Source organism: Siccirubricoccus phaeus, from assembly GCF_008360935.1.
GTDB classification, from domain to species: Bacteria; Pseudomonadota; Alphaproteobacteria; order Acetobacterales; family Acetobacteraceae; genus Siccirubricoccus; species Siccirubricoccus phaeus.
In genome coordinates, this window is the sequence record NZ_SRXO01000015.1 from 1 (window position 1) to 56,311 (window position 56,311).

50 protein-coding genes (1 of these 50 cut by a window edge) are annotated in these 56,311 nt (G+C 71.6%); 30 read left to right on the top strand and 20 right to left on the bottom strand.

The genetic code is table 11. The features are described from left to right. Window positions 1-59 precede the first annotated feature (59 nt). From E5N76_RS19510 to E5N76_RS31405, 6 genes are all read left to right on the top strand, one after another. On the top strand, window positions 60-1,031 hold the full coding sequence (locus tag E5N76_RS19510; RefSeq protein WP_149539002.1) for a hydroxyacid dehydrogenase: 972 nt from the start codon (window positions 60-62) through the stop codon (window positions 1,029-1,031). Window positions 1,032-1,116: 85 nt separating this feature from the next. Further along, on the top strand, window positions 1,117-2,490 hold the full coding sequence (locus tag E5N76_RS19515) for an MmgE/PrpD family protein (RefSeq protein ID WP_149539003.1): 1,374 nt from the start codon (window positions 1,117-1,119) through the stop codon (window positions 2,488-2,490). A 174-nt stretch (window positions 2,491-2,664) separates the two neighbouring features. After that, on the top strand, window positions 2,665-4,392 hold the full coding sequence (araD, locus tag E5N76_RS19520) for an L-arabinonate dehydratase (protein ID WP_149539004.1): 1,728 nt from the start codon (window positions 2,665-2,667) through the stop codon (window positions 4,390-4,392). 420 nt (window positions 4,393-4,812) lie between these two features. Further along, complete coding sequence (locus tag E5N76_RS19525) at window positions 4,813-6,162, top strand: amidase (RefSeq protein WP_149539005.1); 1,350 nt, start codon at window positions 4,813-4,815, stop codon at window positions 6,160-6,162. A 569-nt stretch (window positions 6,163-6,731) separates the two neighbouring features. Then, window positions 6,732-7,220, top strand: coding sequence for an antitoxin Xre/MbcA/ParS toxin-binding domain-containing protein (locus E5N76_RS19530; RefSeq protein WP_187830279.1), 489 nt, complete (start codon window positions 6,732-6,734; stop codon window positions 7,218-7,220). Window positions 7,221-7,329: 109 nt separating this feature from the next. Further along, complete coding sequence (locus tag E5N76_RS31405) at window positions 7,330-7,689, top strand: RES family NAD+ phosphorylase (RefSeq protein WP_408021717.1); 360 nt, start codon at window positions 7,330-7,332, stop codon at window positions 7,687-7,689. Window positions 7,690-7,755: 66 nt separating this feature from the next. Here E5N76_RS31405 and E5N76_RS19540 read toward each other — a convergent pair whose 3' ends face one another. The 7 genes from E5N76_RS19540 to E5N76_RS19570 all read right to left on the bottom strand — a co-directional run bounded on the left by E5N76_RS19540 (window position 7,756) and on the right by E5N76_RS19570 (window position 15,437). Next, on the bottom strand, window positions 7,756-8,277 hold the full coding sequence (locus tag E5N76_RS19540; protein WP_149539007.1) for an NADH-quinone oxidoreductase subunit B family protein: 522 nt from the start codon (window positions 8,275-8,277) through the stop codon (window positions 7,756-7,758). Next, the gene (locus E5N76_RS19545) at window positions 8,277-8,654 is read right to left on the bottom strand and encodes a glyoxalase superfamily protein (protein WP_187830280.1); all 378 of its coding nucleotides are present in this window, start codon (window positions 8,652-8,654) and stop codon (window positions 8,277-8,279) included. Before E5N76_RS19545 ends, E5N76_RS19540 begins: the two co-directional genes overlap by 1 nt. Then, window positions 8,654-10,165: a hydrogenase large subunit gene (locus E5N76_RS19550; RefSeq protein WP_149539009.1), complete on the bottom strand. Its 1,512-nt coding sequence runs from the start codon at window positions 10,163-10,165 to the stop codon at window positions 8,654-8,656. Before E5N76_RS19550 ends, E5N76_RS19545 begins: the two co-directional genes overlap by 1 nt. Beyond that, entirely contained in the window at window positions 10,162-11,607 is a 1,446-nt protein-coding gene (locus E5N76_RS19555) for a hydrogenase 4 subunit F (protein ID WP_149539010.1), read from the bottom strand. Before E5N76_RS19555 ends, E5N76_RS19550 begins: the two co-directional genes overlap by 4 nt. Further along, entirely contained in the window at window positions 11,607-12,275 is a 669-nt protein-coding gene (locus E5N76_RS19560; RefSeq protein ID WP_149539011.1) for a hydrogenase-4 component E, read from the bottom strand. Before E5N76_RS19560 ends, E5N76_RS19555 begins: the two co-directional genes overlap by 1 nt. A gap of 187 nt (window positions 12,276-12,462) precedes the next feature. Further along, window positions 12,463-13,422: a respiratory chain complex I subunit 1 family protein gene (locus E5N76_RS19565; RefSeq protein ID WP_149539012.1), complete on the bottom strand. Its 960-nt coding sequence runs from the start codon at window positions 13,420-13,422 to the stop codon at window positions 12,463-12,465. A gap of 2 nt (window positions 13,423-13,424) precedes the next feature. Next, window positions 13,425-15,437 (bottom strand): proton-conducting transporter transmembrane domain-containing protein, encoded by a 2,013-nt coding sequence (locus tag E5N76_RS19570; RefSeq protein WP_149539013.1) that lies wholly within the window; start codon window positions 15,435-15,437, stop codon window positions 13,425-13,427. Between the two features lie 188 nt (window positions 15,438-15,625). Here E5N76_RS19570 and E5N76_RS19575 point away from each other — a divergent pair, with 188 nt between their 5' ends. From E5N76_RS19575 to E5N76_RS19585, 3 genes are read left to right on the top strand one after another with little or no spacing between them, the layout of a single operon-like run. Further along, window positions 15,626-16,723 (top strand): TRAP transporter substrate-binding protein, encoded by a 1,098-nt coding sequence (locus E5N76_RS19575; RefSeq protein WP_149539014.1) that lies wholly within the window; start codon window positions 15,626-15,628, stop codon window positions 16,721-16,723. Between the two features lie 33 nt (window positions 16,724-16,756). Then, window positions 16,757-17,305, top strand: coding sequence for a TRAP transporter small permease subunit (locus tag E5N76_RS19580; RefSeq protein WP_149539015.1), 549 nt, complete (start codon window positions 16,757-16,759; stop codon window positions 17,303-17,305). A gap of 27 nt (window positions 17,306-17,332) precedes the next feature. Further along, window positions 17,333-18,742, top strand: a complete 1,410-nt coding sequence (locus E5N76_RS19585) for a TRAP transporter large permease (protein ID WP_149539016.1) — start codon at window positions 17,333-17,335, stop codon at window positions 18,740-18,742. 377 nt (window positions 18,743-19,119) lie between these two features. Here E5N76_RS19585 and E5N76_RS19590 read toward each other — a convergent pair whose 3' ends face one another. The 5 genes from E5N76_RS19590 to E5N76_RS19610 form a co-directional block, all read right to left on the bottom strand. Next, window positions 19,120-20,547 (bottom strand): amidase, encoded by a 1,428-nt coding sequence (locus tag E5N76_RS19590; RefSeq protein ID WP_149539017.1) that lies wholly within the window; start codon window positions 20,545-20,547, stop codon window positions 19,120-19,122. Between the two features lie 315 nt (window positions 20,548-20,862). Further along, entirely contained in the window at window positions 20,863-21,825 is a 963-nt protein-coding gene (locus E5N76_RS19595) for a choice-of-anchor A family protein (protein WP_149539118.1), read from the bottom strand. A 120-nt stretch (window positions 21,826-21,945) separates the two neighbouring features. Next, the gene (locus E5N76_RS19600) at window positions 21,946-22,674 is read right to left on the bottom strand and encodes a 2OG-Fe dioxygenase family protein (protein ID WP_207792030.1); all 729 of its coding nucleotides are present in this window, start codon (window positions 22,672-22,674) and stop codon (window positions 21,946-21,948) included. Next, window positions 22,674-23,438 carry a (Fe-S)-binding protein gene (locus tag E5N76_RS19605; protein WP_149539019.1) on the bottom strand — a complete coding sequence of 255 codons (765 nt, stop codon included), beginning with the start codon at window positions 23,436-23,438 and terminating at the stop codon, window positions 22,674-22,676. Before E5N76_RS19605 ends, E5N76_RS19600 begins: the two co-directional genes overlap by 1 nt. A 486-nt stretch (window positions 23,439-23,924) precedes the next feature. Then, window positions 23,925-24,434: a DUF417 family protein gene (locus E5N76_RS19610; RefSeq protein WP_149539020.1), complete on the bottom strand. Its 510-nt coding sequence runs from the start codon at window positions 24,432-24,434 to the stop codon at window positions 23,925-23,927. 83 nt (window positions 24,435-24,517) lie between these two features. Here E5N76_RS19610 and E5N76_RS19615 point away from each other — a divergent pair, with 83 nt between their 5' ends. Next, on the top strand, window positions 24,518-25,033 hold the full coding sequence (locus E5N76_RS19615; RefSeq protein ID WP_187830281.1) for a MarR family winged helix-turn-helix transcriptional regulator: 516 nt from the start codon (window positions 24,518-24,520) through the stop codon (window positions 25,031-25,033). A gap of 236 nt (window positions 25,034-25,269) precedes the next feature. On the opposite strand, the gene hmpA is transcribed toward E5N76_RS19615, so the two are convergent. After that, on the bottom strand, window positions 25,270-26,484 hold the full coding sequence (hmpA, locus tag E5N76_RS19620) for an NO-inducible flavohemoprotein (protein ID WP_149539022.1): 1,215 nt from the start codon (window positions 26,482-26,484) through the stop codon (window positions 25,270-25,272). 77 nt (window positions 26,485-26,561) lie between these two features. Between hmpA and E5N76_RS19625 the strand changes: the two genes are divergently transcribed. Both E5N76_RS19625 and E5N76_RS19630 read left to right on the top strand, forming a co-directional pair. Next, window positions 26,562-27,122, top strand: a complete 561-nt coding sequence (locus tag E5N76_RS19625; protein ID WP_149539023.1) for an RrF2 family transcriptional regulator — start codon at window positions 26,562-26,564, stop codon at window positions 27,120-27,122. Beyond that, window positions 27,119-28,306 carry an HPP family protein gene (locus E5N76_RS19630; RefSeq protein ID WP_149539024.1) on the top strand — a complete coding sequence of 396 codons (1,188 nt, stop codon included), beginning with the start codon at window positions 27,119-27,121 and terminating at the stop codon, window positions 28,304-28,306. The genes E5N76_RS19625 and E5N76_RS19630 overlap by 4 nt, the downstream gene beginning before the upstream one ends. 175 nt (window positions 28,307-28,481) lie before the next feature. Here E5N76_RS19630 and mltA read toward each other — a convergent pair whose 3' ends face one another. Both mltA and E5N76_RS19645 read right to left on the bottom strand, forming a co-directional pair. After that, window positions 28,482-29,696 carry a murein transglycosylase A gene (gene mltA / locus E5N76_RS19640; RefSeq protein ID WP_235907784.1) on the bottom strand — a complete coding sequence of 405 codons (1,215 nt, stop codon included), beginning with the start codon at window positions 29,694-29,696 and terminating at the stop codon, window positions 28,482-28,484. Between the two features lie 353 nt (window positions 29,697-30,049). Then, window positions 30,050-30,736, bottom strand: a complete 687-nt coding sequence (locus tag E5N76_RS19645) for a Tim44/TimA family putative adaptor protein (protein WP_149539025.1) — start codon at window positions 30,734-30,736, stop codon at window positions 30,050-30,052. Window positions 30,737-30,981: 245 nt separating this feature from the next. On the opposite strand from E5N76_RS19645, the gene E5N76_RS19650 reads away from it, so the two are divergent. The 13 genes from E5N76_RS19650 to E5N76_RS19710 all read left to right on the top strand — a co-directional run bounded on the left by E5N76_RS19650 (window position 30,982) and on the right by E5N76_RS19710 (window position 46,114). Then, on the top strand, window positions 30,982-31,560 hold the full coding sequence (locus tag E5N76_RS19650) for a histidine phosphatase family protein (protein ID WP_149539026.1): 579 nt from the start codon (window positions 30,982-30,984) through the stop codon (window positions 31,558-31,560). A 191-nt stretch (window positions 31,561-31,751) separates the two neighbouring features. Continuing rightward, window positions 31,752-32,228: a protein-export chaperone SecB gene (secB, locus tag E5N76_RS19655; protein ID WP_187830282.1), complete on the top strand. Its 477-nt coding sequence runs from the start codon at window positions 31,752-31,754 to the stop codon at window positions 32,226-32,228. Between the two features lie 261 nt (window positions 32,229-32,489). Next, complete coding sequence (locus tag E5N76_RS19660; RefSeq protein WP_149539027.1) at window positions 32,490-33,686, top strand: DegT/DnrJ/EryC1/StrS family aminotransferase; 1,197 nt, start codon at window positions 32,490-32,492, stop codon at window positions 33,684-33,686. Window positions 33,687-33,697: 11 nt separating this feature from the next. Next, window positions 33,698-35,086, top strand: a complete 1,389-nt coding sequence (locus E5N76_RS19665) for a glycosyltransferase family 4 protein (protein ID WP_149539028.1) — start codon at window positions 33,698-33,700, stop codon at window positions 35,084-35,086. Next, window positions 35,083-36,156: a non-hydrolyzing UDP-N-acetylglucosamine 2-epimerase gene (gene wecB / locus E5N76_RS19670; RefSeq protein WP_187830283.1), complete on the top strand. Its 1,074-nt coding sequence runs from the start codon at window positions 35,083-35,085 to the stop codon at window positions 36,154-36,156. The genes E5N76_RS19665 and wecB overlap by 4 nt, the downstream gene beginning before the upstream one ends. A 542-nt stretch (window positions 36,157-36,698) precedes the next feature. Then, window positions 36,699-37,946, top strand: coding sequence for a glycosyltransferase (locus tag E5N76_RS19675; protein ID WP_207792032.1), 1,248 nt, complete (start codon window positions 36,699-36,701; stop codon window positions 37,944-37,946). Window positions 37,947-38,160: 214 nt separating this feature from the next. Next, entirely contained in the window at window positions 38,161-40,290 is a 2,130-nt protein-coding gene (locus tag E5N76_RS31275) for a polysaccharide biosynthesis protein (protein WP_149539030.1), read from the top strand. Between the two features lie 183 nt (window positions 40,291-40,473). Beyond that, a complete protein-coding gene (locus E5N76_RS19685; RefSeq protein WP_149539031.1) occupies window positions 40,474-40,932 on the top strand; it encodes a Rap1a/Tai family immunity protein in 459 nt (152 codons plus the stop codon). Between the two features lie 11 nt (window positions 40,933-40,943). Then, entirely contained in the window at window positions 40,944-41,240 is a 297-nt protein-coding gene (locus E5N76_RS19690; protein WP_235907785.1) for a glycine zipper domain-containing protein, read from the top strand. Between the two features lie 309 nt (window positions 41,241-41,549). Continuing rightward, the gene (locus tag E5N76_RS19695) at window positions 41,550-43,181 is read left to right on the top strand and encodes an ORC-CDC6 family AAA ATPase (RefSeq protein WP_149539032.1); all 1,632 of its coding nucleotides are present in this window, start codon (window positions 41,550-41,552) and stop codon (window positions 43,179-43,181) included. 212 nt (window positions 43,182-43,393) lie between these two features. Beyond that, entirely contained in the window at window positions 43,394-44,086 is a 693-nt protein-coding gene (locus E5N76_RS19700; protein ID WP_187830285.1) for a transposase, read from the top strand. Between the two features lie 62 nt (window positions 44,087-44,148). Next, the gene (locus E5N76_RS19705; RefSeq protein WP_149539033.1) at window positions 44,149-45,303 is read left to right on the top strand and encodes a DegT/DnrJ/EryC1/StrS family aminotransferase; all 1,155 of its coding nucleotides are present in this window, start codon (window positions 44,149-44,151) and stop codon (window positions 45,301-45,303) included. Between the two features lie 91 nt (window positions 45,304-45,394). Next, window positions 45,395-46,114: a DUF1194 domain-containing protein gene (locus tag E5N76_RS19710; protein ID WP_149539034.1), complete on the top strand. Its 720-nt coding sequence runs from the start codon at window positions 45,395-45,397 to the stop codon at window positions 46,112-46,114. A 166-nt stretch (window positions 46,115-46,280) separates the two neighbouring features. On the opposite strand, the gene E5N76_RS19715 is transcribed toward E5N76_RS19710, so the two are convergent. Then, window positions 46,281-46,691, bottom strand: a complete 411-nt coding sequence (locus E5N76_RS19715) for a DUF3775 domain-containing protein (RefSeq protein WP_235907786.1) — start codon at window positions 46,689-46,691, stop codon at window positions 46,281-46,283. 333 nt (window positions 46,692-47,024) lie between these two features. Here E5N76_RS19715 and E5N76_RS19720 point away from each other — a divergent pair, with 333 nt between their 5' ends. From E5N76_RS19720 to E5N76_RS19735, 4 genes are all read left to right on the top strand, one after another. Next, window positions 47,025-47,906 (top strand): FAD binding domain-containing protein, encoded by an 882-nt coding sequence (locus tag E5N76_RS19720; protein ID WP_207792033.1) that lies wholly within the window; start codon window positions 47,025-47,027, stop codon window positions 47,904-47,906. 5 nt (window positions 47,907-47,911) lie between these two features. Then, the gene (locus E5N76_RS19725) at window positions 47,912-48,394 is read left to right on the top strand and encodes a (2Fe-2S)-binding protein (protein WP_149539036.1); all 483 of its coding nucleotides are present in this window, start codon (window positions 47,912-47,914) and stop codon (window positions 48,392-48,394) included. Continuing rightward, the gene (locus tag E5N76_RS19730) at window positions 48,391-50,667 is read left to right on the top strand and encodes a xanthine dehydrogenase family protein molybdopterin-binding subunit (protein WP_149539037.1); all 2,277 of its coding nucleotides are present in this window, start codon (window positions 48,391-48,393) and stop codon (window positions 50,665-50,667) included. The genes E5N76_RS19725 and E5N76_RS19730 overlap by 4 nt, the downstream gene beginning before the upstream one ends. Before the next feature lie 334 nt (window positions 50,668-51,001). Next, a complete protein-coding gene (locus E5N76_RS19735) occupies window positions 51,002-52,246 on the top strand; it encodes an NAD(P)/FAD-dependent oxidoreductase (RefSeq protein WP_149539038.1) in 1,245 nt (414 codons plus the stop codon). 247 nt (window positions 52,247-52,493) lie between these two features. On the opposite strand, the gene E5N76_RS19740 is transcribed toward E5N76_RS19735, so the two are convergent. The 3 genes from E5N76_RS19740 to E5N76_RS19750 are packed head-to-tail and all read right to left on the bottom strand — an operon-like array spanning window position 52,494 to window position 55,685. After that, entirely contained in the window at window positions 52,494-53,993 is a 1,500-nt protein-coding gene (locus E5N76_RS19740; RefSeq protein ID WP_149539039.1) for an argininosuccinate lyase, read from the bottom strand. 38 nt (window positions 53,994-54,031) lie between these two features. Then, window positions 54,032-54,685, bottom strand: a complete 654-nt coding sequence (locus E5N76_RS19745) for a glutathione S-transferase family protein (protein WP_149539040.1) — start codon at window positions 54,683-54,685, stop codon at window positions 54,032-54,034. Between the two features lie 25 nt (window positions 54,686-54,710). Further along, entirely contained in the window at window positions 54,711-55,685 is a 975-nt protein-coding gene (locus E5N76_RS19750) for a LysR substrate-binding domain-containing protein (protein WP_149539041.1), read from the bottom strand. Between the two features lie 176 nt (window positions 55,686-55,861). Between E5N76_RS19750 and E5N76_RS19755 the strand changes: the two genes are divergently transcribed. Beyond that, window positions 55,862-56,119 carry a DUF1127 domain-containing protein gene (locus tag E5N76_RS19755; RefSeq protein WP_149539042.1) on the top strand — a complete coding sequence of 86 codons (258 nt, stop codon included), beginning with the start codon at window positions 55,862-55,864 and terminating at the stop codon, window positions 56,117-56,119. 86 nt (window positions 56,120-56,205) lie between these two features. Here E5N76_RS19755 and E5N76_RS19760 read toward each other — a convergent pair whose 3' ends face one another. Then, a protein-coding gene (locus tag E5N76_RS19760) for an adenylosuccinate synthase (RefSeq protein WP_149539043.1) crosses the window boundary here: on the bottom strand, window positions 56,206-56,311 show its final stretch. 1,184 nt of this gene lie beyond the right edge of the window; 106 of the gene's 1,290 nt are visible here — the last part of the coding sequence; its start codon lies off the right edge, out of view; its stop codon occupies window positions 56,206-56,208.

Below are 56,311 nucleotides of genomic sequence, written 5' to 3' on the forward strand. Positions count from 1 at the left end.
GCGGCCGCCGCGCGTGGGGGCCCGCCGCCCCCGCCCGCCCCCCGCCGAAGGACAAGCCCATGCCGCATGTCGTCTGCCTCCGCCCCGTCCACCCCGAAGCGCTGGAGAAGCTGCGGGAAGGCGGCTGCACGGTGGAGGTGCTGGACCCGGTGAACGCGACCACCATCGCCGCCAGCATGCCGAAGGCGGAGGCGGTGATCGTCCGCGCCACCCCGATCAACCGCGCCTTCCTGGCGCATGCGCCGAACCTCCGCATCGTCGCCCGCCATGGCGTGGGCTATGACGCGGTGGATGTGCCGGCGCTGACCGAGCGCGGCATCCCGCTGACCGTGACGCCGGATGCCAATGCGCAGAGCGTCGCCGAGCATGCGATGATGCTACTGCTGAACATCGCCCGGCAGACGGCGTTCTACGACCGCGCGACGCGCGAGCTGCGCTGGAGCAGCCCGCCGGTGCCGGCCACCTTCGACCTCGGCGGCCGCACCGTGCTGGTGCTGGGCTTCGGCCGCATCGGCGGGCGCGTGGCGCGGCTGTGCCACGCCTTCGGCATGAAGGTGCTGGTGCGCGATCCCTTCATTCCACAGAACACCATCAAGGGCGCCGGCTTCATTCCGGTGAAGGACCTGGCGGCCGCCCTGGCCGAGGCGGATGTGGTGACGGTGCATGTGCCGAGCAGCGCCGCGACGCGCGGCATGGTGAATGGCGAGTTCCTGGCTTCGATGAAGCAGGGCGGCGTCTTCATCAACACCGCCCGCGGCACGCTGGTGGAGGAGAAGGCGCTGGCCGGGGCGCTGAGCAGCGGCCATCTCGCCGCCGCCGGCCTCGACGTGTTCTGGGATGAGCCGGCGACGCCGGACAACCCGCTGCTGAAGCTGCCCAACGTCATCCTCACCCCGCATTCCGCCGCGGCGACGGAGCAGGGGCTGCGGCGCATGGCGCTCTCCTGCGCCGAGAGCATCCTGCAGGTCTTCGCCGGCAAGCTGGACCCCGACGTGGTCATCAACCAGGAGGTGCTGCGCGGCAACGCGTAGCGCCATCCGATCGCGGAGGGGTTGGCAGCACCGCCGCCAACGGGCCCGGAGCGTGAATCGGATGGCACAACAGGAGGCATCGCATATGGTGGACAACCCGCTCCTCACCCTCGCCGAGCACGCCGCGTCCTGGCGTACCCGTCCGCTCGCGCCGGAGGTCGCGCACCACGCGCGGCGGGCGCTGATCGACTGGTTCGCGGCGCTGCTGCCGGGCTGTTCCTTCCCGCCCGCCACGCTGCTGGCTGCCGCCATGGCGGCGGAGCGCGGGCCGGGCAAGGCGATCTGCTATGTGGACGGCAAGCCGGGGCCGCTGCGCCACGCCGCGCTGATCAACGCCACCGCCAGCCATACGGTGGAGTTCGACGACATCTTCCGCGATGCCGGCTACCATCCGGGCTGCCCCACCATCGGCGCCGCGCTGGCCGCCGCCCAGGCCCAGGGCGCGACCTTGGAAGAGCTGCTGCGCGCCATCACCGCGGGCTATGAGGTTTCCTGCCGCATCGGCATGGCGGTGCAGCCCAGCCACTACAAATACTGGCACACCACCGGCACGGTCGGCACTTTCGGCGCCGCCGCCGCCGTGGCGCTGCTGCTGGGCTGCGACGCTCAGCGCGTGGCGCATGCCATCGCCACCGCCGCGACCTTCGCCGGCGGCTTGCAGCAGGCCTTCCGCAGCGACGGCATGAGCAAGCCGCTGCATCCCGGCCATGCCGCGGATGCCGGCGCGCTGGCCGCCATCGGCGCCGCGGCGGGCGTGACCGGCGCGCTGGACGTACTGCATGGCCCGGTCGGCTTCGCCGCCGCCACCAGCGAGGATACCGGCAAGTGGGACAAGGCGCTGGCCGATCTGGACCGGCGCATCTGCATCACCGAGATGACCTTCAAGAACCATGGCTGCTGCGGCCATATCTTTGCCGGTCTGGATGCGGTGCGGGACCTCCAGGCGGAGCATGGCTTCAAGGCGGAGGACGTGGCGCGCATCCATCTGGGCGGCTATTCCGCCACCAAGGATGTCTGCGACCGCCCGGTGGTGAACACCGAGCAGGAGGCGCGCTTCTCCGCGCAATACTGCATCGGCGCGATGCTGGTGCTGGGCGGCGTCCGCATCGCCGCCTTCACGCCGGAGAACCTGGCGAATCCGGCGATCCGGGCGGTGATGCCGAAGGTCTCGGTCAGCCTGGACCCCGAGCTGGCCAAGGACTATCCCGGCCGCCGCGCCGCCAAGGTCAGCATCGCGCTGCAGGATGGGCGGGAGCTGTTCCGCTATCAGCCGACCCGCAAGGGCGACCCGGATGCGCCGCTGTCCGATGCGGAGCTTTCGGAGAAATTCCGTGAACTGTCCGTGCCGGCCGTGGGCGCCGCGGCGGCGGAGGCGTTGCTGGGGGCGCTGTGGAAGGGCGATGCCTTGCCCGGCGCGGTGCCCTTGCTTGCCACGCCGGCGCTGCGGGCGGCGGAGTAGCTCCCGCCCGTTGCGGGTTGTTCTCGCGCGGCCCAAACTCATGGTTTCCAAAGGCCCTTCGGCCTTTGGCGGGATCGGACGCACTGCGTCCGATGTGAGAGAGGGGATCGCGCCGCAGGCGCGCCTTACGGCACGACGCCCCTCTCGGCACCCAGCCGTCGCCAGGAGACAATGATGCCCCGCAAGACCCCAGAGCAGCTCCGCAGCCATCGCTGGTTCGGGGTGGATGACCTTCGCGCTTTCGGCCATCGCTCCCGCCTGTTGCAGACCGGCCTTGCCGAGCAGGATTTCCGCGGCAAGCCGGTCATCGGCATCATCAACACCTGGTCCGATCTCTCCGTCTGCCATGCGCATTTCCGCACGCGGGCGGAGGAGGTGAAGCGCGGCGTCTGGCAGGAAGGCGGCTTCCCGGTGGAGCTGCCGGCGCATCCGGTGACGGAGCAGTACCAGAAGCCCACCTCCATGCTGTACCGCAACCTGCTGGCGATGGAGACGGAGGAGCTGGCCCGCAGCCATCCCTGCGACGGGCTGGTGCTGCTCGGCGGCTGCGACAAGACGCCGCCCGCCCTGGTGATGGGCGCGCTTTCCGCCGGCCTGCCCTGCATCTTCGTCCCCGCCGGCCCGATGCTTTCGGGCAATTGGCATGGCAGGAAGCTCGGCTCCGGCAGCGATGTGTGGAAGTACCATGCGGAATTGCGCGCCGGGAACATCAGCCAGGCTCAGTGGAAGGACATGGAAAGCGGCATCGCCCGCAGCTTCGGCACCTGCATGACGGCGGGCACCGCGGCCACCATGATGCTGGCGGTGGAAGCCCTCGGCCTCGCTTTGCCCGGCGCCTCCTCCATCCCTGCCGCCGATGCCGCGCATCCGCGCATGGCGACAGCCGCGGGCCGGCGGATCGTGGAGATGGTGTGGGAGGATGAGACGCCCGCCCGCCTCCTGACCCAGGGCAGCGTGGACAATGCCGTCACCGCCACCATGGCGTTCGGCGGCTCCACCAACGCCATCCCGCATCTCATCGCCATGGCGCGCCGCGCCGGGCTGCAGCTCGACCTCGACCGTTTCGACGCGATCAGCCGCCGCACCCCGCTCATCGCCAACCTCCGGCCGAATGGCGACACCTTCCTGATGGAGGATTTCTTCTATGCCGGCGGCGCCCGCGCCTTCCTCGCGCGGCTGGCCCCCTATCTGGATCTCTCCGCCCGCACCGTCACCGGCGCCACGCTGGGCGAGAACCTGGAAGGCGCCGAGATCTTCAACGAGGAGATCATCCGCCCGCTCGACCGCCCCTTGCAGCCGGAAGGTGGCGTGGCCGTGCTGCGCGGCTCGCTCGCCCCGCGCGGCGCCGTCATCAAGACCAGCGCGGCGGATCCGCGCCTGCTCTCGCACACCGGCCCGGCGGTGGTGTTCGAGGATTACAACGACATGAATGCCCGCCTCGACGACCCCGACCTCCCCGTGACGCCGGACAGCGTGCTGGTGCTGCGCCAGGCGGGGCCGCAGGGCGGGCCGGGCATGCCGGAATGGGGCATGATGCCCATCCCGAAGAAGCTGCTGCAGCAAGGGGTGCGGGACATGGTCCGGCTCTCGGATGCCCGCATGTCCGGCACCAGCTACGGCACCTGCGTCCTCCACGTGGCGCCGGAATCGCATGTCGGCGGGCCGCTGGCGCTGGTCCGCACCGGCGACCTCATCCGGCTGGACGTGCCGAAGCGCAGCCTGGACCTGCTGGTGGAGCCCGCCGAGCTGGAGCGCCGCCGCGCCGCCTGGACCCCGCCGCCGCCGCGCTACGCCCGCGGCTGGACCGCGCTGCATCTGGCGCATGTCCGCCAGGCCGATGAGGGCTGCGACTACGACTTCCTGGAACACGGGCCGGCGACGCCGGAACCGGAAATCCACTAGAGCGTGATCGGTTGAGGTCGAATCGACCGAAACCGTGAATCACGCGACCGAACAATGAGCTAGAGCGGGGCGGGTGAGCGCGGCTCAACCGATCCCGCTCTAGGAGAGGGAACTTTTCCCATCCGGCCGCATTGCTGTCCCGGCAACCGGGATTGCTGCCATGGATATGCCGGAACAAGCCTTCCTCCTGCTCGAAGGCTGGATGATCGGAGCAGCCCTCTTCCCCCTGGCCATGGAGGAAGTCGCCCGGAATCCGCCGGCGAATGACGACTGACGGGGGCGGTGCCTCCGGCAGGGGGCGCTGCCCCCTGCACCCCCGCCGGGGGGTGGACCACCCCCCGGACCCCGGTCTGAGTCCGGAAGCCGCGGGTTCAACCCGCCGAGCTTGCTCGCCAGGCGCTTAATGGCCAGCATCCCGGCATGCAGCACATCGCCGATGCCGCGGCCGCGCTGGCCGCCGGCCGCATCTCCGCCCTCGCCCTGGTCGATGCCGCGCTGGAGCGCATCGCCGACCCCGCCGGGGAGGGCGCGCGCGCCTTCACCGCCGTGCATGCCGAGGCCGCCCGCGCGGAAGCCCGGGCGATGGACGCGCTGCGCCATGCCGGGCGCGCGCCCTCGCCCTGGGCCGGCATCCCCATCACGGTGAAGGATCTGTTCGACGAGCACGGCCACCCCACCCCGGCCGGCTCCACCGTGCTGCGGGACGCCCGGCCCGCGGCGCAGGACGCGCCGGTGGTGGCGCGGCTGCGGCGGCAGGGCTTCATCGTCATCGGCCGCACCAACATGGTGGAATTCGCCTTCAGCGGCCTCGGCGTGAACCCGCATCACGGCACGCCGAAAAGCCCCTGGGACCGCGCCACCGGCAGGCTGCCCGGCGGCTCCTCCTCCGGCGCCGGCGTCGCGGCGGCGGACCATATGGGCTTCGGCGGGCTGGGCACGGATACCGGCGGCTCCTGCCGCATCCCCGCCGCGCTCTGCGGCGTGGTCGGGTACAAGCCCACGGCGCGGCGGGTGCCGATCGCCGGCGTGCTGCCCCTCTCCCCCTCGCTCGATTCGGTCGGGCCGCTGGCCCGCAGCGTCGCCTGCTGCCATCTGCTGGATGCGGTGATCGCCGGCGAGGAACGCCCCGCCCCGCTCCGCCACCGCCCGGTCGCCGGGCTGCGCCTGGCCCTGCCGCGCGGCACCTTCCTGACGGAGGATATGGACCCCGCCGTCGCCAACACCTTCCAGCGCGCCCTCGCCCGCCTTTCCGCCGCCGGGGCGCGGATCGAGATGCTGGACCTGCCGGAGATGCACGAGCTGCCGATGGTGAATGCCACGGGCGGCTTCGCCGCCTCCGAGGCCTATGCCTGGCACCGCCAGCTCATCGCCGCGCGGGCCGAGGGCTACGACCCCCGCATCCTCGCCCGCATCCGCCGCGGCGAGCGGATGTCGGCCGCCGACTACCTGGACCTGCTCGCCCACCGCGCCCGGCTGGCCGCTGCGGTGAATGCCCGCACCGCGGATTTCGACGCGGTGATCGGCCCGACCTGCCCGCTGGTGCCGCCGCCGATCGCGGCGGTGGCGGAGGAAGCGGCCTATAACCGCATCAACCTGCTGCTGCTGCGCAATACCGCGCCGTGGAATTTCCTCGACCGCTGCAGCATCAGCCTGCCCATCCACCGCCCGGGCGAGGCGCCGGTCGGCCTCATGCTCACCGGCGAGACCATGGGCGATGCCGCGCTCTTCGCCCTGGCCGGGGCGGTGGAGGCCGCGCTGGCCGCGCCGTGACCGGCAGCCTGCTACGGATTGCGGCATTGTAAGCCCCGCCACACCTCCCGTAGAGGCGCCCCGCGGCAGAGTGCCTGCCGTCGTCCTGATGCTTCCGGTGCCAGTGCTTCTGGGATGGGAAGTTCGGACGGGCGGCGTTCGGCAGCGGCTATTTCCCGGCAAGCCGCTGTCAGACTGGCAGCCTTCGGGCAGCCACCGGGCCGGCTGGAGCAATCCGGCCGGCCCGTCTTCTTTTCCGGTCCCCGGCGCGAATTCCGTTGGTATTCTGCAACCGTCTGTGAGCCAGGCAGGGGCCTCGACGCACCGGCTGTCGAAGGCCGGGCGTCGCCGCAGCCCGGGCCATACGCCCCTGCGTTTCCCCATTTGGACCGCCATCTTTGCCCAACTGGTCAAGGTCAGGCGAGATGCTGACGGATTACGACGCCAAGGCCGTTGCGGAGATCTTGGGCATCGCCTTTCTGGGCGTGGAAAGTGGCGCCTCGGCGGCCCGGGCTGCAAGAAGCACCAGATCGCCTGCCGGCCCTCCAGAGGCGGGCTTCGTCATCGACGCCGGAGGCACCTGGGTCCGGATGGTCGAGGCCGAGGCAGGCAGGCCGATCGGCCGAGCCTATCGGGCCAAGGGCTTCCGGGAGCCGCCCCCCGATTTCAAGGAGCCCGATTTCAAGGAGGCAGAGCTTGCTTCCCTCTCCCCCGTCCTGATCGAGAAGGCGGTGGAACGCGGCCTTCCCCGCAACGCCCTGCGGCATGTCGCCGAGCGCCTGGCCGGGGGCGACAAGTCGAAGATCGCCACCCTGGAATGGGGCCTGGTGCCGAAGACCACCCTCGAACGCCGCGAGACGCAGCTCTCGCCGCAGGAGAGCGAGCGGACGGAGCGGGTCGCCCGGCTCTTCGTGCATGCGCGCCGCGCCCTCGGCACGGAGGTGGAGGCGCGCGGGTTCATGACGACGCCGCACCCGCAATTGGACGGGCGCAGCCCGATCGAGGCTTCCAGGACCGATCTCGGCGCCCGCCGCGTCGAGCAGCTTCTCAACGCGCTCGAATACGGCCTCGCCCTCTGAGCGCAGCCCCGCTCCGCCTCTGGCGCATCGTCACCGGCGCGCATCCGATCTGGTCCGGGGAGGGCGCCCGACGCTTCGGTCAGCGCTGGAACCGCCCGGCCTGCCGGCCATCTATGCCGGTGGGAGCTTCGCCGTCTGCCTCCTCGCAATCCTGGTCCATGCCAACCGCAGGGCGCCGCCGAGTGCCGCGCGCTATGTCGAAGCGCTGGTTCCCCCGAACGTTTCCCGCGAGATCTTCCAGCCCGAGCTGCATGCCGGATGGGGCAACCCGCTCGACGTCGCGGTCGCCCAGGCCTTCGGCAAGACCTGGCTGCAGGAGCGGCGATCGGCCCTCCTGATCGTTCCCTCGGTCGTCACCGGCGGGCTCGATGAGAACGCCGTGGTGAATCCGGATCACCCGGATGCTGCCCGCATCTCGGTCGGGCCGGAGATGCCGGTCAGGCTCGACCCGCGGCTTTTCGGGTCCTGACCCTTGGCCCTACCGGGGTGCTCACCGGAGACCTGGCAAGATCGGCGCGGCATGTAGGGCAGCCCCCTACCCCGCCTCCGCCTCCAGCAGCGCCAGCAGCCCCTCCAGCATCTGCGTCGGGCTCGGCGGGCAGCCGGGGATGACGAGATCGACTGGCAGCGCCGCGTCGATCCCGCCCTCCACGGCATAGCTCCCCTTGAAGACGCCGCCATCCACGGCGCAGTCGCCCACCGCCACCAGCCATTTGGGGTCCGGCGTGCAGGCCCATGTGCGCTCCAGCGCCTCCCGCATGTTGCGGGTCAGGGGGCCGGTCACCAGCAGCACATCGGCATGGCGCGGGCTGGCGACGAAGCGCAGCCCGAAGCGCTCCAGATCGTGCACCACATTGTTCAGCGCATTGATCTCCAGCTCGCAGGCGTTGCAGGAGCCGGCATCGACCTGGCGGATGGCGAGGCTCCGCCCGAGCCGCCGCCGCGCCGCCGCCTCCAGCCGCTCCACCAGCGCCTGGGTCAGCTCCGGCTGCACGGGCGGCGCCGGGTCGGTCAGCGGCTTGCGGACCAGGTTGCGGGCCAGCCGGGGCCAGAGCATCAGGCAGCCTCCTCGACGCATTCGCTGAACACCAGCACATTGCCGAAGGGGTCGGCGATGGACATGTCCCGCCAGCCCCAGGGCCGCTTCTCGATCCCCGGCCGGGCATGGCGGTACTGCTTCCCCAGCAGCTCCGCCTGGAATTCCTCCAGCCCCGTCATGCGCAGGATGAGCTTCGTCCCCGGCGTCCCATCGCCGAAATGCTCGCTGAGGAACAGCAACAGCCCCCCGCGCGAGACCTGGGCGAAGACCGGCAGGTCGGGCGCGAAGCGATGCTCCCAATCCCAGGCCATGCCGAGGAAATCAACGTAGAATTCCCGCGCCTTCGTCAGGTCGAAGATGCGCAGCACCGGGATGGCCCGCTCGAATTCCGGCATCACAGATCGACCCCGCTATAGGAGCAGTTGAAGCTCTTGTTGCAGAGCGGGAAGTCCGCGACGATGTTGCCCTCGACGGCGGCCTCCAGCAGCGGCCATTGCAGCCAGGAGGCATCGCGGGGGAAGGCGGCGCGCACCAGCCCGCTGTCGTCCAGCACCACATGGTGCAGGCACTCGCCGCGGAAGGCTTCCACCAGCCCCAGCCCCTCGCCGGCGCGCTGCGGCAGGGGCGAGGCCAGCTCGCCCGGCGGCAGCTCGGCCAGCAGGGTCTCCACCAGGCGGAGGGAGTCCGCCAGCTCGGCGATGCGGATGCGCACCCGGGCATCGACATCGCCGGCGGTCAGCACCGGCATCTCCGGCCGCAGCCGGTCATAGGGTGCGTAGGGCGCCGCCAGCCGCGCATCGAAGCCGCGGCCGGAGGCACGGCCGACATGCCCGCCGGCGGCGAAGCGCGCCGCCAGCTCCGGCGCCACATGGCCGGTGCCCACCACCCGGTCCTGCAGGCTGGCATGGCTCTCATAGACGGCGAGCAGCCCCGGCAGCTCCGCCCGCACCGCCGCCAGCGCCGCCGCGATGGCCGAGGCCCCGCCCGGCGCCAGATCCAGCGCCACCCCACCCGGGATGACCCGGTCCATCATCAGCCGGTGGCCGAAACCGGCATCGCAGGCCCGCAGCACCCCTTCCCGCAGCGCGCCGCAGGCGGCGTGCGGCCAGGCGAAGGCGGCGTCGTTGCAGACGAAGCCCCAGTCGTTCAGGTGGTTGTGGATCCGCTCCAGCTCCGCCATCAGCGCCCGCAGCGCCACGGCACGGGGCGGCACCGCCGCCTCCAGCGCCGCCTCCACCGCCATCGCGAAACCCCAGGCATGCGCCACGGTGGAATCGCCGGAGAGCCGGGCGATGAAGCGCGCCGCCACCCGGGCCGGCTTGCCCAGCATCAGCCCGATGATGCCCTTGTGCAGATAGCCGAGGCGCTCCTCCAGCCGCACCACCGTCTCGCCCTGGACGTGGAAGCGGAAATGCCCCGGCTCGATGATGCCGGCATGCACCGGCCCGACCGGGATCTGGTGCACCCCCTCCCCCTCCACCGGCAGGAATTCCGGCTGGGGCGGCGTCAGGGCGTTGGCGGCCGGCCTTGCCGCCAGCGGCCCGACCAGCGGCCAGCGGCCATGGTCCAGCCAGGCGCGCAGATCGACGGCGCCCTCCGCCACCAGGCCCCAGAGGTCGCGAATCATCCGCTCGAACCGCACCGCCCCGGGCCGGACGGGGGAGAGCGCCGGGTAGCGCCCCTCCGGCACGGCGAGGCTGGCGATGCCCAGCCGCCCGGCGCCGGCGGAGTCGCGCAGCGCCGCATGCACCGCCTGCGGCTCGGCCCAGAGGCCGAGCAGCTCCACCTCCGGCGCCGCCACCAGCGCCTGGACCAGCGCCGCCCATTGCGCCGCGGAGAGCAGGTGGCGCGGATGCGGGCGGCAGGGCTGCGCGGCGCCCGCGGCCAGGATCTCGAACGGGCTCATCCCGGTATCTCCGCCCCCGCGGCCAGCAGCGCCCGCGCCCAGCCCGGCAGCGCCATGCCCAGCCAGAGCGCCACGGCGAGATGCAGCCAGAGCGGCACCAGCGTCCAGGCCGCCGCGCCGGGGGGCGGCGCCGCATCCTTCCGCGCCTCGCCGAAGCAGAGGAGCTGCAGCGTGTGCAATTTGGCCGAGGCCGCCACCAGCACGCCGATGCCGAGCGGGAGGCTCAGCCACCAGTGCCGCCCCACCATCTCCGTCAGCAGCGCGAATTCGCTGGCGAAGAGGGCGAAGGGCGGCAGCCCCGCCACGGCGCCGATGGCGACGGCCAGCCCCCAGCCCAGCCCCGGATGGGTGGCGATGAGGCCGGAGATGTCGCCGATCTTCTGCGAGGCGCGCCGCCGCACCGCATGGCCCAGACCGAAGAACACTGCCGATTTGCATAGCGAATGGCCCAGCATGTGCAGCAGCCCCGCCAGATTGGCCGCCGGCCCGCCCAGGCCGAAGGCGATGGCAGAGAGGCCCATATGCTGGATGCTGCTCCAGGCGAAGAAGCGCCGCGCATCATGCCGCCGCCACAGCGCGAAGGCGGCCAGCAGCACGGAGGCGAGGCCGAGCCCGATGAGGTAGGGCCCCGGCGGCACCGTGCCCGGATGCGCCGCGACGATCGCCTTGGCGCGGATCACCGCATGCAGCGCCGCGTTCAGCAGCAGGCCGGACAGCACGGCGGAGATGGAGATCGGCCCCTCCGCCTCGGCATCCGGCAGCCAGGCATGCAGCGGGACGAGGCCGGCCTTGGTGCCGTAGCCCACCAGCAGGAAGACGAAGGCGAGGTTCAGCACCCCGGGATCGCAGCGCGAAGCCAGCCCCTTCAGCACCGCCCAGGAGAGGCCGCTGTCGCCGTGCCCGACGAAGGGCTGCGCCGCGAGATAGAGGAAGATGGTGCCGAGCAGCGCCAGGGCGATGCCGACGCCGCACAGGATGAACAGCTTCCACGCCGCCTCGATCGCCGGCGGCGTGCCATGCACCGCGACCATCAGCACGGAGGCGAGGGTGGCGATCTCGATCGCCACCCACATCACGCCCATATTGTCGGCGAGCAGAGCGAGGGCCTGCGCCCCCATGAAGCCCTGGAAGGCGGCGTGATAGGCGCGGAGGCGTAGCGCATCGAAGCGCTCCGCCGCGATGTCGCCGGCGGAGAAGATGGCGGTGGTGAGGCCGATCAGGAAGCCGAGCAGCAGCAGCGGCGTGTTCAGCGCATCCACCCGGGTCCAGCCCTGCTCGCCCTCCGGCAGCACCAGCAGGCCCAGCGCCAGCAGGAAGCTGGCGGCGGAAACACCGATGTTCAGCAGCGCCGCCGGGCGTTCCCGCGGCAGCAGCGCCAGGGCGATGGCGCCGGCCCAGGGCAGGAAGACCAGCAGCCAGGGCAGCGGCATCCCAAGGGGCATCAGGGCTGCTCCCCGCGATGCGGTTCCAGCAGGGCGGTGTCCACCGTGTCGAAGCGCTCGCGGATCTGGAAAACGAAGACGCCGGCGACGACCAGCAGCAGCATCACCAGCGCGGCGGTGGAGAGCTCCACCACCAGCGGCATGCCGGCGACGCCGACCGCGGCGAGGATGAGGCCGTTCTCCAGGCTCATCAGCCCCACCACCTGCAGGATGGCGTTGCGCCGCGTGATCATCATCAGCATGCCGAGCAGGACGACGGACAGGGCCAGCGCCAGATCCTCCCGCGCGATGGCGCGGCTGCCGGCGGTGATGGGCAGGACGACGAGGATGGCCAGCGCCACCAGGGCGACGCCCGCGATCATGCTGGGGCCGATGCCGAGCGCCGGCTCCACATTGCGGTGCAGGTCCAGCCGGCGGATGAGGATGCGCAGCGCGAGGGGAATGAGCACCGCCTTGGCGGCGAAGGCGATGAAGGCGGTGAGGTAGAGCTGCGGCGCGCCCTGCACGAAACCCTGCCAGGCGGCGGCCGCAGCCAGTATGGCGCCCTGCGCGGCAAAGGTGTTCACCACCGCGGCGACGCCGCGCTGATACAGCAGGACGAAGGACAGCAGCAGCATGAAGCCGCCCAGCAGATGGGCGACGTCATAGGGGAGCTGGCCGAAGGTCATTTGCCGGCACCCCGGCGCAGGGCGCTACCTCCCTCCCCCGCTCTGCGGGGGGTTGAACGCATGCGTCCAACCGGGGTGGGGGTGCATGCCCGAGCGCTCCAGACCACCCCCACCCTCCAGACCACCCCCACCCCAGCCCTCCCCCGCCAGCGGGGGAGGGAGTCCAAATCCGCTCTCACCCCAAGCATCACGCCAACCCCGTCGAGACGAACAGCAGCGCCACCGCCAGCAGCGCCAGCAGCAGCGCCGCGCCGAGGAATTCCGGCACCCGGAACACCCGCATCTTGGCGATCGCGCTCTCGAACACCGCCAGCGCCAGGCAGAGCCCCGCCATCTTCGCCACCCAGGCCAGCAGCCCCAGCAGCCAGGCCAGCGGCCCCGCCCCCGCCGGCGCCGTGCCGAAGGGCAGGAAGATCGCCGCCAGCAGGGCGAACCACAGGGTCAGCCGCAGCGCCGATTGCGCCTCCCACAGCGCCAGGTGCCAGCCGCTGCTTTCCAGCAGCATGGCCTCATGCACCATGGTGAGCTCGAGATGCGTCGCCGGATTGTCCACCGGAATGCGGGCATTCTCGGCGACCGCCACCGCCAGCATCGCGACCGCCGCCAGCCCCAGCGAGATGCGCAGGCCGAGGCTGCCATCCCGCAGCAGCACCGCCACGGCATCGAGGTTGGTGGTGCCGGCCAGGATCGCGAAGGTCAGCACGCAGAGCAGCAGCGCCGGCTCGGCGAAGGCGGCGAAGGACATCTCCCGCGCCGCCCCCAGCCCGCCGAAGGCGGTGCCGACATCCATCCCCGCCAGCGCCAGCGCCATGCGCGCGAGCGCCAGCAGCCCGGCCAGCAGGATCAGATCGCCCACCGGCGCCAGCAGCATGCCATGCGCGAAGCTCGGCACCATCGCCAGCGCCAGCAGGCAGGCGGCGGCGCCCACCAGCGGCGCCAACTCGGAAATCTCGGAAGCATTCTCCGCCAGCAGCGGCCGCTTGCGCAGCAACTTGCGGACATCCCGCCAGGGCTGCAGCGGGTGCGGGCCGCGCCGCCCCATCAGCCGCGCCTTCAGCCAGCGCGTGCCGCCCACCACCAGCGGCGCCGCCACCAGCACCAGGGCCAGATGCAGCAATTGCGTGAGGATGGCGCCCAGCCAGGCCATGCTCAGCGCGCCTCCAGCCAGGCCAGCAGCGCCAGCAGCCCGACCAGCAGGCCGAAGGCGAGGGAGAGGTTGCGCCGGATGGTCAGATCCCGCAGCCGCTCCGCCTGCGCTGCCAGCGCCTCCCGCGCCCGGGCGATGGGCGCCAGCAGCAGGGGCAGGCTGGGGTCCTGGAAGCCGGCCTCGTAGCGCGCCGCGCGGGTCTCGCCCGGGCGGGGCATCTCCACCGCCTCCCGCGCCGCAAACAGCGGCACCCCCAGCATGCGCCGCAGCGGCTGGGCGATGCCGCCGGCGGTGGGCTGGGTGAAGGGGTCGCCGAAGGGCAGATGCGGCGGCGGGTCGATGAAGCCGCAATTCCACACCGGCCCGCGCTGGGCGCCGCCGGGCGCCACCTGCCGCCGCCACAGCCACAGCCCCAGCACCACCAGCCCCAGCAGCAGGGCGATGGCCAGCGGCCGGTAGCCCGCCCCGCCCTCCCCAGTCTGCAGCAGCCACCAGCCGCCGGGCGGCCGCGCCGCCGCCCCGGCCAGGGCCTGGACGGCCGGCGCCGCCAATTGCGCCAGCACCCCGGGGAACAGCCCGAACAGCACCGTCAGCCCGGCCGGCAGCCATAGCGCCCAGGCCTCCGGCCCCTGCACCTCATGCGCGCCGGCGCCGCGCGGGCTGCGCGGGCGGCCGAGGAACACCAGCCCGTACAGCCGCAGCATCGCCGCCGCCGCCAGCGCCGCCGCCATGGCGGCGATCGCCGTCGCCGCCGCGGCGGCCACCTGGAAGCCGATCTCCTGCACCCGCCACCCGGCCAGCAGCGCCTGCAGCAGCAGCCACTCGCTGGCGAAGCCGGAGAGCGGCGGCAGGGAGGCCGCCGCCGCCACCCCCACCAAGGCGCAGGCGGCGGTTGCCGGCATGGCATGGATCAGCCCGCCCAGCCGGTCGATCCGCCGGCTGCCCGCGGCATGCAGCACCGCGCCCGCCGAGAGGAAGAGCAGCGTCTTGAACACCCCATGCGTCATGGCATGCAGCAGCGCCGCCGCCGCGGCCAGCGCCGCCAGCCCGCCGAGATCCGCCCCGCGGAAGGCCAGCACCAGGCCGAGGCCCAGGGTGATGACGCCGATATTCTCGATGGTGGAGCAGGCCAGCAGCGTCTTGGTGTCGTCCTCCAGATTGGCCCTGAGCGCCCCCAGCAGCGCGGAGAGCGCGCCGAGGGCGATCAGCGGCAGCCCCCACCAGGAAGGCTGCGCCGGGCCGCAGAGATCCAGCAGCAGCCGCGCCAGCACATAGAGCGCGACCTTGGTCATCGCCCCGGACATCAGCGCCGAGACATGGCTGGGCGCCGCCGGATGCGCCAGCGGCAGCCAGGCATGCAGCGGCACCAGCCCAGCCTTCGCCCCGGCCCCGATCAGCCCGAGCAGCAGCACGGCGGCGGCCAGCCAGCCCTCCGGCGGCGCCGCTCGCAGCAGGGCGAAACTCGCCCCGCCGGCATGCGCCGCCAGCAGCCCGAAGGCGGGCACCAGCGCCGCCCCCGCGGCCAGGGCGAAGATCAGGTAGAGCCGCGCCGCCGCCCGGTTCTCCGCCTGCTCATGCCGCGCGGCGACCAGGGCCCAGGAGGCGAAGGACATCAGCTCGAAGCCGAAGAGCAGGGTGAAGCCATCCCCCGCCCCCAGGGACAGGACCATGCCGGCGAGGAAGAGCGGGAAGGCGGGCAGGGAAGGCGGCGCCTCCGCCCCCATGCCGGAAAGGGAGGCGGCAGCCCCGACCAGGCCGAGCAGCAGCAGGAACCAGGCGGAAAGCCCGTCCAGCGCCAGCAGCGCGGCGCCCCAGGGCGGGCCGACGGGAAGGACCAGGGGGGTAGGCGCCTCCCCGCCCAGCAGCACCGCCAGCGCCACGCCGGCCAGCCAGAGGCAGACCGCCAGGCAGCCGCCATGCACCATTCGTCCCACGAATGGCAAACGCCCCAGCGGCAGGGCCGCCAGGGCGAGGAGAAGCAGCGCGGCAACGCCAGCGGCAAGGCCGGTCAGCATGATTGTTCAGGCCCGAACTCCATTCGCCAAGTGTATCCCCCCCGATGCCCGCCCGCGAAGCCCCCGGGGCGCTCCCGGCACTCCCGGCATCGTGAAACAGGGCCTTAACTTTCGCCGGCTGAGGGATTAGGAACGGCCCGGGCCATGGCCGAGCAGGAATTGTAACCATTCTAGGGGTGGAAAGTTCGATGAATCGTCGAGGTTTCGTCGCCGGCGCGATGGCGGCGCCGGCTGCTTTGGCCACCCCAGCCCTGGCCCAGGGCGCCCTGCCCGAGATCCGCTGGCGCTGCGCCTCCTCCTTCCCCAAATCCCTGGATACGATCTACGGCGCCGGCGAGCACGTCGCCCGCCGCGTCGCCGCGCTGACGGACAACAAATTCCAGATCCGCGTCTTCGCCGCCGGGGAGATCGTGCCCGGCCTCGCCGTGGCCGATGCGGTGCAGAACGGCACGGTGGAGGCGGCGCACACCGCCAGCTACTACTTCGTCGGCAAGGATCCGACCTTCGCCTTCGACGGCGCCATGCCCTTCGGCCTCAACATGCGCCAGATCAACGCCTGGCTGCAGGCCGGCGGCGGGCGGGAGGTGCTGCAGGAATTCTTCGCCGGCTACGGCATGGTCTCCCTCCCCGCGGGCAATACCGGCGCCCAGATGGGCGGCTGGTTCCGCAAGGAAATCAAGACCGTCGCCGACCTCAACGGGCTGAAGTTCCGCGTCGGCGGCATCGCCGGCAACGTGCTGCAGAAGCTCGGCGTGGTGCCGCAGCAGATCGCCGGCGGGGACATCTACCCGGCGCTCGAGAAGGGCACGATCGATGCCGCCGAATGGGTCGGCCCCTATGACGACGAGAAGCTCGGCTTCAACCGCGTCGCCCCCTTCTACTACTACCCGGGCTGGTGGGAGGGCGCGCTGAACCTCTCCTTCTACGTCAACAAGGCGAAGTGGGAGGAGCTGCCCCAGCTCTACAAGGACGCGCTGGAATCCGCCTGCCGCGACAGCACCATCGAGACCATGGCGAAGTACGACGTGCAGAACCCGCAGGCGCTGCGCCGGCTGGTGGCCAGCGGCACGCAGCTTCGCGCCTTCCCGCGGGAAGTGATGCAGGCCTGCTACCGCGCCACCTTCGAGCTGTATGAGGAGATCGCGGCGAAGAACCCCGCCTTCAAGAAGGTGTACGACCACTGGCGCGCCTTCCGCGACGTGCAGTACCAGTGGTTCCGCGTCGCCGAGAGCACCTTCGACAATTTCGCCTATTTCATGCACGCTCAGGAGCAGCAGCGCCGCTGAGCGGCGCCGCCTGCCAGGGAGGCCATAGCCCGAATGGGTCCTTTGATCGCCTTCAGCCGGGGCGTGGACCGGCTCAACTCCCTCGTCGGCAAGCTGGCCGACTGGGCCGTGCTGCTGTCCTGCGCGATCTCCGCCGGCAATGCCTTCATCCGCTACGGCGTCTCCTACAGCTCCAACGCCTGGCTGGAGGTGCAGTGGTACCTGTTCGGCGCCACCGTCATGCTCGGCGCCTCCTACACGCTGTTCAGGAACGAGCATGTGCGGGTGGACCTGGTCTATGGCAGCCTGGGGGAGCGGGCGCGGCTCTGGGTGGATGTCTTCGGCTTCATCGTCTTCATGCTGCCCGCCGTCATCCTCCTCACCTGGATGACCTGGCCCTTCTTCGTCGATAGCTGGGTCCGCGACGAAGGCTCGCCCAATGCCGGCGGGCTGCTGCGCTGGCCGGTGAAGATCCTGCTGCCGGTCGGCTTCTTCCTGCTGACGCTGCAGGGCTTCTCCGAACTCATCAAGCGCATCGCGCTGCTGCGGGGCATCCGGCCCTCGGCCGAGGTGGTGGTCGAGTACCACCGCCCCGAACAGTAACCCCCGGCCGCGAAGGGCACCTTCCCCATGTCGCTCGAGATCATGCCGCCGCTGATGTTCGGCGGGCTGGTGGTGTTCCTGCTGATCGGCTTCCCGGTCGCCTTCTCGCTCTCCGCGGTCGGCCTGTTCTTCGGCTTCCTCTCCATCGAGCTCGGCTTCTTCGGGCCGCAATATCTGGGCAACCTGCCGCTGCGGGTCTTCGGCATCCTGGCCAACGACCTGCTGCTGGCGATCCCCTTCTTCACCCTGATGGGCGCCATCCTGGAACGCTGCGGCCTGGCGGAGGATCTGCTGGAAGGCACCGGCCAGCTCTTCGGCAAGATCCCGGGCGGCCTCGCCTATGCCGTCATCATCGTCGGCGCCATCCTCGGCGCCATCACCGGCACCGTCGCCGCCTCCGTCATCGCCATGGGCATGATCAGCCTGCCGATCATGATGCGCTACGGCTACGACATGCGCCTCGCGACCGGCGTCATCGCGGCCTCCGGCACCATCACCCAGGTCATCCCGCCCTCCCTGGTGCTGATCGTGCTGGGCGACCAGCTCGGGAAGAGCGTCGGGGACATGTATGCCGGCGCGATCGGCCCTTCCATCCTGCAGGTGCTGCTCTTCATCGCCTATATCGTCGTCGTCAGCATCATCTCCCCCCACCGCGTGCCGCCCTTGCCGGATGAGGCGCTGACCCAGCGCGGCTGGGCGCTTTGGTGGCGGGTGCTGAAGGGCATGGTGCCCTCCATCGTCCTCATCTTCATGGTGCTCGGCACCATCTTCCTCGGCCTCGCCACGCCGACCGAGGCAGGCGCCATGGGCACGGTCGGCGCCGTGGCGCTGGCGGTCATCAACCGCCGCTTCTCCTGGAACCTGCTGTGGCAGGCGACGCAGAACACCATGCGCATCACCGCCATGGTGATCTTCATCCTGATCGGCGCCACGGTGTTCAGCCTGGTGTTCCAGGGCGTCGATGGCTCGCTCTGGATCGAGCACCTGCTGTCCCACCTGCCGGGCGGCGCCACGGGCTTCCTCATCTTCAGCCAGATCTTCATCTTCTTCCTGGCCTTCTTCCTCGATTTCTTCGAGATCGCCTTCATCGTCATCCCGCTGCTGGCGCCGGTGGCGGCGAAGCTCGGGATCGACCTGGTGTGGTTCGGGGTGCTGATCTGCGTGAACATGCAGACCAGCTTCATGCATCCGCCCTTCGGCTTCGCGCTGTTCTACCTGCGTGGCATCGCGCCGAAGGAGGTCCGGACCAGCGACATCTACTGGGGCGCCATCCCCTGGGTGGGGCTGCAATTGGTGCTGGTGGCCATCACCATCATCTGGCCGGAGAGCGTGACCTACTGGATCGACAAGGGCTCGGGCGTGGATCCGAGCACGGTGCGCATCGAGGTGCCGCTGCCGGACCTGCCGGAGGATGACGCGCCGCCGGTGTTCCGCTAGAGCGGTTTCACGCTGACTGTGCAGCGCGAAACCGCTCTAGCTTATGGATTGTAGAGCAGCTTCACGCCTCCGGGCGATGCCGCCCTCCGGCGATCTGCTCTAGAGCGGGATCGGTTGAGCTGCGCTCACCCGCCCCGCTCCAGCTCATTGTTCGGTCGCGTGCTTCACGGTTTCGGTCGATTCGACCTCAACCGATCACGCTCTAACCCGCGGACTCCCACCGGGGTCCGGGGGGTGGTCCACCCCCCGGCGGGGTGCAGGGGCGGAGCCCCTGGCGGGGGCATGGGGGCGAAGCTCCCATCATTCGCGCATATGAGGCTCTGCCCCCGCCGGACCCCGGTGTGAGTTCGGAACCCGACGGGCTGGACCGGCGGGAGTTAGCCTCGCACCTCGATCGGCGTCGGCATCGGGCAGGCGCCCTCCACCACCTCCGCCGCCTCCAGCGCCAGATCCTCCCGCCATCTCGGCGCGATGATCTGCACCCCCATCGGCAGCCCCGCCGCCGTCAGCCCGGTTGGCACCGCCACGCTCGGCACGCCGAGCAGCGGCGTCGCCAGCAGCGGCTGCTGCGCCCGGTACACCGCGTCGAAGCCCTGCTGCCCCGCCACATCCAGCCCTTGCGGAAAGGGCGGCTCGGCCGAGACCGGGCAGAGCACCAGCGGATAGTCCTGCTGGAACAGCGCCCATTGCCGCTGCCGTGCCGTCCGCCGCGCGGCCAGCCTCATATACCCCGCCATGTCGAGATCCGGCGTGTGCGTCAGCATGAAGCGATAGGTCGCCTGCGCCCCTTCATCGGCCAGCTTCGCGAAGGCCTCGCCCATGAACACCCCGGCCTCGCCATGGGCGAAGGCGTCCCAGTCCCGCGCCGTCTCGGCGAATTCCGGCGGCGCCTTCTCCTCCACCGCATAGCCCGCGGCCTCCAGGATGCGCCCGGCGCGCGCCACCGCCGCCGCCACCTCCCGGTGCACCCCATTCCCCGCGGGATCGGCGCAGAGCGCGACGCGGATCGGCCGCGGCGCCGGCGGGTGCTCCAGCGGCGCCGGCATCCACCACGGGTCGCGCGCATCGCCCGCCGCCATCACCGAGAGCGCCAGGCGCAGATCCCGCACCCGCCGCGCCAGCGGCCCCTGGGTGGACATGAGCTGGCCGGAAAGCGGCCGCTCCGCCGCCATGGTCGGGTTGAAGGCCGGCACCCGGCCGAAGCTCGGGCGGAGGCCGGCCACGCCGCAGGCATAGGCCGGGTAGCGGATGGAGCCGCCGAGGTCGTTGCCATGGGCAATGGCGCCGATCCCCGTCGCCACCGCCGCCGCCGCGCCGCCGGAGGAGCCGCCCGGCGTATGCCCCGCGTTCCAGGGGTTGAGCGTCCTGCCATGCAGGGCGTTCTCGGTGAACCAGCGCATGGAGAGGGCCGGGGTGTTGGTGCGGCCGATGATGACGGCGCCGGCCCGCTTCAGATTGGCCACCACCGCGCTGTCCGCCGGCGCGATGAGGTCCTTCAGCGGGGCGCAGCCATTGGTGGTGGGCAGGCCTTCCTGGTCCACATTGATCTTGGTGGTCACCGGCACGCCATGCAGGGGCGGCAGCGCCTCGCCCCGGGCGCGGCGCGCATCGGCGGCCTCCGCCGCGGCCAGGGCCGCCTCGTGCAGCGGCTGGGCGACGGCGTTGATGGCGGGGTTCGCCGCCTCCAGCCGGTCCAGCGCCGCCTGCACCGCCTCCTTCGCCGAGACCGCGCCGGTGCGGATGGCGCGGGCGAGGTCCACGGCGTCCCAGCGCCAGGTCTCCGGGGGCAGATGCGGGATGGGCATGGGCGGGGGGTCTCCTTCGCCTCCAGCCTAAAGCGGATCGGGCCGGGGCGGGAACGCCCGGGCGTCCCCCCATCGGCGGCCGCACCGCCAAATGCGTCGGGCGCCGAGGCATGGCCACCGCGCCGCCGGCGACCCGGCCGCGGATACCGGGACCGGATATTGGACCTGCGGCCCATGGCAGGGCCGCTCTCGGACCTTGCGCCCGGCAGACGCCGCCTGCCCCCTGCCCTTCCGGGCGCCGGTTATCAGGCCGCGGGTCCGGCGGCCGTCGTCGCAGCAGCGCCCTGGCCGCGCGGCGGGGGCGCCCCGGCGGCCTCAGGCCAGCGCGGCGGCCGGCTGCCGGGCGCGCCGCCGGAGCGTGGCGGCCAGCCCCATCAGGCCGAGGGCGAGGATCAGCGCGCTGCCCGGCTCCGGCACCGCGCCCGGCGGCGGGGCGGAGACCAGCGTCCCGGCGAAGGGGAAGTCATGCAGCTCCCCGCCGCCGCTGAAGCTGTTCGCGTAGAGGAAGCCCTCCAGCGGCGAGCTGTTGGTGACGGCCGCCTTCCCGGCCAGGATCGCGCCATGCCAGAATTTCAGGCTCAGCGAGGTGGCATCCGCGAAATTCCAGATGACGTGCCGGTTCAGCCATTCGCTGCCGTTGAAATTCTGCCCGCCCGGCTGGGTGTAGCTGCCGCCCGTCACGTTGATGATGATGGTGTCGGCCGCGGTCTCGCCCACGAAGCTGATATTGTTCAGCCGCGCCAGGTCGGTGGCGGCGATGGTGAACACCGCGATGCCGTCGGACCCCGGCACCACGGTGAGCTTCATCAGGTTGGGGTCGGTGCCGGTGATGGCGCTGGTCGCCGTCATCCCGGAGAGCTGGGCCTGCAGCGCGTCCAGCGGGGCGGTGAAGTCGCTGATGGTGAAGCCGGGCGACTGGCTGACGAAGTGGCCGCCATTCAGGTTGAAGCGGCTGCCGGCATCGGCGGGAAGGCCGCCGGCGAAATTCACGTTGCCGCCGTTATTGACGTTGATGCGCCCGCTGCCGGTGATGTTGACGACGTTCACCGCGGCGAAGGGCGAAGCGCCGGAGGCCGCATTCGGCTTGATGTAGAGCGTGCTGCCGCCGCCATGGATGGTGCCGGCCACCAGCCTGCCCTCCACGTCGTGATGGCTGGTGAAGGTGCCGGCGACCACGGCGTTGAACTGGGTGAGGATCTCGGTGGCGCTCAGCGGGGCCGCCTGGCCCGGGGCGGCCGCCAGCAGCAGGGCGAGAAGGCAGGCGATGAAACGCGGCATCCGGGCATCCCCAATTCGCAGCGCCTCGCCCGTCTCAATATGCGAGGCAGAGGATGCTTTCTAGATGAGGACCGAGGCCGGGTCGAGAATATTCCGTCCAAATTTCCGTGACAGCGTGTATCAAATGCGCTTCCAGGTCAGGACCAGCACATCCCGGCAGGAGGGCAGGGCCGGGTCGGCCGGCTCCACCGGGGTGACGCCATGCATCACCCGCACATCGTCCACGAAGGCGGTGTCCAGCCGGTCCAGCAGGGTGAAGCGCGCCAGCTCCCGCTGGTCGTCATCGGTGATCAGCGTCTCCCCGCCCGCCAGGTTGGTGCGGGCGATCATGCTGATGAGGACGTAGTCCACCCCGTCATGGTGCACCCCCTCCGGCGTCGGGTAGCCGGGCATATGCGCCGCGGCCTCGATGCGGAATTGGTGCATCTCGACGAACCAGTCATGGCCCGGGCTGCCGGCATCCGCGACGCTGCGGCCGAGGTCGAGCATCGCCTGCAGCGGCGCGCCGGCGGCGACCGCGTCCTCCACCGGGGCGAACCAGCGCTCCACCCCGCCATTCAGGCTGTTGTGCACCACCGCCTGGAAATGCGGCCGGTGCGGGTTCCGCCGGTGGCCGGGCTGGCCCCATGCCGCGGTGAAATTGGCATGGCGGCGGCGGCGGTAGAGGCCGCCATCGGCCATGAAGCGGTCGGTCTCCAGCCGCGCCCAGCTGCCGGCGAAGGCGTCCAGCTCGGGGCCGGAGAGGCCGAGGCGGGCGGCGAGCGGGCCACCGCGCAGCAGCGCATAGCCCTCGGCGGTCACCGCCTGGAACAGGGCATCGGCCTCGGGGATCTGCAACGCAGCGCTCATCATGCCTCTCCGATCGGCGGGGCGGCTTCGGTCCGGCCGGCCAGCACCTCCGCCACATGCCGGACCTTCACCGGCAGGCCTTCCCGCTTCAGGCGGCCGGCCATGTTCAGCAGGCAGCCCAGATCGCCGGCGAGCAGCGTCTCCGCCCCCGTCGCGGCGATGGATTTCGCCTTGTCCGCCACCATGCGCGTCGAGATGTCCGGATACTTGACGCAGAAGGTGCCGCCGAAGCCGCAGCAGATCTCGGCATCCGCCATCTCCTTCAGCGTCACGCCCGGCATGGCGGCGAGGAGGGCGCGCGGCTGCGCCTTGATGCCGAGCTCGCGCAGGCCGGAGCAGCTGTCGTGATAGGTCACGACGCCCTCATAGCGGGCGCGGGGGGTTTTCAGGCCGCGGATATCGGCAAGGAAGCTGACCAGCTCATGCGTCTTCGCGGCCAGCCGCTCCGCCTTGCCGCGATATTCCGGGTCCTCGGCGAAGAGGCCGGGATAGTGGTGGCCGATCTGGCCGCCGCAGGAGCCGGAGGGGACCACGGTGTAGTCATAGGGCAGGAAGGCATCGATGACGGCGCGGGCAAGGTCCTTCGCCGTGGCGCGGTCCCCGGTGTTGTAGGCGGGCTGGCCGCAGCAGGTCTGGGCCGGCGGGACGACGACCTCGCAGCCCGCTTCCTCCAGCAGGGCGATGGCGGAAAACCCGACATTCGGCCGGTAGAGATCGACGAGACAGGTGACGAAGAGGGCGACGCGCGGCCGGGTTTGGGACATGGAACGGAAGATAGGGCGGGGGAGACGGCGGGGAAAGCGGTGGCTGCGCATGGGGTGGGGTGGGCGTAGGCGGAGTTAGGTCCCCGGGCCCGTTTGGCTCTGCCCTCGCTCCTCGCGGGGGAATCCCCTCCCCGGACCCCGGCGGGAGCTTAGCGGAACCGGCGTGTTCCGGCCGATTCCGGAAGGTCCGCTTCCGGTTGCACCGTCTGCCGGAGCGGACGCAGCGGTCGGACACGCGCTGTGCTGGCACGTTTCACACCGCATCTCGGCGCGCGATGACGATGCTCCAGCCTGCCGCCTCTTGCGCCTGCGAAGCGGCTCGGTGAACTCGGTGGGGCCCCTGCCAAGGATCCCCATCCCCACCCCGTCGAGGCCAGGAGGCAGGGTCCGTCGCCAACGCAACCCCATGATGGAAGCGAGGTCCTCGGCGACGCCGGCCGGGAAACGGGCGCGCGGCACGACCCCGACCCTGCCGAAGAAGCTGCCTCAACCGGTCCGCAGCCGCACGAGGCCGCCGCCTAGTACGACGACGCTCACGCCCAGCATGGCAATGTCCTTGATCAGGAAGCTGCCGGTCGCATCGAGGAAGGGGAAGCCGCCCGAGCCCGCCTCCCAGATCGGCAGGGCGAGCATCGTGGAAGCCGTCACGGTGAAGGTCGCGGCGCCGAGCGCACCACCGAGAACGCCGGCGCGCGCAGACCAGGGCGAGGCGACGAGGAGCGCCGCGGTGAACACCTCGACCACGCCGAGCAGGGCCGCGGCCCCGGCTTCGCCGAAGACGGGATAGAGCCAGGAAAGCCACGGCGTGCCGCCGATGAGGGGCTTCAGGACCTCGACCTCGATGGGAGTGAATTTGAGGATGCCGATCAGGAAGAGGGGCAGGACGATACCGGCGAGAGCGATCGCACGCCCGATGGCCGTGATGCGCTCGGCAGGAACGAGGCGATCGATCCGGGCGATCGCCCGGTCCGATGCAATTCCGAGATCATGCAGCATGGTGTCTCCGCTTTTTGTATGCGCGAAGCATATATATGGGCGCCGCCTTGATGTCTATGCTTCGCGCATATATTTTTGCGCCCATGAGTGATGACAGAATCGAGAACACGGTCGGAGCCCTGGCGCTGGCGCTCTCGGATGCGCTGCTGCAGGAGGCCCAGGACCAGGCGCCCGAGCCGGGCCCGGCCGCGGCCGCGATTGCGCTCCTTCGCCACGAGCCGGGCATGACGATCGAGCGACTTCGACGGGCTCTCCGGCTCTCACATCCCGGCGCGGTGCGCCTCATCGACCGTCTCGTCGAGGACGCTCTGGTGGTTCGTCATCCCAGCCCTACCGACCGCCGTGCGGTCGCGCTGCATCTGACCGAGGCCGGGGATCGAAGGTGCGACGCGATCCTCGGCGCACGTCAACGCCGCATGGCGCGCGCGCTGAGCATCCTGGACGAGGACGAGCGTCAAACCCTTGGATTGCTCACCGACAAGCTGCTCGCCGGCCTGATCCGCAATGACGATGATGCGTATTCTGTCTGCCGGCTTTGCGACGCGGATACATGCCGCGATTGCCCGGTCGACAGAACGTTGAGGGCGAAGACGGAGTGAATACCGGATCCTCCGGTCAGCCCGGAACGGGGGCATGCCAAGTCCGTTTTCGGGACCGACCGCGGCCTATGGACGGCGAGCATGGGCGCAAACGGCCTCTGGCGAGGCCGGCCGCCCAGCCTTCCGGTAGTGCCCCTCCCCATGCGAGACCATTCCCGTGATAAGGTCGGCCGCAGGGACACGCTTCGCCGGTGCCGCATGCCGTCCGGCGAAGCGCGCCCCCTGCGCCCGGCGCCTCAGGCCGCCAGCAGCTCGTCCGCCGGGCCGAAGAACTCGTAGTGGATCCGCGCCGCCGGCACGCCCAGCCGGACCAGCCCATTCACGAAGACGCGCAGGAATTCCCGCGGCCCGCACAAATAGAAATCCGCTTCGGCCACCGGCGTATGGGCGCGCAGCCAGTCCAGGCTGATCCGCCCCTCGACATCATAATCCCGCCCCTGCCGGTCCTCGGGGCGCGGGCAGTCATAGAAGGTCGTGACACCGATCCTGCCGCCGGAGGCAGCCGCCAGCGCCCGCGCCTCCCCGCCCAGCGCATGGGTCGCGCCGGACAGCGTGCCATGGACGAACTGCACCGCCACCTCCGGCCGCACCGCCGCCACCGCCGCCAGCATGCTCAGCAGCGGGGTCTGCCCGACGCCGCCGCTGAGCAGCACGACCGGCCGCTCCGGCCGCGTCGGCAGGAAGAACTCGCCGGCCGGGGCGCCCACCTTCAGCCGCGCGCCCGGCTGCACCTCGTCATGCAGCCAGTTGGAGGCGACGCCCCGCGGCTCCCGCTTCACCGTGATCCGGTATTCCGCGTCATCGGGGGCGGAGGAAATGCTGTAATTCCGCTTCAGCGGCGCCTGGCCCGGGATCTCCAGCCAGAAGGTCAGGTACTGGCCGGGCTTGTGCCGCAGCACCGCGCCGCCATCGGCGGGGGCGAGGCGGAAGGAGGCGATGATCTCGCTTTCCTGCCGCTTCTCCGCCACGACGAAGTCGCGCCAGCCAGTCCAGCCGCCGGGCGCGCCGGCCTGTTCCTTGTAAATCTGCTGCTCGCGGCCGATCAGCACATCGGCCAGGAACCAGTAGGCCTCCCCCCAGGCCGCCAGGATCGCCGGCGTCGCCGCCTCCCCCAGCACGTCCCGGATGGCGCCGAGCAGCGCCTCCGCCACATGCGGGTAGTGCTCCGGCAGGATGTTCAGCCCGACATGCTTCTGGGCGATCCGCTCCACCGCGGCGGTCAGCACGCCGAGATTGTCGATGTTCCGCGCATAGGCCAGCACCGCCATGGCCAGCGCCTTGGGCTGGGCGCCGGTCTCGCCATGGTGCGACTGGTTGAACAGGTCCCGGATGTCCGGGTTCTGGAACATCCGCGCATACATGCGGCGGGTGATGGCGAGGCCATGGGCCTCCAGGGCCGGAACCGTCGCCTTCACCATGGAGATGGTCTGATCGCTGAGCTGTCGGGGCATGGCGGCCTTCAAAGGTGCATGAAGCGCACACCTTATGAAGCCCTGGCCAAAAGATGTAAAGGCGCTACACCTTCCCCATGCGGCTCACCCTCCACACCGACTACGCCCTGCGCGCGCTGATCTATCTCGGGCTGCGGCCAGGCCGGCGCGTCTCCATCCGGGAGATCGCCGAGGCGCACCGCATCTCGGAGAACCACCTGGTGAAGGTGGTGCACAATCTCGGCCGGGGCGGCTTCCTGGAGACGACACGCGGCAAGGGGGGCGGGCTGCGGCTGGCCCGCCCGCCGGAGGAGATCAGCGTCGGCGAGGTGGTGCGCTTCACCGAGGAGGACATGGCCCTGGTCGCCTGCTTCCAGGCGCCGGCCGGGGGCAGCGGCTGCGCGCTGGTCAATGTCTGCCGGCTGCAATCCCTGCTGGGGGAGGCGCTGGGCGCCTTCCTCGCCGTGCTGGACCGCCGGACCCTGGCCGACCTGCTGCATACCCCGAACCGGGAAGCCATGGCGGCGCGGCTCGGCCTCGCCCCGCCGGATGCTCCACCGGACGCCCCACCGGACGCTCCCCCGGACGCTCCCCCGGACGCTCCCCTGGGCGCCGCCGCCGGCGTGCCGCCGGATGCGCCGGGCCTTACCGGGGAATGATCCGCGACTGGCTGCGGGGCTTCCTGCCGGCCCCGATGACCGCCAGCACGGCGGAGCGGCTGCGCGGCTGCGCCGGCGCCCTGCTCGGCCTGCTGCTCACCGGGCTGGCCTGCACCCGCCTCGCCGGCCTCGGCGCCGGCCTGCCGCTGCTGATCGCGCCGCTCGGGGCCTCGGCCGTCCTGCTCTTCGCCGTGCCGGCCAGCCCGCTGGCGCAGCCCTGGCCGATCCTCGGCGGCAACACCGTCTCCGCCCTGGTCGGCATCACCTGCGCGCAATGGGTCCCGGACCCGCTGCTGGCGGCGCCCCTGGCCGCTGCCCTGGCGATCGGGGCGATGTTCGCCCTGCGCTGCCTGCACCCGCCCGGCGGCGCCATCGCCCTCACCGCCGTGCTCGGCGGGCCGGCGGTGACCGGGGCCGGGTATCAATTCGCGCTCTCGCCGGTGGCGCTGAACTCGGCGATGCTCCTGCTCGCCGCGATCGGCTTCCACATGGCGACGCGCCGCCCCTACCCGCATCCCCGGCCGGCGCCCCGGGCCAATCCGCATCACACCGCCGACCGGACCCCGACGCAGCGGCTCGGCGTCAGCGCGGAGGATGTCGACGCCATCCTGCGGCAATACGACCAGGTCCTGGACGTCAGCCGCGACGATCTGGACAGCCTGCTGCAGCAGGCCGAGATGCATGCCTATCGGCGCCGCTTCGGGGAGATCACCTGCGCCGAGATCATGTCGCGCGACGTGGTCGCCGTGCAATTCGGCACGCCGCTGGCGGAGGCCTGGCGGCTGCTGCGCCGGCACGACATCCGGGCCCTGCCGGTGATCGACCCGGCGCGGCGGGTGATCGGCCTGGTCTCGGATGTGGACTTCATGAGGAGCCCGGAGCTGGACAGCTTCGACGGGCTGGGGGCGCGGTTCCAGCGCCTGATCCGCCGGGTGACGACGATGCATGCCGACCGGCCGGAGGTGGTCGGCCAGATCATGCCGCGCGGCATCCGCACGGTCGCGGAGGGCACGCATGTCGCCGAGCTGGTGCCGCTGATGGCCGATGCGGGGGTCCGGCACGTGCCGGTCATCGACCAGGAGCGGCGGCTTGCCGGCATCATCGCGCAATCCGACCTGATCGCCGCGCTGTACCGCGGCAGCCTGGAGCGCGACGCGGCCAGGAGCGGCAGCAAGGCGGCGTGACTCCGGCGCGCGCCGGGCGGGCCGGGCGGCGGGAACCGCCATCCGCCATCGAGGGGGGCAGGTGGCGAGGCCCCTGCCCAGGGGGCTCGCCCGGCAACCCTCACACAGGCAACTCTCACACAGGCAACTCTCACCCGGGCAACTCTCACCCGGGCAACTCTCACCCGGGCAGCCCTCAGCGCGGTCCGGAACGGCGGTGGCCGGCGCTCCCGGCGGCCGCCGGCGGGGAGGCGGCCGCCCCCGCCGCGCGCGTCGCCGCCTGCAGCGCCGCCTTCGCCCGCGGCACCAGCACGAAGACCTCCGCCTCCTCCTTCATCAGCCCGGCCCGTTCCATCGCCGGCTTCCCCCAGCCCCAGAACAGATCGCCGCGCGCCGGCCCGCGGATCGCGCCGCCGGTATCCTGCGCATGCACCAGGCGACGGATCGGCCGGCCGTCCACCGGGTCCTTCGTCACCACGTAAACCAGCGCGCCGAAGGGGATGAAGGCCGGGTCCACCGCCAGGGACCGGCCCGGCGTCAGCGGCACGCCCAGCGCCCCCAGCGGCCCTTCCTCCGGCCGCAGCCCCTCCACCCGGCGGAAGAAGACATAGGCCGGGTTCTGCCGCAGCAGCGCCCCCGCCGCCCCGGGCGAGGCCGATGCCAGCCAGGCGCGGATCGCCTGCATGGACATCTGCTCCTTCGGCACCTCCCCGCGCTCGATCAGGAAGCGGCCGACCGACCGGTAGGGGTGGCCGTTCTGCCCGGCATAGCCCAGCCGCAGCACCTGCCCGTCATGCAGCTTCACCCGGCCGGAGCCCTGGATCTGCAGGAAGAAGGCATCCACCGGATCGTCCACGAAGACGATCTCCAGCCTTTCCCCGGCAAGCGCCCCCTCCTCGATCGCGCCGCGATCCGGCAGCGCGGGCCGCGGCGCCGGCAGGCCCAGCAGCGGCACCTGGTATTCCCCGGTCGGGTATTCGGCGCCGCGCAATTCGGGCTCGTAATAGCCGGTCAGCAGGCCGCGCCCCATGGCGAAGGGCTGGTAGTGCCGCTCGATCAGCCGGCGCAGCGCCGCTGCCCGCGCCGCGCGCTGCGCCGCGGCGGCGGTCAGGCGGCGGCGCCGCGGCCCGGCGGAGGCGGGCGGCGGCGTGGCGGCGAAGGCACCGGCCTCGCGGCAGGCCTCGGCGGAGAGGGCGGCGGCCCCGCCCAATTCGCCCAGCCTGCCGGCGCCGCCCAGCGGCCGCTCCGCGGCCCAGCCCGCCAGCGCCCGGCAGGTGGCCAGCCAGGGCGGCAGGGCGGCCAGCGGGGACTCGCCCGGCCAGCCCGGCAGGGCGGCGAAGCCCACCGCCCGCGGTCCTTCCTGCGCCCGCCCGGCGGCGGCCAGCGCCAGCAGCAGCGCCAGGGCCGCCACGCCCCGCGCCGCCAGGAGGCCCCGGCCCGGCCAGCGCCGCCCGCGCGCCGGGCGCGGCCTTGCCCCGCCGGGCGATGCGCGGTGCGGCGAGGCCAGCGCCCGTCCAGGGCCGCCAGAGGCCTGCGCGGCGGCTTCACCGGGCGCCGGCCCGGCCGCTCCAGGCAAGCACCGCCCGCCGGCATAGGGAGCAGGGACATGGGGAGCAGGGACATGGGGAGCAGGCCCGGCGCCCGCGCGCAAACGCGCCGCTGCGTCGCCGGCAGCCGACCCATCCCCTCCGGGCAGGCGCCCAACGCCGTCCCAGGCCGCCAAGCCGGCCCTCCCACGACGCCGCGCAGCGACCTCCCGGGACGCTACAGGCTGCGCGTCGCGACCAGCTTCCAGGTCGGGTCGGCGGAGGTCAGGTCGCGCTGGAAGGTCCACAGATCGGTCAGCTCGGTAATGGCATCGCTGCCCGCCACCACCTCGCCCCCGCGCCCGACCGTCATGTTGATCTGGTCGGTCACGAAGCGGACGGTGACATCGGCGACGCTACCACGCAGGTCCGCCTCCTCGATGGCCAGTTCGTGCACCGCGCGCAGCTCGGTCCGCTGCTGCTCGCCCGCCTGCTCCCGCGTGGTGATCGCCTGCTCGAAGCCGCCATAGGTCTCGTCGGAAAGCAGGGCGCGCAGCGTCTGCCGGTCGCCGGTGGCGAAGGCCTGGATGACCATGCGGAAGGCGCTCTCGGCCCCGTCCAGGAAGCGCTCCGGCTGGAAGTTGCGGTCGGCGGCGGCGATGCGCGCCAGGGCCTGGCCCGGCGGGGTACGCGGGTCCGGCACCACGCGCTTCGCCGCCTCGCCTTGCGGCGCGGCCGGGCGCACCTCCTGCGCCTCGCCTTCCAGCACGCGGCCGCCGCGCGGGTCGTAATTCCCGTTCCGCGCCTCGGGTGCCGGCGGCCGCTCGAACCCCGTACGGCGGCCGAGCACGCTGCGCAGCCGCAGCACCAGAAAGGCCGCGATCATGGCGAAGAGAATCAGTTCGATCGGGAAGCCGCCGCCCATGATGGACTCCTTTTCACCTATCTAGGGGCCGCGCAGGGCCGCCGCAACCGCCGCGCCGCAGCATGCCCCGGGGAGGGGGGCGAGAGGCGCGGCCGCCCCCCCTCGGGCTGCATCGTCCGGGCCTGAACGCGCGGACCGCCCCATACGCGCCGTGCCCCCGCCCGGCCGCCCCCGTTGCCCGGGCTTGCGGCCGCCGCCCCGCGCCTGTATCGCGGCCAGGAACCCAGAGAGGGGGCCGGGCGGCGATGATCCTGCTGCGTCACGGGCAGAGCGAGTTCAACCTGCACTTCACCGCGACCAGGCGCGACCCCGGCATCCCCGACCCGAAGCTCACCCCGCTCGGCATGGCCCAGGCGGAGGAAGCGGCGGAGGCGCTGGCGAATGAGGGCATAAGGCGCATCATCGCCTCCCCCTACACCCGCGCCATCCAGACCGCGACGCCCATCGCGCGGCGCCTCGGCATTCCCATCCATGTCACGCCGACGGTGCGGGAACGCTACGCCTTCTCCTGCGACATCGGCTCCCCCCGCACCCAGCTCGCCCTCGCCTTCCCGGAACTCGACCTGGCGCAGCTGGACGAGGTGTGGTGGCCGATGGTGGAGGAGCCGGACGAGCAGATCGAGGCCCGCGCCCGGCTGTTCCGGGCGGAGATGGCGGCGCTGGCGGATTGGCAGGACACGCTCGTGGTCTCGCATTGGGGCTTCATCCTGGCGATGACCGGCGAACGGGTGGTGAATGGCCAGATCCTCCGCTGCGACCCCACCGCCCCGGCGCCGGAGAAGATCATCTGGCGCCTGTCCCATCACACCGCCCTGAAGCCCTGACCGCCTCTCCCCCGCCTTGCGGGCGAGGGCCGGGGCCGGGGGTGCCGCCTGGCGGGTTGCTGCCTGCCGCCCCGCAAGGCCCCCGCTTCATCCCCTGATTCGCCGCTTTCCACCCGCGGGGATGCACGCCCACCCGCCGCGGGGCTATCACCCCTCACCTCCCTTCCCCGGCCCGGCAAGAAAGGCCCGCCATGTCAGACCTGCCCCCGATGAACGGCCAGCCCGCCCCCCAGGGCCCGCTGGTGCTCAACCTGCAATATACCAAGGACCTCTCCTTCGAGGTCCCGGGCGCGCCGCAGATCTTCTCCACCCTCCGGGAGCAGCCGCGGGTCGATCTGCAGCTCGACGTCCAGGCCCGGCCGATCCAGGAGGGCGGCAATGTCTACGAGGTCTCCCTGCAGATCCGCGCCGACGCCCAGGCGGAGAACCAGACCTGCTTCATCGCGGAGCTGACCTATTGCGGCATCTTCACCGTCACCGTGGACCAGCAGGTGCTGGAGCCGGTGCTGTTGGTGGAATGCCCCCGGCTGCTCTTCCCCTTCGCCCGCAACATCCTGGCGGACATCACCCGCGACGGCGGCTTCCCGCCGGTGATGCTGGCGCCGATCGACTTCGTCGCCCTTTGGCAGTCCCGGCGGGCGGAAGGCGGGGCGGTCGGCACGGCCTGAGCGGCGATTCGGGCCAGGGCGCGGCGGCCCGACAAGATCGGGGGCGCTGCCCCTCCGCCGGGGGGAAGGCTTCTCCCCGGACCTCGCCCCGAATCTGCACAGGAAAACGACGCCTGAGTAACGTTTTTACGCGCAATTAACGCTTCTCAGTTGAATCCAGCCGGGAGAACTCGCCGGAAGCTTGCATCACGATTCGCATTCAATATAGTTGCGCCACGGACCAAGCGGCGGTGAGCCAGGATGTCACCCGTTTCGGCTGCGATGACGCCTCTGCTCGCCTTTCCCCGCCCGGCGCGGGCCGAATCACCGCCCGCCGCCAGCCTCCATGGCACGGAGCGGATCCTCCTTTCGCCCCCGCATCTGACGGGCGGGGAACTCGCCGCCCTCGGCGCGACGCTGGACAGCGGCTGGGTCGCCCCCGCCGGCCCGGTGCCGGAAGCCTTCGCCGAGGCCATCGGCACCGTCACCGGCTTCCCCTTCGTCGCGCCCCTCGCCTCCGGCACGGCGGCGCTGCATCTCGGCTACCGGGTGCTGGGACTGGAACGGGGGGAGGAGGTCTGGACCGCCTCCCTCACCTACATCGCCACCATCGCCCCGGCGGTGCAGATGGGCGCCACCCCGCGCTTCCTCGACGTCACCCCCGGAAGCTGGACGCTGGACCCCGACCTGCTGGAGCGGGAGCTGGCCCGCGCCGCCCGCCGCCGCGCCCTGCCCCGCGCGGTGGTGCCGGTGGATCTGTTCGGCCAGAGCTGCGAGCTGGACACCATCACCGCGCTTTGCGACCGCTGGGGCGTGCCGGTGCTGTGCGACAGCGCGGAATCCCTCGGCGCCGTCCAGCATGGGAAGCATGCCGGGCGCGGCGCCCGGCTCGCCGCCTTCAGCTTCAACGGCAACAAGATCGTCACCGCCGGCGGCGGCGGCGCCCTGGCCAGCGAGGACAAGGCGCTGATCGACGCCGCTCGCCACCTCGCCGCCCAGGCGAAGGAGCCGGCGCCGCACTACCAGCATGCAACGACGGGCTTCTCCTACGGCCTGTCCTCCATCCTGGCGGCGGTCGGCCTGGCCCAGCTCGCCGCCCTGCCCGCCCGGGTCGCGGCAAGGCGGGCGATCTTCGAGCGCTACCAGGCCGGCCTCGCCGGGCTGCCCGGCCTCGGCTTCATGCCGGAACCCGGCTGGGGCCGCAGCACCCGCTGGCTCACCGCCATCACGCTCGACCCCAAATCCGGCGCCCCGGGCCGCGAGGCCGCCCGCCGCGCCCTGGCCGCCGCCGGGATCGAGGCGCGGCCGGTGTGGAAGCCGCTGCATCGGCAGCCGGTGTTCCGCGGCGCGCCGCGGGTGGGCGGCGCGGTCGCGGCGCGGCTCTTCGCCACCGGGCTCTGCCTGCCCTCCGGCAGCGGGCTGACGCCGGCGCAGCAGCACCGGGTGATCGGCGTGCTGCGCGGCCTCTGGCGCGGCTGAGCGGGCCGGAAATGCGGCTGCTCTACCTGCACCAGCATTTCTCCACCGCCGAGGGCGCCACCGGCACGCGGAGCCTCGCCATGGCGGCGGCGCTGGCGGCGCGGGGGCACCAGGTGACGATCGCCTGCGGGCAATATGCCGGCGCCGCCACCGGCCTTGCCGGCCCCTTCGAGGGCGGGCGGCGGGAGGGGCGGGTGGGACGGGTGCGGGTGGTGGAATTCGCCATCCCCTGCGGCAATGCCCAGGGCTTCGCGGCGCGCACCGCGGCCTTCCTGCGCTTTGCCGCCGCCGCCACCGGGCTGGCGCTGCGGGAGGACTGGGACCTGGTCATCGCCTCCTCCACCCCGCTGACCGTGGCGCTGCCGGCGCTGGCCGCCCAGGCGCAGCGCGGCACCCCCTTCGTCTTCGAGATCCGCGACCCCTGGCCGGAGCTGCCGCGCGCCATGGGGGTGGGCGGCGGCCCCGCCGCCTGGTGGGCCATGGACAGGCTGGCCGATGCCGCCTGCCGCCGCGCCGCCGCCGTGGTGGCGCTGAGCGAAGGCATGGCGGAGACGGCGATCGCCCATGGCGCCGCGCCCGGCCGGGTGAGCGTGCTGCCGAATGGCTGCGACACCGCGCTGTTCGGCCCCGCCGCCACGCCCTGGCGGCCGGATCGGGTGGGGGAGGCGGAGGTGCTGGCCGTCTATGCCGGGACGCATGGCGCGGCGAACGGGCTGGACCAATTGCTGGCCGCCGCCCGGCTGCTGGAGGCCCGGGGGACGGGGCAAGGCGCCGGGCCGGGGCTGCTGCTGGTGGGCGAGGGTGCCGAAAAACCCCGGCTGCGCGCCCGGGCGGCGACGCTCGGGCTGCGGCGGGTGGATTTCCTCGACCCGATGCCGAAGACGCGGCTGGCCGGGCTGCTGGCCGGGGCGCAGATCGGCGTGCAGTGCCTGGCGCCGGTGCCGGCCTTCGCCGAATGGACCTCGCCGAACAAGCTGATGGACTACCTGGCGGCGGGGCTGCCGGTGGTAGCCAATCTCGGCGGCCGGGCGGCGCGGCTGCTGGAGGCGGATCCGCTCGGCGCCTGCGGCGTGGCGGTGCCGCCGGGGGATGTCCCGGCGCTGGCCGCGGCGCTGGCAGGGCTGGCGGCGGACCCGGCACGGCGGGCGGCGCTGGGGGCCGCGGCGCGGGCGCAGGCTGAGGCGCGGTGGGACCGGCGGGTGCTGGCGGAGCTGTTCTGCCAGGTGGTGTCGGGGGCGCTGCCCCCGAGCCCCCGCCGGGGCCAGGACCTGGCCCCGGACCCCGGTCCGAGTTTGCGGTTCAACCTGCAGACTCCCACCGGGGTCCGGGGGGTGGTCCACCCCCCGGCGGGGTCCAGGGGCGGAGCCCCTGGTAGGGGTTTGGGGGCGAAGCCCCCATGAGCGAACTGCATCTCGTCGCCGCCGCCCGCCCCAACCTGCCGAAGCTGGCCGCACTTTGGCATGCCCTGGCCGGCGCCGGCCTGCCCCTGCGCCCGGTGCTGCTGCACACCGGCCAGCACCATGACGAGGCCATGTTCGGCGCCCATCTCGCCGCTCTCGGCCTGCCGCCGCCGGAGATCGCCCTCGGCGTGGGCGGCGGCAGCCATGCGGCGCTGACCGGCCGCACCATGATCGCCGCCGAGGCTGCGTGGCGCCCCCGCCGCCCCGCCCTGGTGGTGGTGCCCGGCGATGTGGATGGCGCCCTCGCCGCCACCCTGGCCGCCCGCAAGCTCGGCCTGCCGGTCGCGCATCTGGAAGCCGGGCTGCGCAATGGCGAGCGGGACATGCCGGAGGAGATCAACCGCCGCGCCATCGACGCCATCGCCACCCTGCACTGGGCGCCGGACGCGGCGAGCGCCGCCCGCCTGCTGGCCGAGGGCCACGCCCCTGCGGGCGTGCGCGCCGTGGGCAACAGCATGGTGGACACGCTGCTGCGCAACCTGACCCGGGCGCGCGACCTGCCTCTGCCGGCCGGGCTGGTGCCGCTTGGCTATGGCGTCGTCACCCTGCACCGCGCCGGCAATGTGGACGACCCCGCCGCCTTCGCCCCGCTGCTGGATGCGCTGGCGGAGGCGGCCGCGCTGCTGCCCCTGGCCTGGCCGCTGCATCCCCGCAGCCGGGCGCGGCTGACGGCGCATGGGCTGGCGGTGCCGCCCGGCATCACCCTGCTGCCGCCCCTGCCCTATCTGGAATTCCTCTCCCTGCTCGCCGGCGCCCTGCTGGTGGCGACGGACAGCGGCGGGGTGCAGGAGGAAGCGACGGCGCTGGACCTGCCCTGCCTGACGCTGCGCCCCAGCACCGAACGGCCGGTGACGCTGGAGCTCGGCAGCAGCCGGCTGGTGCCGCGGGCGGGCCTGCCGGCAGCGGTGCGGCAGGTGCTGGCGGGGGAATGGCCCAGGGCGCGGCCCATCCCGCTATGGGACGGCCAGGCGGGCGCCCGGATGGTCGCGCATCTGCGGGAGTGGCTGTGATGCTGGATGATCCTCGCCCGGCCGCGCCGGGGGCTGGCCCGGCCCCGCCATGGCTGGGTCGGCCATCGACCTCGCCGGCGGGACCGGAGATACCGCGCGGGACCAGGCGCTTCCGCGCCCTGCTGGAGCGGCACCTCCCCCGCCCGCCGCTTCCGGCGCAGCGCAGAGGCCCGGGCGCCGCGGGCCTTGGTGCGCCGGGCCCGGGCCTCGCCGAAGGCGGCACTCTCTCCCCGGATGTCCTGCTGCTTTCCGCCGCCCACCCCCCGGACGACATCCGCGTCGTCCGCAAGGAAGGCGCCGCCCTGGCCGAGGCCGGCTGGCGCATCCGCCACCTCGCCCCCGGCGCCGCGGCATTGCCGGCCGCCGCCGGGGGGGCGTTGGAGATCCATCGCACCCCCGGGACCGCGGCGTCGCCCGCCGCTGCCGGCGGGGTGTCGGGGACCCGTCCTACCCCCGGCGCTGTGGCGCCGTCCGCCGCTGCCGGCAAGGCGTCGGAGACCCATCGTGCCTCCGGCCCCGCAGCGCCGCTCGTCGCCATCAGCATGGCGTCGGAGACCCATCGTGCCTCCGGCCCCGCAGCGCCGCTCGTCGCCGTCAGCATGGCGTTGGAGACCCATCGTGCCACCGGCGCTGCGGCGCCGCTCGTCGCCGTCAGCATGGCGTTGGAGACCCATCGTGCCACCGGCGCTGCGGCGCCGCTCGTCGCCGTCAGCATGGCGTTGGAGACCCATCATGCCCCCGGCGCCGCGGCGCCGCTCGTCGCCGTAGGCGCGGCGTCGGAGACTGATCGTGCCCCCGGCGCCGCGGCGCCGCTCGCCGTCTCCGGCGTGATGCTGGAAACCTATCGCCGCGCCTCCGGCTGGCGGGGCCGGCTGCTGGGTATCCTTCCCCTCGCCCACCGCGCCGCCGCCAGCGGCGCCCGCGTGATCCATGCCAGCGAGCCGGATGCCTGGTTCGCCGCCCTCCTCGCCGCCCGCCGCACCGGCGCGCGCGTCGTGATCGACGTGCATGAGCACTACCCGTCCCGGCTGAATGCCAAGCTGCCCGCGCCGCTGCGCCCCCTGGCGCGTGGCCTGATCCGCCTGGCCTGCCGCATCGCCGGCCGGCTAGCCGATGCGGTGGTGGTGGCGAAGGACGGCCTCGCCGGGGATTTCGGCCGTCGCGCCCGTATCGTGCCGGTGCGGAATTACGCCCTGCCCAGCCCGGTCGCGCCCCGCCGCCACGCCCCGGGGCCGGTGACGCTGGCGCATGCCGGCGCCCTCGGCCGCAGCCGCGGCTGGCCGCAGATGCTGGCGGCGCTGGCGCTCTGCCCGCCCGGCACCAGGCTCCGCCTGATCGGCCGGTTCACCGATGGCAGCGAGGCCGATTTCCACGCCGAGGCCGCCCGCCTCGGCCTGACCGACCGCATCGAGACCCTTGCCTGGATGCCGCATGCGGAGGCCCTGGCCCGGCTGGCGGAGGCGGATATCGCCCTGGTGCTGTTCCAGCCGGGCGAGGTGAACCACACCCTCGCTCTGCCGCATAAGCTGTTCGACGCCATGCTGGCCGGCCTGCCCGTCATCGCCCCGGATTTCGCCACCGAGGTCGCCACGGTGGTGCGCGAGGCCGGCTGCGGCGAGCTGGTGCCGACCGGCAATGCCGCCGCCATCGCCGGGGCGGTGGCCCGCCTCGCTTCCCCCGCCCGCCGCCAGGCGCTGGGCGAGGCCGGGCGCGCCGCCGCCCTCGGCCGCTTCGGCTGGGCGGCGGAGGCGGCGCGGCTGGTGGCGCTGTACCGCGACCTGCTGGGCTGAAGACCGACGGGAGCGGCCGCTGCCCGCCCGCCCAGGCGCCGAACGAGGCCGCGCGCCATACCCCTGCCGCTTCGGCCAGCGAAGGCGGCCGCCGCCACCCTCGAACCGCCTCTCAGCCACGGCCGGGAGCGCCATGGCCAGCCACGCATTTCCCCGCGTTTCAGCCGTCCAGCCGGCGGTGGCGCCGGGGCAGGAAGCAGCCTATAGCAACCGCATGGCCCGCCTCGCGCCGCACCGCATCCTCCTCAACCTGCTGCTCGATTCGGCGCTCGCCTGCCTGGCCCTGCCGCTGGCGCTGCTGCTGGCGACGCCGGGCGACTGGCCGCCGGCCGCCTGGTGGTCGGGTGCCGTCCCCGGCGCCGCCCTGGCGCTCGGGCTGGGCGGGCTGCCGGTGCGGCTGCCGCAGCAATACTGGCGCTTCGCCGGGCTGCGGGACCTGCTGGGCATCGCCGGCGCCGCGCTGCTCGGTGCCCTGCTGTTCTGGGGCGGGCTGCTGCTGCTCGGCGCCTGGCGGCCGGCCAACCCGGCCTTCCCCGCGCTGCACGCCCTCGTCCTCGGCATGCTGCTCGGCCTGCCGCGCATCGCCGGCCGGCTGCAGCAGACCCGCCACGCCGCCGAAGCCGAGGCCAGCGCCCAGCCCGTGCTGCTGGTCGGCGCCGGGGATGCGGCGGACCTCTTCATCCGCGCCCTCGCCGGCGAAAGGCGGCCGAGCTACCGCGTCATCGGCATCCTCTCCATGCGCTCCCGCCAGGCCGGGCGGCGCATCCAGGGCCACCCCATCCTCGGCACCTCGGAGGATGCCGCCGCCATCCTCGACCGCCTCCGCGCCGAGGGCCGGCTGCCCGCCCTCATCGTCCTCGCCACCCCGCACGCCCAGGGGCCGGCGCTGGAGGCGCTGCTGGACGCCGCCGACCGCCATGGCGTGCCGGTCCGCCGCGCCCCCTCCGTCACCGCGCTCGACCCCGCCGCCGCCCATGCCGCGGACCGGCTGGCGCCGCCCGGCGGCCCCCGCCTCCAGCTCCGCCCCGTCGCCATCGAGGATCTGCTGGACCGCCCGCAAGTGCCGCTGGACCGCGACGGCATGGCCCGGCTGGTGCAGGGCCGCCGCGTCCTCGTCACCGGCGCCGGCGGCACCATCGGCGGCGAGCTGGCGCGGCAGGTGGCGGCGCTCGGCCCCGCCCAGCTCACCCTGCTGGATCACGGCGAATACGTCCTCTACGAAATCGACCTGGAGTTGCGGGAGCGCCACCCGGAACTGCCCCGCCGCGCCGTGCTGGCCGATGTCCGCGACGAGGGCCGCATCCGCCGCCTCTTCGAGGACATCCGCCCGGAGCTGGTCTTCCACGCCGCCGCGCTGAAGCATGTGCCGATGGTGGAGAACGACCCGCTGGAGGGGCTGCTGACCAACGCCCTCGGCACCCGCATCGTCGCCGATGCGGCGCGGGCGGTGGGCTGCCGGGCCATGGTCTTCATCTCCACCGACAAGGCGGTGAACCCGACCAGCGTGATGGGCGCCAGCAAGCGCCTTGCCGAGATGTACTGCCAGGCGCTGGACATGGCCGCCCGCGCCGGCGAGGGCGCCGCCGCGCAGGGTGCCCCCAGCCCCGCCGGCCATCACCCCCCCGGTGCCTCCGGCCACCATCTCCCCGGCGCCTCCGGCCATCACCCCCCCGGCGCCTCCGGCCATCACCCCCCCGGCGCCTCCGGCCATCACCCCCCCGGCGCCTCCGGCCATCACCCCCCCGGCGCCTCCGGCGCCATGCGCTGCGTCACCGTCCGCTTCGGCAATGTGCTGGGCTCCACCGGCAGCGTGGTGCCGCTGTTCCGCCGCCAGCTCGAGCGCGGCGGGCCGCTGACCGTCACCCACCCCGATATGCGCCGCTACTTCATGACAGTGCGGGAAGCGGTGGGCCTCGTCCTCCAGGCCAGCGTCATCGGCGCGGAAGACCGGGCCGACCAGCCGCCGGAGCTGCGCGAGGGCGGCATCTTCGTCCTCGACATGGGCAAGCCGGTGAAGATCGTGGACCTGGCGCGACGCATGATCCGCCTCGCCGGCCTCCGGCCGGAGGAGGATGTGGAGATCCGCTTCACCGGCCTCCGCCCCGGCGAGAAACTGTATGAGGAGCTGTTCCACGGCCAGGAACCGCCCCGCCCGACGGAATTCCCCGGCCTGCTGGTGGCCACGCCGCGCACCGCCGACCCGGCCCTGGTCGGCCGCGCCATCGACGAGATCGCCACCGCGGCGCGGGGCGGGGCGCCGCGGGCGGCGCTGGCGCAGCTCGGCCGGCTGGTGCCGGAATTCGACCACAACGCCGACGGGGCGGGCAGCCGCGCGGCGCAATAGCCCAGGCGCCCCACGCCGCCGCTTGCGACTCCGCCGCCCCTCCCCCCCTCCCGGCCCCGCCGCCTTCCCACCCCCCGCGCAACCCATTGCCCCGCCCCGCCTTCCGGCGGGCGGTTGCCCTGCCCCGCCGCTTTGGGCAGGTTGCCCGAACCCCGATGCACCACAGGAGGAAAGATGCACGTCATGCGACCCATGACCCTGCCGGCCGCCCTCGCGGCAGCCTGGCTCGGCCTCGCCACGCCTGCCCTCGCCCAAGGGACGAGCCCAGGGATGCGCCCCGGGACGGGCGGCAGCGGCACCCCGACCTCCGTCAGTACCACCGCGGACCTCGCCGCCATCTGCCTGCCGACGGCGCAGGACCCGCAGCGGCTGGAAGCCATCGCCTATTGCCAGGGCTACATGACGGCGGCCGGCCAGTACCACAGCATGCTGCACCGCCCGGGCGGGCGGCGCCGGCCGCTCTACTGCCTGCCGAACCCGGCGCCGACGGTGGCGGAAAGCGCCATCGCCTTCGCCCAATGGGCCCGGCAGAACCCGCAATACAACCAGGAGCCGGCGCTGGACGGGCTGTTCCGCTGGGCCCAGGCCACCTACCCCTGCCCGCAGGAGGCGGCCCCCAGCCGCCCCCGGACCAGCCGTTGAGGAGGAGCACCATGGCCATGACCAAGCTGCGTGGAATGGCGCCCGCCGCGGCCCTGCTGGCCGCCGTGAGCCTGGGCGGCTGTGAGAACGCGACGCGGACAGAACGCAATGTCGGCACCGGCGCGCTGGGCGGCGCGGCGCTGGGGGGGCTGATCGGCTCCTTCAGCGGCAACCTCGGCTGGGGCGCACTGCTGGGCACCGCTGCCGGCGCCGGGGCGGGGTATCTGTACGAGCAATCCGAACGGTCGTCGGACCGGGCGTACCAGCAGGGGGTGCGGGACGCGCGGGGGCGGCGTAGGGGGTATTGAGTTAGGGCGTATGTGTCAGGGGGGCGCTGCCCCCTGAAACCCCCGCAAGGAGGGCGCTGCCCTCCTTGCGGGGCCCACCAAGGCCCCCCGGAATCTAGCATAACAATCCGCCCTTCCGCCAATTAAACGATCAATGTGAAAATTTCTAGCCCAATCTCGCAATATACTGTGCAGTATCTCTATAGAACCAGGAAGTAAATTTACCTCGTCTCTAATAGGTATTACACCGCTCCTACTTTCGGCCAAACCGGCCTCGCCGGAGCCTTGATGTGCTTGCCGGCGTGCTGGTTCGAAGGCATCCTGCAGAAGATGATTCGTAAGGCGGTCGGGATGGGATTGCTGGACATGTTCCGCAAGGCACCGAAGAAAAATGCCATCGACCTTTTGCAGCAAATCTCGAAGCGTGCCGAGGATCTCACCCCTGAGGAGCAGGCAAGAAGCTTTGTTGCAATTCGCCGAATCGATGGAGCTCTGAAAAGCCGAGACAGCCGGGTTATTTTTGGCAGAAGAGGCACGGGGAAAACCCATATCCTTTCCTACATGGCCACGGCCGCAACTTCTCGCGGCGATTTTGCCTGCTTAATCGATCTTCGTACTCTCGGTTCGAACAATTCTATTTATTCCGATTTCAGTTTATCCCCTAGCACTCGTGCCACGACGCTCATTCGCGATCTACTGTCCTCTATCCACGATAGAATCCTTGAAATTTTTACGGATCCCCAATCTAAGCTAGATGATAGGCGCATCCCAGCGCTACTGGACCGCTTACAAGATTGCGTCAGAACTGTAGTCGTGACCGAAACTCAGGAAACCCGCGGCAAGCTTTCGCAAGCAGAAGCGGCAAGACTTCAGACAGGGTTGGAGGCAAAGGCTTCACTGATCGGCGGTAATGCAAAGGCGTCAATGAATACCGAGATTACGAGCGGAGATTCTGCTGAATGGGAAACCAAGATTACCGGGAAGCCCAGGCTTTCTGTTAATATGGGGGACGCATACACTATACTTAATAATATATCCTCCGTTTTTCCAGGCAGACTTTTGATACTACTAGATGAATGGAGTTCCCTTCCTGAAGAGCTACAGCCATATTTGGCCGATTTCATCAGACGGGCCATTTTACCAATTCAGAATATTAGTATGCACATTGCCGCGATTGAATATCGCTCTAGATTTCGTACAGATAACGCGAATGATCGGGTGGGCCTAGAATTGGGTTCCGATATCGCTGCTGATATCAATCTTGACGATTATTTTGTATATGACGTTAGCCCAGATGTTGCTGTCCAATTTTTTGGGGAGCTACTTTACAAACACCTTGTTGCTTTCGCTGGCGACGCCGGTTTGGCAGAGGATAGCGCCAAGGCGGTTATAGCTAATATCTTTTCCCAAGATCGCGTATTTGCGGAGCTGGTTCGTGCCTCGGAAGGCGTGGCACGTGACTTCATTAACATATTACAACTTGCTGCCATGCGGTCTGACGACAGCAAAATCACGATGAACGAGGTTCGCACTGCTGCGAAAGACTGGTTTGAGCGGGACAAGCAACGGAATCTTGACTCACGGCAGAATGCGCAGGAGCTTTTGCACTGGATTCGGGACGAAGTCATTGGTGAAAAGAAAGCACGGGCTTTTTTGCTGAACGTTTCAGTATCAAATCAACTAATAGATTTTCTTTTTGACGAGCGGGTTCTTCATATAGCTCGCCGCTCCTATTCAGCCAAGGATGACCCCGGAGTACGCTATCGTGTCTGGAAAGTTGATTACGGATGCTACGTCGACCTTATTAACACGGTCAACAACCCGACATCTTTTCTCTCCCACGGAATTATTTTCAGCCCTGATGGCGATCTTACGGTTCCTGATGATGACTACCGGGCGGTTCGTCGAGCAATTCTTGATATTGCGGCATTCGATAAGCGGGCTTCCGAGGCTGGGCAATAATGCCTTGGAATACTAGCGTATCGCGCTGGCCGACAGATAATTAAGATCTGATGCAAGCCGTCTACGACCGACCTTGGTTAATGCCGTCCCTCCCCTCCCGTAAGCCGAGCCGGACAGGGAGCACTTAGCCTCCAATCTTTCGTGTGACTCATTGACAAACGGAATATATTCCTATATCCTTCGCCGTTCCCCACCCCACGGCGCCCCCACCCATGTCCACCCCCCTCCTCCCCACCCCCCTCCCCCTCACCGCCCTCATCCACCGCCTCTCCCTCGACCCCATGCGCTGCCTCACCCCGCCCCACCCCTGGGCGCCGATGAGTGATGCCGAATGGAACGCCATCGCCCCCTTCCTCGCCGCCCAGGGCTGCGGCCTTTCCTTCGCCCCCCGCGCCGGCCGCCCGCCCGTGGATACGCGCGCCCGGCTGGATGCCATCTTCCGCGCCGTCCTGCTGAAGGCCCCGGGCGGCGGCCGCGGCACCTGGCGGCAGCTTCCGCCCGAATTCGGCAAGCCGGATACCGTCAGCCGCACCTATCGCCGCTGGGCCCGCGCCAATCTCTGGGCAAGGCTGCTGGTGGAAATCGCCTGCCCCACCTGCCCGCCCATCCTCCGCCGCCTGGCCTACCGCATCTGCTGCGCCTTCCGCCGGGGCATCCGCCTCATGGGCTTCCGCGCCATCCTGCTCGCCCGCCGGCTGCGCCTGTTCTCCGCCCTGCCCGCCCCGCCGAATTTCCTGCCGGACCCGGATTTGTCCGAAACCCTCTCCCCCATCCTGCCCGGCCTCATCGCGCGCACCGCCGCCAACCCCGGCTGGCGCGCCCCGCGCGCCCTGCTCCGCGCGCTGGATGGGCTGATGCGCCTCGCCCGCGGCCGCCGGATCCGCCGCTGGATGGAACCGGCCTGATGTTGCACCCCGAAACCCCGGGTGATTTGGCCGCCGCGCCCGCCCGGGCCTATGCAGGCGCCATGAGCACGCCCCGTCCCATCGCCTTCTTCGACATGAAGGCGCAGCAGGCCCTGATCCGCGACCAGATCGAGGCCGGTATCGGCCGCATCCTCGACCATGGCCGCTTCATCCAGGGGCCGGAGGTCGATCAGCTCGAAGCCCGGCTCGCCGCCTTCACCGGCGCTGCCCATGCCGTCGGAATCTCCTCCGGCACGGATGCCATCCAGATCGCCCTGATGGCGGAGGGCATCGGCCCCGGCGATGCCGTCTTCCTCCCCGCCTTTACCTACACCGCGACGGCGGAGGTCCCGCTCCTCCTCGGCGCCACCCCCGTCTTCGTCGATGTCGATCCGCGCAGCTACAACCTCGACCTTGCCGATCTCGAGCGCCGCATCGCCCTCGTCGCCCGCGAGGGCCGCCTCCGGCCCCGCGCCGTCATCGCCGTCGATCTCTACGGCCTGCCGGTGGACTGGCCGGCGCTGAACGCCATTGCGGCGCGCCACGACCTCTTCACCCTGGACGATGCCGCCCAGGCCTTCGGCGGCGCGCTGAACGGCAGGCGCCTCGGCCAATGGGCGCATGCCACCGCCTGCAGCTTCTACCCCACCAAGACGCTCGGCTGTTACGGCGATGGCGGCGCCATCCTCACCAATGACGCCGCGCGCGCGGAGCTCTACCGCTCCCTCCGCACCCATGGCGAGGGCAGGACGCGCTACGAGGTGCTGCGCACCGGCATGAATGGCCGCCTCGATTCCATCCAGGCCGCCATCCTGCTGGCCAAGCTGCCGCTGCTGGAGCAGGAGCTGCAATCCCGCGCCGCCGCCGCCGCCTGGTATGAGGCGGCGCTCGGCAACCGCGTGCAGACGCCGAAGGAATATCCCGGCGCCGCCAGCGCCTGGGGCATCTACACCATCCTGCTGCCGGACGAGGCCGCCCGCACCCGCGTGCAGGCGGCGATGCAGGCGGCGGGCATCCCCAGCGCCATCTACTACCCGAAGCCGCTGCACCTGCAGCCCGCCTACCGCGAAGCCCATGCCGGCAGCCTGGCCGGCGGCCCGCCCCCTCTGCCGGTCGCCGAGGATCTCTGCGCCCGCTGCCTTTCCCTGCCCATGCATCCCTACCTGACCCAGCCGGATGTCGCGCGCGTGGCGGAGGCGGTGCTGGCCGGGCTGTAATTCTGTAATTCGTGTAATCTCTGCCTTCTGTGTTGAACCCCACCGGCCGCCCACGCTTCCATGACAGCATCACGTCAAGGAGGCTACAGGCATGCGCCGGCGCTCCCTGCTTGCCGCGGCCGGCGCCGCGGCCCTGCCCATCCGTCCTGCCCTGGCGCAGGGAGACCCGGTGGATGTGCTGCTGCTGCTGGCCGTGGACGTCTCCCGCTCGGTGGATGAGGATGAGGCCAGGCTGCAGCGGGAGGGCTATCGCAACGCCGTCGCCGACCCCACGGTGGTGGAGGCCATTCGCGGCGGCATGATCGGCGCCATCGGCCTGGCCTATGTGGAATGGGCGGGGGCGGAGTATCAGCGCCTCGTGCTTCCCTGGACCCGCATCGCCAGCCAGCGGGAGGCGGTGCTCTGGTCGGACCGGCTGTCGGAGGCGCCGCGCGCCTCGCTCTCCTGGACCTCCATCTCCGGCGCGCTGGATTTCTCCCGCACCGTGATGGCGGAGGCGCCCTTCGATGCGGCGCGCCGCGTCATCGACGTGTCGGGCGACGGGGTGAACAACAGCGGCGGCCCGGTGGAGCTGGCGCGCGACCGGGTGGTGGCGGAGGGCATCACCATCAACGGCCTGCCCATCGTGAATGACCGCCCGACCTTCGGCCGCATGCCGCCCATTCCGCTGGACGAGTATTTCAAGGAAAGCGTGGTCGGCGGGCCCGGCGCCTTCGTCATCGTGGCGGAGGATTTCAACAGCTTCGGCAATGCGGTGAAGCGGAAGCTGATCCGGGAGATCGCGGCGCTGGGCGGGCCGGTGGTCGGGTAGGGATGGGGGGCTTCGTCCCAGGCCCCAGCGGGAGGCCCTGCCTCCTGCACCTCCGCCGGGGGGTGAACCACCCTCCCCGACCCCGGTGGGGGTTTGCCGGTTGAACCCACGGGCCGGAAAACCCCGGCCGAGCTCCGCGCCTCCCTGGCGGGTGCTTCCTCAGCCCCTACCGGTCCACCTCCTCGATCGAGAGCCCGAAGGCCGCGACGCCCTCGGCCAGCAGGTCGCCCAGCATCTCCATCCCCAGCAGATAGGTGCCGGCGTCGCTGCCCTCGTTCCGCTCGGCGGCGAGGCGCACCGCCTCCTCCCACTCCTCCGGCCCGTAATCGCCGCGGCCCACCCAGGCCAGAGCGATCAGCGCCGCCTGCTCATCCTCGTTGAGCTGGTCGATGAAGTCGTGCAGCGACTCCTCGGTCAGCTCCTCATTCTCCTCGCCGAGCTGGGCGGCCTCGCTGTCATCTTCCTCGGCCAGCTCCTCGGCGCCCGCCTCCTCCTGCCCCTGCAGCGCGCGGGCCTGGTCCACGATCGTCGCCACCGTTTCCAGGCTGATCCCGAGGTCAACCTCTTCCTCGTCCATGGGCCCTGCCATCAGACCGCCACCCTATCCTCTGTGCCTGGGGGTTCCGCAGCCGTCGCGCCGTTTCCGCTCGTCCCCCGGGCCGAACCCGGATCGGCCACTTGGGTTCCGGGGAATTGCCGGCGCGCACAGGGGTGCCGCTGCTCTCGGCGACGCTAAGCCAAGGCCCTGTGTCATGCAAGCATTCCGCGGCCGCCGCCCCGTTGATACCAATGCTTTACATCGCATCGCCAAGGGCTTGCCGCCCACATGGGCTAGCCGGGCCGCGCGGAACCGCCTAGCCTTCTACCGACCTTGCCCGAGGGGCGCTGGTCTGGGACGGGAAACGACTCAATGACGGAGATCAGATACCTCGCGCCCGGCACGCTTGAGGATGCGGTGGGCGCCTTCGCCGCCGCCCAGGCGGCTGCGGCGGGCTCGGCACGGATCCTCGCCGGCGGCACCGATCTGCTGGTGCAGATGCGCGCCGGGGTGGTGCGGCCGGGCACCATCATCGACATCAAGAAGATCGAGGAAATGACCGCCATCACCGAACAGCCGGATGGCGGCTTCGTGATCGGCGCCGCGGTCAGCGGCGCGACGCTGCATGACCATCCGCGCTTCGGCCAGGTCTGGCCGGGCGTGCTGGAGGCGATCAACCTCATCGGCTCCAAGCAGGTGCAGGGCCGCGCCTCCCCGGGCGGCAATCTCTGCAACGCCTCGCCGGCCGGGGACAGCGTGCCGGCGATGATCGCCGCCGGTGCCGTGGTGACGATCCAGGGCCCCAATGGCCGCCGCACCCTGCCGGTGGAGAAGGTGCCGGCCGGCCCCGGCCGCACCACCCTGCAGCCGGGCGAGATCCTCGTCAGCTTCACGCTGCCGCCGCGGCCGAAGGGCTCGAGCGATGCCTATCTGCGCATGATCCCGCGGACGGAGATGGATATCGCCGTGGTCGGCTGCGGCGTCAGCCTCACCCTCGCGGGCGGCACCGTCACCGCCGCCCGGGTCGGGCTCGGCGCCGTCGCGCCGGTGCCGCTGCTGGTCGAGGATGCCGCGAAGGCCCTTATCGGCTCGAAGCTGGAGGAGAGCGCGCTGGAGGCTGCCGCCGCCGCCTGCCGCGCCGCCTGCAACCCCATCAACGACAAGCGCGGCACCATCGCCTACCGCACCAAGGTGGCGGGCGTGCTGCTGAAGCGCGTCACGGCCGTCGCCGCCGAGCGCGCCGGGAGGAGCTGAGACTCATGGCCAGGATTCACGTCACGACGACCATCAATGGCGAGCCGATGGAGTTCCTCTGCGAACCGCAGCAGAGCCTGCTCGACGCGCTGCGCAACAATCTCGGCCTGACCGGCACCAAGGAAGGCTGCGGCACCGGGGATTGCGGCGCCTGCTCCATCACCTTCGACGGCCGCCTCACCTGCTCCTGCCTCGTCCTCGCGGTCGAGGCCGAGGGGCATGAGATCGGCACGATCGAGGGCATGGCGCAGGGCGAGACGCTGCACCCGCTGCAGCGGAAATTCCTGGAAATGGCGGCGCTGCAATGCGGCATCTGCACGCCCGGCGTGCTCATCGCCGCCCGCGCCCTGCTGGAGAAGAACCCGGATCCCACCGAGACCGAGGTGCGCTTCGGCCTAGCCGGCAATCTCTGCCGCTGCACCGGCTATGACAAGATCGTCCGCGCCGTCATGGAAACCGCCGCCGAGATGAGGGAGACCGCGTCATGAACGTCATCACCCCCGCTGAGAACAAGTGGATCGGCACCCGCACCGTCCGCCCGGACGGCGCCGACAAGGTGACCGGCCGCGCCGCCTATGCGGCGGACACCACCATGCCGGGCATGATCTGGGGCAAGGTGCTGCGCAGCCCGCACGCCCACGCCGTCATCAAGTCGATCGACACCAGCAAGGCGGAAGCCCTGCCGGGCGTGAAGGCGATGGTCACGGCGAAGGACATCGTCGATTTCCCCACCGACAAATCGGTCATGCTCGGCATCCAGGACATGCGCTGGATGTGCCGCAACGTGATGGCGCGGGAGAAGGCGCTGTTCCACGGCCACCCGATCGCCGCCGTCGCCGCCACGACGGAGGAGATCGCCGCCGAGGCCTGCCGGCTGATCGACGTCCAGTACGAGGTGCTGCCGCACGCCATCGAGATCGAGGACGCGATCAAGCCCGACGCGCCGATCCTGCACCCCTTCCTGCAGCATGAGGGCAAGCCCTCCAACATCGCCGGCACCATGGTGGCGAAGCTCGGCGATATCGAGCAGGGCTTCGCCGAGGCGGAGGTCGTCATCGAGCGCACCTTCCGCACCCGCCCGGTGCATCAGGGCTATATCGAGCCGCATGCCTGCACGGTGAGCTATGCCGCGGATGGCCGTGCCACCATCTGGTCCTCCTCCCAGGGCCAGTTCATGGTCCGCGCCATGACGTCGCTCCTCACGGGCGTGCCGCAGAGCAATATCCGGGCGATCCCGGCCGAGATCGGCGGCGGCTTCGGCGCCAAGACCATCATCTATCTCGAGCCGCTGGCACTGCTGCTTTCGAAGAAGTCCGGCCGGCCGGTGAAGATGGTGATGAGCCGGGACGAGGTGATGCGGGCCACCGGCCCGACCTCCGGCTCGCTCTCCACCGTCAAGATCGGCGCGAAGAAGGACGGCACCATCGTCGCCGCCCAGGGCACCTTCTACCTGCAGGCCGGCTGCCTCCCCGGCTCGCCGATCCGCGGGCCGGTCGGCTGCTCCTTCGCGCCCTATGCCATCCCGCATGTGCTCTCGGTGGGCTACGACGTGGTCTGCAACCGCTCCAAGGTCGCGGCCTACCGGGCGCCGGGCGCACCGATCGGCGCCTACGCCACCGAATGCGTGCTGGATGAGCTGGCGGAGAAGCTCGGCATCGACCCGCTGGAGCTGCGCCACCGGAACAGCGCCAAGACGGGGATGAAGGCGGCCTATGGCGCCACCTTCAACCAGGTGACCTTCGAGGAAACCATCGAGGCGATCCAGAACCACGAGCACTACAAGACCCCGCTGGAGAAGAACCCGCGCCCGGGCATCAAGCGCGGCCGCGGCGTCGCTTCCGGCTTCTGGTACAATGCCGGCGGCGAGAGCAGCGCGCAGGTGAACCTCACCGAGGACGGCAATGTGGTGGTCATCACCGGCCATCCGGATGTCGGCGGCTCCCGCGCCTCCATCGCCAATGTCACGGCGGAGCTGCTGGGGGTGGAGCATGACCGCGTCTCGGTCATCATCGGCGACACGGCCTCCATCGGCTTCTCCAACCTCACCGGCGGCAGCCGCGTGACCTTCGCCTCCGCCATGGTGGTGACGCAGTCGGTGGAGAAGGTCATCGGCCAGCTCAAGGAACGGGCGGCGAAGATCTGGAAGATCGACCCCGAGGCGGTGATCTACGAGAACGGCGCCTGCCGCCCGGCCGGGCCGAATGCCGGGCAGTTCCCGCCGCTGGCGCTGAAGGATCTGGCGGCGAAGGCGAATGAGACGGGCGGGCCGATCGGCGCCGGCGTCCAGCTCAACACCCAGGGCGCCGATCCGGGCTTCGCCACGCATGTGGTGGATGTCGAGGTCGATGTCGATCTCGGCATCGTCCGGGTGCTGCGCTACACCGCGGCGCAGGATGTCGGGCGCGCCCTGCACCCGAGCTATGTGGAAGGCCAGATCCAGGGCGGCGTGGTGCAGGGGATCGGCTGGGCGCTCTCCGAGGAATACCTGTACGACAAGCAGGGGCGGCTGGATAACGCCAACTTCCTCGACTACCGCATGCCGGTCTGCTCCGACGTGCCGATGATCGAGGCGGTGGTGCTGGAGATCCCGAACCCGCGCCACCCGCAGGGGGTCAAGGGCGTGGGCGAGGCGCCGATCGTGCCGCCGCTCGCGGCCATCGCCAACGCCGTCCACGACGCGCTGGGGCGGCGCTTCTACAGCCTGCCGATGTCGCCGCCGAAGGTGACGGAGGTGATGGACCTGCCGCTGGCGGCGGAATAGGGCAGGCGGGGGCGCGGCCCCCGCCGGGGCCAGGCCCGGGCCCCGGACCCCGGTCCGAGTTTGCGGTTCAACCTGCCGACTCACACCGGGGTCGGGGGGGTGGTCCACCCCCCGGCGGGGTCCTGGGGCAGCGCCCCTGGTGGGGCATGGGGCGAAGCCCCATCACCTTGCCAACCACCCCCCATTAGGCTCAGATCGCCTGGGGAATCGTCCGCGCCGCCGTGGTCCTGCCCGGCCCGAGCGGCCGGCGCCCCGTTGCGCGGGCATTCCCCCGGCGCCACCCCTCTGCGTGCCGCCGGACCGGGTTTCATCTGCGCGGAGCGACAGGAGCATCATGCCGCAATCGGCCATCGTCCTCGGCGCCGGCATGGTCGGCGTCTCGGTGGCGCTGCATCTTCGGCGGCGCGGCTATGAGGTGGCGCTGGTGGACCGCAACGGCCCCGGCGAAGGCGCCAGCTTCGGCAATGGCGGGCTGATCCAGCGGGAGGCGGTCTATCCGCACCCCTTCCCCCGCGGCATCGCGGAGCTGCGGCGGATCGCCGGCAACCGCGCCGTCGACGTCTCCTACCACCCGCTGGCGCTGCCGGGCTTCGCCTCGCCCCTGCTGCAATATTGGTGGCATTCGGAGCCGCGACGCTATCTGCAGGCGGTGACGGCCTATGCGAGGCTGATCGTCACCTGCATCGACGAGCATCTGGCGCTGGCCCGCGGCACGCCGGCGGAGGCGCTGCTGCGGCCGATCGGCTGGATGCGGCTGTTCAGCGACCGCAAGCTGCTGGACGCGGCGCTGGCGCAGGCGGAAGTGGCGAAGCGCGATTACGGCGTGAACTACCTGGCGCTGGATGCGAAGGGGCTGGCGGAGGCGGAACCCTCCCTCCTCGTCTCCCGTACCGGGGCGATTCACTGGACGGACCCGCTTTCGGTCAGCGACCCGCATGCGCTGACGGTCGCCTATGCCGGCATGTTCACCGCCGAGGGCGGCCGGCTGCTGCGGGGCGATGCGCTGACGCTGGAGAAGGCCGGCAGCGGCTGGCGGGTGCAGACAGAGTCCGGGCCGGTGGAGGCGGCGGAGGTGGTGGTGGCGCTCGGCGCGCATTCCGCGGTGCTGACTCGGCGCTTCGGCTATGCGCCGCCGATCTTCGGCAAGCGCGGCTACCACATGCATTACGGGCTGCGCGGCAATGCGGTGCTGCACCGGCCGGTGCTGGACACCGAAAGCGGCTTCCTGCTGGCGCCGATGCGGGCGGGCATCCGCCTGACCACCGGCGCGGAATTCGCCCGGCTGGATTCGCCGGCGACGCCGGTGCAGTTGGAACGGGCGGAGCCCGTGGCGCGCGGGCTGTTGCCGCTGGGCGACCGCGTGGAGAACGCGCCCTGGATGGGCGTCAGGCCCTGCACGCCGGACATGCTGCCGATCATTGGGAAGCTGCCAGGGCAGCAGGGGGCATGGTGCGCCTTCGGCCATGCGCATCAGGGACTGACGCTGGGGCCGACCACGGGGCGGCTGCTGGGGGAGATGATGGCCGGCGGGGAGCCCTTCACGGACCCGGCGCCGTACCGGGCGGAGAGATTCGCTTAGGGGCCTTGCCCCCGGCCCCGTCCGGGTTTCGGACCCGACGGCTGAACTAGAGCGGGATCGGTTGCGCTGCGCTCACCCGCCCGCTCTAGCTCATTGTTCGGTCGCGTGATTCATGGTTTCGGTCGATTCGACCTCAACCGATCACGCTCTAGCAGACTCGCGCTAGGGTCCGGGGAGGGGCTCCCCTCCCCGGCGGGGGTGCAAGGGGCGGCGCCCCCTGCCGGGGTTGGGGGCGAAGCCCCCGCCCCTACCGCGCCGGCAGCAGCTTCGCGAAATCCGCGTCCAGCGCGGCCAGCGCCCCGTCGATGCGGCCGCGGCTTTCCTCCCGCCATCGCCTCTGCGCCGCCAACGCCTCCCGCGCGCCCGCGATCATCCGCGCCATCTCGGCCGGCTGCGGCCCGCCGGAAGTGGCGCGCGCCCGGACGATCGCCACCGGGTCCAGCGCCGCGCGGAACGCCGCCTCGTCCAGCGGCAGGCTGGCATTCTCCACCTGCATCTCGTGCCGCAGCGTGTCGGCGTAGATGCGTCGCGCCTCGGCATAGGGGAAGTCGCTCGGCCGGATGTCGTGTTCCCGCGCATAGTCCACGATGCCGGAGGCGAAGTGGTGGCCGACGCGGAAGGGCAGCCTGTGCTCTCGCATCAGCAGGTCGGCGAGTTCCTGGGAGGCGGTCCAGTCGCTGTTCAGCTCCTCCAGTGCCCGCTCCGGGCTCAGCACCAGCGCCGAGAGCACGCGGTCGAACGCCACCAGCATGCGCGTGGCGCCGCCGGTGACGGCGGCGTTGTCGCGCACCGCCTTGGCGTCGCTCATCCCCGGCGGAATATTGTGCGCCTGGATTGCCCGCCCCTGGCCCAGCGCAATGACGCGGGACGCCTCGGCCCGCGTGTCGTTCAGCAGGCCGGGGTTGCGCTTCTGCGGCATGGCGGAGGAGACATAGGTGTTGCCCTCGCCCTCGCGCAGCAGGATCCACGGCCGCGCCTGGGCGTATTGCGTCATCACATCCTCGACGAAGGCGCCGACATGCAGCGCGAGCGAGGTGGCGACGGCGCCGATCTCCACCGGCATCTCGGTGGCGAGGATCTGCGCGGCGTCATAGGCATTCTCGACCAGCACGGGGAAGCCGAGATAGCGCGCCATGCGCTCGCGGTTCAGCGGCCAGCTCGTGCCGTTCAGCACGGTGGTGCCCATGGGGGAATGGTCCAGCCGGGCGAAGGCCGAGCGCAGCCTTTCCGAATCGCGGCGGAAGCCGGCCAGGTGGCCCAGCAGGTAATGGCCATAGCTGTTGGGCTGGGCGGCGACGCCGTTGGTGTAGTTGGGCACCACGGTGGCGGCGTGCTGCGCGGCCAGGCGCAGCAGATTCGCCTCCACCTTCTCCAGCGCGGCGGCGAGCTGCAGCAGCTCGTCGCGCAGGATGGCGGCGCGGACGGTGGCCAGCATGTCCTGGCTGGAGCGGCCGGCATGCAGCAGCGTGGCATCGACGCCGGCGGCCTCGATCAGCAGCGGCTCGAAGGTGATGACCAGGGTGGGGCGACGGCCGCCCGGCTGGTCGCCGGCGCGCAGCACCTGCTGCAGCCCGGCGGCGAGGCGCGGCGCCAAGGCGGGGTCCAGCAGCCCCTCCTGGTTGTTGATGACGGCGCTGGCCTTGTTGATCTCGCCCAGCCAGTAGAATTCGTCCCGCCGGGGAGCGGGTTGGGCAAGGGCGTCACCGCACATCAGCAGGGCTCCGAGTCCGATCCAGAACGGCTTCATGGCAGTCTCCCACGGCCGCCGGAGGCCGCCCTGCCAACCTAGCCCGGCGGGGCGTGGTAGGGCAGGCGCTGGCCAGGCAGCAGATCGTAGGGGGCGCGCCAGCCCGGCAGGGCGGCGATGCGGTCCAACCAGGCGCGGATCGCCGGATAGTCGGCGGCGAGGTCGAAGCCGGTCTCCTCCGCGGGGAAGGACAGGTAGGCGCACATGGACAGGTCGGCGATGGTCGCCCGTTCCCCCAGCAGGAAGGGGTGCGCCGCCAGGTGCCCGGCGAGGATGCCGAGGAAATCCAGCAGCCGCTCGCGCATCCAGGCGAGCACCGCCAGATCAGGGTCCGGGGTGAAGGCACGGCGATAGCGATAGGCGGCGAGGAAGCCGCTGAGCTTCTGGTTGTCCCAGAACAGCCAGCGCAGCAGCTCGAAGCGCTCCGCCGCGTCGCGCGCGCCGTACTGGCCGTAGCGCTCGGCGAGGCGGAGCAGGATGGGGGCGGTCTGGGTCAGGCGCGCGCCATCCTCCTCCAGCACCGGGATCTCGCCCATCGGGTTCACCGCCGTGCGCCATGCGGGGGTGCGGGTGACGCCGCCGCCGAAATCGGTCCAGACGGGCTCGAAGCCCTGGCCGCAGAGGGTGAGCATCAGGGCCAGCTTGTAGCTGTTGCCGGATTCCGGGAAGTAATGCAGGCGGTAGGCGGGCATGGCGCGGGCTCCCTCGGCCGCCGCGTCAGCGCCGGCCCCCTTCGCCCGCGGAGGCTAGGGGCCGGGCGGGGGCGCCACCATTCAGTTCCAGGGCGCCGGGGTTCAGCGCCGTGCAAGGCGCGGCTAGGAAGGCGGCGGCCTCCCGCCGCAGCCAGTCGCGGAACAGCGCCATGGCGCGGCCGGGCCGCCCAGCGCCGCGCCGCCGCACCAGGTGGAATTGCCGCGAAAGCCGCACCGGCCCGGGCGGCAGCGCCACCAGCCGGCCGGCTTGCAGGTAAGGCCGCACCACCGGGTCCAGCCCCAGCGCCACGCCCTGGCCCGCGGCGGCCGCCTCATAGACCAGGGAAAGGTTGTCGAAGCTGCGGGCGAGCGGCGGCGCGGGCTCCGCCACGCCATGCGCGGCGAGGTATTCGCGCCAAAATTCCGGCTGGTGGGTCGTGCCGATCAGGGGCAGCCGCAGCAGCGCCGCCGCGTCCGGCCCCACCGCCAGACCGGGCCGCGCCACGGGAAAGGCCAGCACCGGCAGGAAGGGCTCCGCCAGCAGACCCGGCCAGGGCCCGATACCCAGCCGGATGGCCCCGTCCAGATCCGGCCGGGCGCGCAGATCCACCGGCTCGGGGCCGGTCTCCAGCTCGATCTCGGTACCCGCATGGCGGGACGCCCAGCCGCCCAGCCGCGGCACCAGCCATTGCGCCGCGAAGCTCGGCATGACGGTGAGGCGGAGCGGGCGCCGGCCGGCGCCGCGCATGGCCTCGGTGGCGGTGGCGAGGCTCTCCCAGGCCGGGCCGATGGCGGCGAAATAGGCGGCGCCGGACTCGGTCAGCGCCAGGCCGCGCGGCAGGCGGCGGAAGAGCGGCATGCCGAGCTGCGCCTCCAGCAGCGCGATGCGCCGGCTGAGGGCGGGGACGGTGAGATGCATGGATTGCGCCGCCCGGGCCAGGCTTCCCAGCCTTGCCACCGCCACGAACGCCTCCATGGGGCCAAGGGGAAGTCGCCGCATGGGGGGAGGCTAGCGCAGGCGGCGATCCGGGGAAGCAGCTTCCGGCCGGCGGCGTCCTGCTCGGTGTTACGGCTGCAACGCTTCGCCGCGCTCCCTGTCATCCTCCGGCCGTCGGCCCCGCCCAGGATGGGCCCCGAAAGGCTCCGCGAAGGAGCCGCATCGGGGAAAGCCACCACATGCGAATCGACGATCCACGGTCCTTCCGGGCCGGCGACGGCCTGCTCTCCTACGCCGCCCCTCCCGGGACGCGCCCTTCCCCTGGCCTGGGCGCGCGCTGTGCCCGCCTCCTCGCGGCGCTCAGGGCGCATTGGCGGGAGCGGCACGCGGCGGCGGAGCTGGCGGCCCTCAGCACCCGCATGCTGGCCGATATCGGCCTCACCCGCGCGGACCTGCCGCGCTTCCAGCGCCGGTGGCGGGCCGAGGAATTCCGCTGAGCGGGGCGCGGCGCCCGAAGCCTGGCCGCTTGCCCCGCGCTCGTCCCGGCGGGCGGGAGGTTCCCGATCCCGCCCCGGATCGGCCCCTACCCCGCGAAGGGATCCCGCAGCGTGATGGTGTCGTCGCGGTCCGGGCTGGTGCTCAGCAGCACCACCGGCGCCTCCACCAGCTCCTCGATCCGGCGGACATAC

Coding starts and splice junctions, on each gene's coding strand:
- E5N76_RS19510 (WP_149539002.1), top strand. CDS start 60: ATGCCGCATGTCGTCTGCCTCCGCCCCGTCCACCCCGAAGCGCTGGAG.
- E5N76_RS19515 (WP_149539003.1), top strand. CDS start 1,117: ATGGTGGACAACCCGCTCCTCACCCTCGCCGAGCACGCCGCGTCCTGG.
- araD (WP_149539004.1), top strand. CDS start 2,665: ATGCCCCGCAAGACCCCAGAGCAGCTCCGCAGCCATCGCTGGTTCGGG.
- E5N76_RS19525 (WP_149539005.1), top strand. CDS start 4,813: ATGCAGCACATCGCCGATGCCGCGGCCGCGCTGGCCGCCGGCCGCATC.
- E5N76_RS19530 (WP_187830279.1), top strand. CDS start 6,732: ATGGTCGAGGCCGAGGCAGGCAGGCCGATCGGCCGAGCCTATCGGGCC.
- E5N76_RS19540 (WP_149539007.1), bottom strand. CDS start 8,277: ATGCTCTGGCCCCGGCTGGCCCGCAACCTGGTCCGCAAGCCGCTGACC.
- E5N76_RS19545 (WP_187830280.1), bottom strand. CDS start 8,654: ATGCCGGAATTCGAGCGGGCCATCCCGGTGCTGCGCATCTTCGACCTG.
- E5N76_RS19550 (WP_149539009.1), bottom strand. CDS start 10,165: ATGAGCCCGTTCGAGATCCTGGCCGCGGGCGCCGCGCAGCCCTGCCGC.
- E5N76_RS19555 (WP_149539010.1), bottom strand. CDS start 11,607: ATGCCCCTTGGGATGCCGCTGCCCTGGCTGCTGGTCTTCCTGCCCTGG.
- E5N76_RS19560 (WP_149539011.1), bottom strand. CDS start 12,275: ATGACCTTCGGCCAGCTCCCCTATGACGTCGCCCATCTGCTGGGCGGC.
- E5N76_RS19565 (WP_149539012.1), bottom strand. CDS start 13,422: ATGGCCTGGCTGGGCGCCATCCTCACGCAATTGCTGCATCTGGCCCTG.
- E5N76_RS19570 (WP_149539013.1), bottom strand. CDS start 15,437: ATGCTGACCGGCCTTGCCGCTGGCGTTGCCGCGCTGCTTCTCCTCGCC.
- E5N76_RS19575 (WP_149539014.1), top strand. CDS start 15,626: ATGAATCGTCGAGGTTTCGTCGCCGGCGCGATGGCGGCGCCGGCTGCT.
- E5N76_RS19580 (WP_149539015.1), top strand. CDS start 16,757: ATGGGTCCTTTGATCGCCTTCAGCCGGGGCGTGGACCGGCTCAACTCC.
- E5N76_RS19585 (WP_149539016.1), top strand. CDS start 17,333: ATGTCGCTCGAGATCATGCCGCCGCTGATGTTCGGCGGGCTGGTGGTG.
- E5N76_RS19590 (WP_149539017.1), bottom strand. CDS start 20,547: ATGCCCATCCCGCATCTGCCCCCGGAGACCTGGCGCTGGGACGCCGTG.
- E5N76_RS19595 (WP_149539118.1), bottom strand. CDS start 21,825: ATGCCGCGTTTCATCGCCTGCCTTCTCGCCCTGCTGCTGGCGGCCGCC.
- E5N76_RS19600 (WP_207792030.1), bottom strand. CDS start 22,674: ATGAGCGCTGCGTTGCAGATCCCCGAGGCCGATGCCCTGTTCCAGGCG.
- E5N76_RS19605 (WP_149539019.1), bottom strand. CDS start 23,438: ATGTCCCAAACCCGGCCGCGCGTCGCCCTCTTCGTCACCTGTCTCGTC.
- E5N76_RS19610 (WP_149539020.1), bottom strand. CDS start 24,434: ATGCTGCATGATCTCGGAATTGCATCGGACCGGGCGATCGCCCGGATC.
- E5N76_RS19615 (WP_187830281.1), top strand. CDS start 24,518: ATGAGTGATGACAGAATCGAGAACACGGTCGGAGCCCTGGCGCTGGCG.
- hmpA (WP_149539022.1), bottom strand. CDS start 26,484: ATGCCCCGACAGCTCAGCGATCAGACCATCTCCATGGTGAAGGCGACG.
- E5N76_RS19625 (WP_149539023.1), top strand. CDS start 26,562: ATGCGGCTCACCCTCCACACCGACTACGCCCTGCGCGCGCTGATCTAT.
- E5N76_RS19630 (WP_149539024.1), top strand. CDS start 27,119: ATGATCCGCGACTGGCTGCGGGGCTTCCTGCCGGCCCCGATGACCGCC.
- E5N76_RS19645 (WP_149539025.1), bottom strand. CDS start 30,736: ATGGGCGGCGGCTTCCCGATCGAACTGATTCTCTTCGCCATGATCGCG.
- E5N76_RS19650 (WP_149539026.1), top strand. CDS start 30,982: ATGATCCTGCTGCGTCACGGGCAGAGCGAGTTCAACCTGCACTTCACC.
- secB (WP_187830282.1), top strand. CDS start 31,752: ATGTCAGACCTGCCCCCGATGAACGGCCAGCCCGCCCCCCAGGGCCCG.
- E5N76_RS19660 (WP_149539027.1), top strand. CDS start 32,490: ATGACGCCTCTGCTCGCCTTTCCCCGCCCGGCGCGGGCCGAATCACCG.
- E5N76_RS19665 (WP_149539028.1), top strand. CDS start 33,698: ATGCGGCTGCTCTACCTGCACCAGCATTTCTCCACCGCCGAGGGCGCC.
- wecB (WP_187830283.1), top strand. CDS start 35,083: ATGAGCGAACTGCATCTCGTCGCCGCCGCCCGCCCCAACCTGCCGAAG.
- E5N76_RS19675 (WP_207792032.1), top strand. CDS start 36,699: ATGGCGTCGGAGACCCATCGTGCCTCCGGCCCCGCAGCGCCGCTCGTC.
- E5N76_RS31275 (WP_149539030.1), top strand. CDS start 38,161: ATGGCCCGCCTCGCGCCGCACCGCATCCTCCTCAACCTGCTGCTCGAT.
- E5N76_RS19685 (WP_149539031.1), top strand. CDS start 40,474: ATGCGACCCATGACCCTGCCGGCCGCCCTCGCGGCAGCCTGGCTCGGC.
- E5N76_RS19690 (WP_235907785.1), top strand. CDS start 40,944: ATGGCCATGACCAAGCTGCGTGGAATGGCGCCCGCCGCGGCCCTGCTG.
- E5N76_RS19695 (WP_149539032.1), top strand. CDS start 41,550: ATGATTCGTAAGGCGGTCGGGATGGGATTGCTGGACATGTTCCGCAAG.
- E5N76_RS19700 (WP_187830285.1), top strand. CDS start 43,394: ATGTCCACCCCCCTCCTCCCCACCCCCCTCCCCCTCACCGCCCTCATC.
- E5N76_RS19705 (WP_149539033.1), top strand. CDS start 44,149: ATGAGCACGCCCCGTCCCATCGCCTTCTTCGACATGAAGGCGCAGCAG.
- E5N76_RS19710 (WP_149539034.1), top strand. CDS start 45,395: ATGCGCCGGCGCTCCCTGCTTGCCGCGGCCGGCGCCGCGGCCCTGCCC.
- E5N76_RS19715 (WP_235907786.1), bottom strand. CDS start 46,691: ATGGACGAGGAAGAGGTTGACCTCGGGATCAGCCTGGAAACGGTGGCG.
- E5N76_RS19720 (WP_207792033.1), top strand. CDS start 47,025: ATGACGGAGATCAGATACCTCGCGCCCGGCACGCTTGAGGATGCGGTG.
- E5N76_RS19725 (WP_149539036.1), top strand. CDS start 47,912: ATGGCCAGGATTCACGTCACGACGACCATCAATGGCGAGCCGATGGAG.
- E5N76_RS19730 (WP_149539037.1), top strand. CDS start 48,391: ATGAACGTCATCACCCCCGCTGAGAACAAGTGGATCGGCACCCGCACC.
- E5N76_RS19735 (WP_149539038.1), top strand. CDS start 51,002: ATGCCGCAATCGGCCATCGTCCTCGGCGCCGGCATGGTCGGCGTCTCG.
- E5N76_RS19740 (WP_149539039.1), bottom strand. CDS start 53,993: ATGAAGCCGTTCTGGATCGGACTCGGAGCCCTGCTGATGTGCGGTGAC.
- E5N76_RS19745 (WP_149539040.1), bottom strand. CDS start 54,685: ATGCCCGCCTACCGCCTGCATTACTTCCCGGAATCCGGCAACAGCTAC.
- E5N76_RS19750 (WP_149539041.1), bottom strand. CDS start 55,685: ATGCGGCGACTTCCCCTTGGCCCCATGGAGGCGTTCGTGGCGGTGGCA.
- E5N76_RS19755 (WP_149539042.1), top strand. CDS start 55,862: ATGCGAATCGACGATCCACGGTCCTTCCGGGCCGGCGACGGCCTGCTC.